Below are 56,571 nucleotides of genomic sequence, written 5' to 3' on the forward strand. Positions count from 1 at the left end.
ACGGTACTTATTATCATGTCCATAAAACTCTTAGGCTTCATCATGATCTGGGCTAACGCTTATAATCATATAATTCTATATTATTAGAATGGCTCAACTAGTTGAAATACTCAAATAATTAACAAAACTATTAATTTAACAAAGAGATACACTATATAATTAAGAGTAGATAGACTAAGCGGGTTTCACTCTTACGGGTTTAATAGATATGTATCTTCAGATCTATCATGAGTAGTAGTACTTGGAATTTACCGTATCATACAACTATCTTATAAATTCATTGAACTCTTCAAATCCTGTTATGATGCATATGTCCACAAGTCGTTCTATGTCTTCAACCAATCGGTTACTCTTATGGAGAATGCCGTAGTTAACAGTTTTTGCTTAGATCGTGAAATTTTTGCGTTACCATTTTTTTCCGGGAGTCTATATCATAAAAACAATGGTAATGTGAGTTCCAGAGGTGTGTAAGGTATATCTAAAAGAAGGAACGTAAAAGAATAAAAGGTTAATGAACTGCATATCCCAGTATCTCCCTTAATTGAGATTAACCTACAATTTTAACCAGATATGTATATATACCTATGCGTACTATGGGCCCGCTGGGATTTGAACCCAGGACCTCAGCCTTGTAAGGGCCGCATCCTAACCAGGCTAGACTACGGGCCCTCTATCTTAATAATATAAAATTGCATTTAAAGTTTCTCATTATCTCGCAATATGAAGTGAATTACCTCAACCTCTCGGTCGATCTTTCTACTTCATTGTTAACCTTTACCTTGGTTTTTGTCGAGGTAGAGAGGCTAACTCCACAGTACCTAGGTATAATTCCTACCTTGCGCGAAACACAACATTAAGCATGACTACAAAGTCACGGTCCGTTACTTAACCGCATTTTTCCACAGGCTAAAGTTCCTTAGAAAGAGGTATACTATCCTTATACATAAACACAAGGAGGACAAGTCCTTGAAGCATACGCGGGATTAACTAGTTTGAACTTCTTACCATTATATACCAAATACTGATGCCAACATATTTTTTCTAGTTTTCTTCAATTTAGGAAATTCATAGCCCTCAATAACCCAAATCACGAAGATCTTGTCAGCCGTTTTTAACTTCGCTATAATGCAAGAAACCTTGTTGGCTGGAAATTCTCGATACAGCCTTACTTCGAAGTCTCCTAGATGAGAGGTATGGGATTTTGAACTTCTTGTTTTTATTCTTTAGCTTCCAATAACTTTGTGAGTAAAGGAGAGAGTAGTACCTATCGTACTTTTTCCTTTGGGAAATTTGTTTCTCCCTCGAAAAACTTTTCTTTAATTCATAAAAACGGTCAGTAATAGCTTGAACTACTTAAGAATGAAGTTGTTGGTATTCTTTGTCTCGTTTCCGTAGATCTAGTGAGCTTGAGCTTTATGGACACTTATTGTCATGTCCATGAAACCCTTGGGCTTCACCACGTTCTGAGCCGAAGCTCATCATCACGATCCGCCCCATTAGCGGGATAACCCCACCCACAACCCAAGTCCCAGACCTCAGGATTGTGGGGAAACCCGCACATTCTTAGTTCCTCTTCACTCATTTGTAGTCCCTTCGACTCTACAATACTCATCTTTGGGACAAGTTATTTTTGCTTTTAAAATATAGGCATTTTGAAAGAGTGAAATGTGTAAAAATGTCACGATTTAACTGAAACTGCTTTTAAGGGCTTTCTATCTCTTTCATAAAAGTAAATTGATATCCACTGTAGCGTGTTATATACCTCTCACGCTAACTGGGCTTTTAACGCCTTCACTACTGAGTCGTCAGCATAAGATCTAAATCGGAAAACTATAGTGAAAACTGACTATTACATGAAAAGGGATTTCATATTTCTATAAGTAGGCTATTCATTCTCTCCTATGATGGTATTCTGCCCTATTAACCTCAGAGATAAAGAAGTATAGCTATTGCCATGAGTATAAAAGTAACTCTCAGAGATAACCTTATATTCTCTTAAAGCGCTAAAGATATCGTAAGACCCGCCGTAGCTCAGCCCGGTTTAGAGCGCCCGGCTGTAGATAGGTGGCGGTTACCGGGTGGTCCGGGGTTCAAGTCCCCGCGGCGGGACTCTTACATTTGATTCCTAATTAATTATACGATAGCTTTTAAATGGAAAGATAATTTATGAAAATGGTGTGTTATTTTGGCAGAGACAGCTCACAAGGTATTAACAGAATCTGTAGGTAGTTTAGTTCTAGTAAAACTAAAGGGTAACAAAGAAGTTAGAGGATATTTAAAGAGTTATGATCAACATATGAATTTAGTATTATCAGATTCAGAAGAAATACAGAGCGACGGAGCAGGGAAAAAAATAGGTACTATTGTAATAAGAGGAGATAATGTAATATTAATATCCCCTATACAATCATAGGTGAATATTAAATGAAAGGTACGCCGTCGTTCGGTAAAATGAATAAGGGAGCTACACATATAAGATGTAGAAGATGTGGCAGAAACGCGTTTAATGCAAGAGAAGGTTACTGTGCAGCTTGTGGATTTGGAAAATCGAGAAAAATAAGGCGATATAGTTGGCAGAACAAAAAGATAAACGGAATAAGGATAGTCTAACATTTAGCAATTTTGGATGGAGCTGGCATATAGAGTGGCAAGCTTCATCGGAATTTCATGGGCATCTTATAGACCATGTAATAGTTGATATAAAATCTCCATTTCAAAGAATTATGGTTGCAGAACTTTCAAGATTTGGAAAAACATTGATTATTGACGGCAAAATTCAGTCTACCGTTCAGGATGAATTTATATATCATGAAACTCTAGTTCATCCTTTATTACTAGGGTTAGATAAGATAGAGAAAGTTCTAATATTGGGTGGTGGAGAAGGTGCAACACTTAGAGAAGTTCTAAAATATAAAGATGTTAAGAGCGTGACCATGGTAGATATAGATAAATCTGTTATTGATTTTGCTAAGCAATATTTGCAAGAATGGCATCAAGGCGCTTTTGATGATAAGAGAACTAGACTAGTTATCTCAGATGCCTATAATTTCGTGAGAGATGAAAAAGAGATATATGACGCAATAATTTTAGATCTGACAGATCCAATTAAAGGTAACACTTCATATATGCTGTATACAGAAGAATTTTATCAACTTATTAAGTCTCGTCTATCTCCTGGAGGTGGAATGGTAACACAAGCTACTTCTCCCTCATTCTCTCTAGAGACTTTTACAGCGATATTTAACACGATTAGACAGGTATTCAAATTTGTTTCTGCATCTATAGTGCATATTCCATCTTTTGATGGATTATGGGGATTCGTATATGCCTCAGATAAAGGAAGTCCTACAATATTCGATAAGGATCAATTAGAGAAACGAATTAAGGAGAGAATAAATGGAGAATTACGTTTCTTCGATGGCGAAACTAATAATACTTTATTCAATATTCCCAAACATATAAGAAAAATAATGCAAAACGAGAAGAGAAAATCAACAATGGAAAACCCTATCTATGTACCTGCATAATTAAATTTTATTTTGTATATCATTTTTGTTTATTTTAAGAAATCTAATGCGGGGAGTGGGACTTGAACCCACGCAGGTCTTCACCAGCAGGGCCTGAACCTGCCCCCTTTGGCCAAGCTCGGGCATCCCCGCAAAGCTTTATACGATTTATGCAAAAAAACGTTTACGCCGGGGACGGGATTTGAACCCGTGTGTCCTTGGAGGACAGTGGGTCGCTCGTCTCGCTGGAATGGTCTCGAGCCCACCCCCTTGGTCCGCTCGGGCACCCCGGCATTTATTAGCTGTAAATATTATCTTGAACTTTATATATTTTAGTCTACTCTATAATATATCTCTATCTTAAGATAGTAATTTTTTATGATATAAAATTATATAATAGTATAGATAATAGAGCCACTGGAGGTATTTCTCTATTGAGCCTTGGAATTTTGGTTAAAGTTCCCATAGATTGTTCTATTCTTGAAAACCCACCTTCACTTCCAGAAAATACTATATAAATTAATGATTTATTTTCTATATTTTTTAAATTAAATTCCATTTCTGCAGACTGACTTATTAGGAATATCGAATCAGGTCGTATTACCTCTATTGCATCCTTTAGATCTGGAAGAATTATTAATGATTTTCCTTCTTTAAATGCTATTTTTCCAATTTCTGGAATACCAGATTGTGCAGCAGTGCCACTAACTCTAGTTATTACAATAGATTTTATATTGAAAGAAAATGCAGTTTTTACAAATTCAACTAATCTTTGTGAACTTGTTACATTATGGAGACCTATTAAAACATTACTCATAGTACACCTTTTATAAATGAGGCTATAGCGGTTGATAAGGCTACTGGAACCGCTTCTCCTACCTGATTATATTGTTCGTCCTTACTACCAATAAACACATGATCGTCGGGATAACTCATTAGTCTAGCTTGCTCTCTAACAGTGAGAAATCTATCACTGAAAGGATGAATAAACCTGGAATTACCAAGAACTGTAGGAGATAGATCAAATGGATCTAGTCTTATATATAATGGAATATTTCTTCTAGCTGCCTTATATGCAGTTAAATAGTCTCCTATACTTAACTTACTAATTTCGCTTAACCTTTTTTCAGTAGGTTCAATAATTTCATTATTAGGAATATCTGTTTTTTCATCTAAATCTCCTATAGCCTCAATAACAGTTGTCTTTTTACTTGTTTTTATAGGATAAATTTTTAAATTAGATATAAAAACTCTTAAACGTTTAGATGGATTACCAAAATCTTCTGCTTTGAGAAAATTAAAATAGATATTCTCGAATCCAGCTTTTCTAAATTCTTCCCTTAATATATATTCTAATTCTTTGTTTTCCACTATTGCAGGTACGTTTTCCATAACAAAAATTCTTGGTTTAATCTCACTTAATATGCGTACAAACTCGAGTGTAAGATTTCCTCTATTATCAAGATATAATCTTTCTAAAGGATCCTTTAATCTCTTAGAATTAGCGGCAGTAAAAGCTTCACAAGGTGGACTACCTATAACTATATCTATATCCCCTACATACTCAGAAATCTCATCTCCCGTAATGTACCTTATATCTTCTTCAAGAGCAATCGTATTAGGAAAATTTGTCGAATAAGTCCGAATCGCTGAATGATCAATATCTATTCCCATAACTAAATTAAAGCCTGAATTCCTAAAGCCTAAAGAGAAACCGCCAGCTCCACAGAATATATCAAGAACTTTTAACCCCATTTTTAGTTTCTTCTTTTATTTCTTGCTGCATCTCATTAATTTTTTTCTCTAGCACTTCCCTAATCTTTTTTGAATCATAATATACCAAAGAAGAGCCACACTTCGTACATTTAAATTCGTTTTCAAATGACTCCTCAAACGTATACTTGCTTTTATCTTTAGGACATATGTAGAATTCATTGTTTTCCTCGTATTCTAATCTTAGCTTTAATTTTCCTAAAACTTCCCTTTTTCTGGTTAACAGGACTTCATTTATCTGATCCGTATTAACCTTCCAGTAATATACATACCATCCTGTATCCTTATCTCTGGTTCTTCTATAACTTACTAACCCTTGATCAGCAAGCAGGTATAACTTTTTCCTAACCTCATTAACTTTAACTCCCATTTCATTTGCCATTTCATCATCTGTCATCTCTGCTCCCTTGTCTAAAAGAAATTGAAGAACTTCTACTACTTCATCACCAAGCAAATTCTTCGCTAGATCTAGAACAATCTTATCCGGATCGCTCAAATTAGTATCCCATATATATGTTAGATTCAAGTTTATTATATGTTATGTTTTCCTAGCCATTTAGATGAAAATTTAATTTTTGTTCGTTAATTAATGACTTTAATTCCATCTTTAATTTATCTATATTATACTTAGTTAAAGTAGATGTTGGGATAACATCAATTATAGGATAATAAAGCTCATCTGATATCTTTTTAATTAAATTAAGTTTCGAATCAATGAGTTCTTTATTGTTTAATTTATCTGATTTGTTAGCAACAACTATAATTGGTTTTCCTGAAATTCCTAATTCTCTTAAAATATCAAATGAGGACTTTAGCATATCCATAATTATCGTATCCTCAATTGAAATATCTATTATCATCAAAATTCCGGTAGCATATTTTATTTCAGATAAAGTAACAAAAAATGCATCAATAATTTGTGGTGGAATGCCTCGAATAAATCCAACTGTATCAATGAGCATTATACCAAGGTGATCTACTTTAATTTTATATTTCTTTGGAGTAATTGTAGTAAACATTGATGAGTCAACTTTTTGATTAAGACTTGTCAACGCATTAAAAATGGATGTCTTTCCAGCATTAGTATATCCAGCTATAGCTATAGAAGGTATATCTGTGCTACGGTTAAGCATTTGCTCACGATTCTTCTTAATATTTTCTAACTGTCTCGATATTTTAGCTATCTTTCTATGATATAACCTCAATATTGATTCTACGCCATAAACTCCTGCACCTAATAATCCCTGTTGTTCATTTATTTTAAATTTAGTATAAATATCCTTTATTATAGGAAGTTCATATTTTAACTTTGCTAATTCAATTTGTAATTGAGCCTCTTTTGAGCCTGCATGAAGGGCAAATATTTCAAGGAGTAAGAGTAACTTATCAAGAATCTTTTTATCCCTCAAATCTTTTTGTAAATTAATAAAATGTCTAGGTTTTAGAAGGTCAAATATTATAATAGTATCAATTTCATTTTGTTCTTTAATTTTCGCTATTCTGTCTTCTTGAATATAATATCTAGGATTTGGACGTTTTGGAAGTCTTAGGATCGATACTATTTCATAACCAGCGGTTTCCGCTAAAGTAGATGCTTCGTCTAAAAAATCATCAGATACAAATAATACAGCTTTCACTTTTTACCATCTCTAATATTTACAATATCTCCAAGTGTTAGTTCGAAATCTGAGCTTTCTGAACTTACGTTCTTCTCGTCTGTGTTTTCAAGGTTTATAATAAGTTTTATGGATAAAATTCGCTCAAGAAGTTTAGCCTGTTCAAGAGTAGGCTTTAGCTTACCTTGTTCTATTCTTTTTATAATGCTCTCAGACGTTTTCAGTTTTTCTGCTAGCTGTTTTGTAGTCATACCCTTATTTTCTCTGGCTGATCTAATAACTGAACTATAGTCTGATATAATTTCAAAATCAATTATATCTTTTCTTTTTTCTGAATTAGTAGATTTTTGTTTAGAGACATTTACTCTTTTTTGAGAAGGGGTTGAATTCAGACTGGCTGGTTTAGAGGCCTTTCTTATCCTAGAATAACATAAACTACATACAGTTATTGTACTTCCCTCATATACTACTGTTACTCCTTTTCCAACAATCGGATTACCACACATATCACAGTATAGTTGTATACTATTTTTTTGATTGGCCACATGTATTAGGTGGTGACAAACATTTTTAGCTTATCTAAACAAGAAAAGAGTTGGGTTTTAAGTTGTCTGGAGAGCTTGACTTACCTAGAGATAGGTATAGTTCTGATAATTATGAACAGATCATTAGAATTTTAGAAGAAAAATTAACTAGTTTGCAGGCAGAAACTGAAAGCCTTAGAAAAGAACTTAATTATTACAAGTCAGAATTAGAGAAATTACTTAGCCCTCCATTAGTGGAAGCTACAATTTTAGATATAATAGATAATGAACATGTAATTGTTAAGAGTACGTCTGGTCCAAATCTTGTAGTAACAGTAAGCAATGAGATTAATACTAAAACACTAGAAGTAGGTCAATTAGTTGCACTAAATCAACGAGGTTCTACAATAGTTAAAGTGCTTCCAAATAGAGAGGAGCCTTTCGTAAAATCTATGGAGATTATAGAGAGACCGGATGTGAAATATACTGAGATTGGAGGATTATCACAGCAAATACATGAAATAAGAGAAGTAATAGAACTGCCTTTAAAGGAACCAGAATTATTCAGAGAAATGGGAATACAGCCTCCAAAAGGAGTTTTACTTTATGGACCTCCTGGGACTGGGAAAACTCTACTTGCAAAAGCAGTAGCGTCAGAAAGTAATGCTACGTTTATTCATATAGTGGCATCAGAATTTGCTCAAAAGTTTGTAGGCGAAGGAGCTAGAGTTGTTAGAGAAGTCTTTGAACTAGCTAGAGAGAAAAGCCCATCAATAGTTTTTATCGATGAAATTGATGCAATAGGTGCTAAAAGGGTAGATTTAGGTACTAGTGGGGAAAGAGAAATTCAAAGAACAATGATGCAACTATTAGCGGAATTAGATGGATTCCAGCCCCTTGATAATGTAAAAATAATTGCTGCGACGAACAGGATAGATATACTTGATCCTGCACTATTAAGGCCAGGTAGATTTGATAGAATAATAGAAATATCGCTACCTAATTTTGAAGGACGTAAGGACATATTTAATATATATCTATCCAAGATGAAAGTCGCTATTGACGAGATAGACTTAGATTACCTCTCAAGGCAAACTGATGGATTAAGTGGAGCTGATATAAAGAATATATGCACTGAAGCAGGATATTTTGCAATTAGAAATAATGAGAGAGAAATACACATGAGGCATTTTATCGCAGCAATAAACAAGATAAAAGGCAATAAAAAACAGGGAGAGTATAAGGATAGAGAAGAGAAATACACATGAGAGAATATTTAACTATACCACATAAAATTTCAGATATAGAGAGGAAATATATAGCAGAAATTTTAGCCTATCAGTTCGATAGAGAACTGGTAGATCCATTTCTTGAGAATATTTTTTATATACAAAATTCAATCAATACGAATAGAATAAGAAATGTATTAAATAGCGAAATGAACCTCTTTTTAGTTTTAAGAGCACAAGACAACTTGTTCTCATTAACGTTACTATCAGGTGAGATATTAAGACGATATACAAAACCAGTTAAATACAGGATAATTGTTCCAAAAGATATTGGCGAAGCTATAATGACTGGAGGTAATGTTTTCGCTAAACATGTAATCAATATAGATAAAAGTTTGAGATATGGCGATCAGGCGATCGTTGTTGATAATGACGATAAACTTATTGCTATAGGAAAACTAAGACTCTCAGGAGAGGAAATAATGGAATATAAAAGGGGGATAGCCTTAAGTGTTAAGGAGAGGGTTAAATATGAGAATAATACTTAAGGGCATAAGTAGTGCTGAACTAAGTAGTTCCACATTTATAACTGGATTTAGAACATTAGGTGAAGTTGGATATCTAGCACCTAGATATATAGTTTTGAAAAGAAATATGAAAAGAATAGGATTTATTACTACTAAATACCTTAGAGATGTTACCTTTCTAGATGAATATGGAATAGCTACTCCTTTTGACTTATTTTACGATAAAGAAAAGAAAGTAATAGTTCTTCTAAATCATATCCTTCCATATCAAAAAGAGTGGAATTCTTTCGCTAGAGATATTACAAGATGGATTAATGCTATGCATATACAAAACGTTTTGCTAATAGGTGGTTTAGACAAAAGGTATAGACAAGGAACAGAACCACTAAAATGGTTCAAAACATCATCTTCCAAAATTGAATTACAATATCCAACTCTAGAGAAACAACTAATTGTAGTTGGCCCATTAGCGCTATTTGTTATTCATTCTGAAGTTAATGACGTACCTGCTACTACAATTTTACCGTATGCTGATAAAGATAGAATAGATCCAGCTGCAGCAGCCGAAGCTGTAAACGCGTTAAATCAATTATTAGATCTTCAAATAGATGCATCGGAACTATATGAAGATGCGAGAAAGCTAGAGGAAGAGTTAAAGAAACAATTAGAAAGTATTCAAAAAGAAATGGAAAGACTAGGAACTGATAGACATTATATGTAACTTCGAATTTTCACACATTTCTAGGATTACTTTTCTATATTTTTTTGTCTTTGATATTATATCGTTTATTAAATTGGATGTCTCTATATATACATAATTCGGCACGTTTGTAGGTTTTTCGAACTGTGAAAGAGGAAATGATTCAGAAAGTGTTACCGGAATTAGACCGTAATATGGAAATGCTATAAACACATCTGCTGAGTTGGAATACTTAACTAGAATATCTTTTATAAACTCATTTGATATAAAAGGAGGCTCTAAAAAATCTCCACAAATAATTACCGCCATATCACTTGATTGCTTATATTTTCTCATATACTGATGGTATCTTACAATTTCTGGACGTATCATGGAGTATTGATCAAAAAGAAAAATTCCTTTTACTTCTCCCTTTACTCTTGGATCGTATTTCTCTAAATATAAAGAATATTTCAATAAATTCTGGAAAGCAGAATAAACTGCTGGATGAGAAAACGCCTTTTCTTGAAGATATTCGAAAAGTCTACCTTCTTTTATTGCTAATTTTGTTTCTTTTATTTCCTCTAATATTTTATATAAGTTATGTAATGATAAAAGCCTAGTTTGTTCATCTTCATCCATCTCCATTAATTCTTTAGGGGTATATTTAGTACATACTGGACAACTGCACGGGAAGTACTCTAAATCTTCTATTTTATACGTTCTATTTCTAGTAAGATATCGTCCATCTCTAGCATAAAGTATATATGAAGCCGAATCAAAGCTGTCTATACCCATAGCGACAGCAAAAGGTATTATATGAGGAACACCTCCTCCAAAGAGATGAAGAGGTTTACCTCTACTAATATTAGCTCTTGCAGCAAAGATCATGTCTATTAATAAATCATAGTTATATTTTTCCATAATTACAGTAGGACTACCTAAGGCTAACATAGAAAATTCCTCAAGTGAATTGGCCTTTTTTGCAGAATACTCGATTAGATCTAAAAACTTCCCTCCTTGTATAGGATGAACCCAAAGAGTATCCTTATTGTCTAGTTCTCGTATTAAATTCGCTGCTTCTTCGCCTCTTTTCATAGTAATTTCAACTGTTCGGAGAGCTTCATGTTTATTTTCTACATCGCCCGTAGGAACGTCCAAAAATACACCAATATCAGCTTTTATCTTAGATTGATATTTTATTATTTCAGAATTAGTAATGTTTACATTTCCATATTGTAAAATTTGATAACCTCCTGAGTCCATCATGACGATTATATCATTATCTAACCTGAGATCTTTATGAATTGTGTCTTTTATATAATCTCTTTTTTTAAGTATAAATGCATTAGTAATTATATTTTTTATTCCAGTATTCAGAATATCATTTATGCTAAGATCATTACGAAGTGGATTTATGACAGGGAAAAATGCAGGTGTCTCAAGTTTTCCATGTGCAGTAGTAAGATATCCTATTCTTCCAGCTAAATCCTCATCCTTTACTTCGAAATCTCCTATCATATCAACTTCGCTTCTTCTTCTTAGCTATATAGTCATCAAAAATATCGTTTATCCTTTGAGCTAGAGGCCCTCTTCCCTCTACACCATTTTCAGAGACTTTGATATTATCTAAGATTGTAATGAAACCCGCTTCTTCATAAAGCTTTATATCTCCAGTTCTCAGGTTAAGAGACTTTTCTAGAAGAGAAGCAAATTCTCTTACATCAAATAATGGAGGAGATTTAACAAGTATTTCAGATATTATATCTCCGTTAATAATTACCTTATAAAAGAGATTATTTTCACTATCTTTTGCATTATTTAATGCTATAATAAGAGGAGATATTTCAAAACTAGATAACTCCCCAGTATACGTTCTATTATTAACAAGTTTAACTATTATGGTCTTATCTACTAAAGAGTTTAGATCAACGGAAACTCTGTGCTGAAGACTCATATTCAATCCCCATAAGATTAATATATAAGGCCTTAAATATTAAACCGAAAAATCGTGCAAGACCTTAACTCTACTGAAATTTGTAAAGTAGAAGATATAGATAGAGGAGCGTTAAGAGAACTTTATGTAGTGAAATTTGTGTGTGATAACGGGAGAAAAATAACTATGGATATAGTTAATCAAATAAATATATTTTCAAAGAATAATAAATATGATATCATAATTTCAAAGAATAAGCCAGAGTTTACACAGAAAGACTTCTGTGGACATGGGTATATAGTTACACAAAAATCAACAGAAGGAAAATATGTTACAATCATCTCGCTATATGGATTGCTAATAAGAATAGAATCAGACAAAAATTTCCTTGAAGAAAAGAACCTAACTATAACAGATCATATATATTTCTGCGCAAAAAATGCTAATACTTAATAAATTCTGTAGTGGACTTTCCAGTTTTATCTATAACTAGTACATCTATTCCATCGCCTGAAGTTATATCTCTTTCTATAGATGCTCTAACTGATTTAATTCCTATCTCCTTAGCTTTATCAAGTGAAAGTTTATCATTATATTCAGCTTCAAGAACACCGATGGCAACTCTAGCTCCTGAGCCTACTGCAGCATATGTATCATCTAGAAGAGAACCTAAAGGATCTAATACATAGAGCTGTGGATTCCCATCATCAATACCACCAAATAGAATCTCAGATATAAATGGCATATACTTGTACTGGTAAAGAATAACTGATAACAATTTTGCTGCAGCTTTAGTAGATATAGGTCTTTGATTGTAGAGCTCATAGTACTTTATTTCTGCATTCATGATCCTTATAAGAGCCTGTAAATCCCCAAAGAGTCCGGCTCCAGCTATACCAAATCTCGATATAGGATAAACCTTCTTAGCTGACTTGCTGAGTACATAACCGCCATAACTTAACCTTCTTTCAGAAACTAAAACTACTCCATCACTTACTTTAACTCCTACTGCAGTTGCGGGTAATTCTTCCATATAGTATCGTTTACATTAGAGCTTTAAGACTTATATTATTTCCTCAAAAATACCTTGATGTAGTTAACTTAGTGTAAGTTTAAGAAAATTTATTAGCTCTCTTCTCTCAATAACTTGCTGGGCTTTTCCTCCTAAATCCTTTATTGTTACACTACCGTTTTCTTGTTCCTTCTTACCTATAATCAAAAGGTATTTATAACCTTGCTCAGCATAAAATGGTATAAGTTTAGTTAAAGAGATATCTTTTGTATTAATAGTTACATAGAAATTATTTTCCCTCAATTCTTCTACTATATTTAGACCATAAGGTATTACATCTCTATCTAGAAAAATAATTACAATCTTATTTATATCAGATTTAATATTTTTATCAGTTAAAGCAGCTAATGTTCTTTCTATACCTATTGCGAATCCTATAGCTGGTGTGTACGGACCCCCGTATAACTCCACAAGACTATCATATCTTCCCCCACCTGCTATACTAAAGGGTAAATTAGGTTTTTCAACTTCGAATATTATCCCTGTATAATATGCTAACCCTCTAACAAAACCAAGATTTATTGTATAATTCACATTCATTTTATTCATGATGGAAGCCAAATCTTTAAGTCTGTCAAACTCTTCTTGTAAACCTGGAATTTTTATTCCTTCTACCTCATTATATACATTAGCTACATTATTTATATCTACGTCATTATAATTTAAAATAAGTCTAATATATTCTAAGATCTTACTATCAGCCCTTATGCTATAAAGAGCATCATCAACTTTTCCTTTATCTATTAAATGTAATATATGTTCTTGTTCTTCATCATTCACACCTATATACTTAAATATTTTTCTATAAATGCCAATATTATTAATCTTAATTCTTATATTAGTTAAATTAATTTTCTTATAAAATTCTAATAAAAGTTGAATTATATCTATGTCGCCTAAGATCGAATCGTCACCAAGCATTTCTACGCCGGCTTGTCTAAATTCTCTAAATCTTCCATATTGTGGCTCATCGTATCTATAAACTGGTCCATAATAATATAGTCTCATAGGTTTTGGAAAATGCTGAAGCGAATTAAGGTATAACCTAACTATACTTGGAGTTATTTCTGGCCTTAAGGCTACTTCTCTTCCTCCTTTATCCATGAATACGTACATTGTTTTTCTAAGCTCCTCTCCACCTTTTAGAGAAAAGAGCTCAAACTGTTCAATTAATGGTGTAATAGCTTCAGTATATCCAGCCTTTTCCGCTACTTCAATGAAACTATTAATAATATATTCTATTTCGTATGCCTCCTTTCCAAAATAGTCCTTAGTACCCCTTAAAGGTTCATATGATATCATATTAGACCTTAGCTAGTGATAAAGAACTTATAGAATAATAAGTTATATCTCCATATTTATCAACTATTGCCAAAAACACATCTAGAGAGAGAGATTTAGCCATATTAAGAAATTTAAATATTTCATCCAAAATAATAGGTTGATTTTCCATGTATATAAATACTATAGATTTTACTTTACCAGAGGAATCCAATATTTCTAATACTTTACTCATTTTTGATTTTCTAACTCTTTTACCCTTATTTTTAAGGTCAAAATAGACAACTATTTCGTCCCAAATATTCTTATCCGTTTTATAGTATTTTATCAATTTATCTATTAGCTGAGATGTTATATTTCCATCTTTTAATTTTTCAATAATATAACTAAACTCATTTTCATTTTCGGTCATACCTCTCCAACTTCCTTTGATATAATCACGTTAAAAATAGATCTTAAGTTTAGCTAATACTATGAAATGCCCTTATTGTAGTTCACAGAATTTAATATGGGATGAGAAAAATGGAGAGATAGTATGTACGAATTGTGGAACTGTTATAGATAAAATTTATAAAAATTATGATTTTAATGATACTGAAACACAAATTATAGATTATTCATATTTTAGGTTAAATGATGAAGCCAAAATAATCGATTTTATTGCTATAATGAAAAAGAAAAATAAAAAAGATATAAAGATATCTTCTGAGACGACACAGAAATACATTAGTATTGATAGTCTACTTGCATTAGAACTTCTAAAAATGGATTCGAATGTAAATAAAATATACACAATATTAAATAATTCAGGATTATTCAGCGGGAGAAAGATAAAAATGAGAGTAGCAATTTCCTTTTATTTGGCAGGATATAGAAGGAATAAATTAGATTCGATTTTAGAAAAACTAAATATAAATCATAAATATTTAAAGAAAGTAATATATAAATTACCCAAGGAAATCAGAATAGATATACAGAGAGTTATTAGTAAGGCTAACTAGTATGACCACACAGATATTTAGAATTTTTAAATTATAATTATTAAAAACGTTACTAAAAAGATTTTGTTTAGCTATATCAAGGACATCTATAAAGGCTGAGAAATCATAACAGTGTAATGTTAAATGATATTAAACCCGAGAATGTATTAAATATCTTTCTCCATGATCGCGGCCAAAGGAATGGATTTAATTACTAGCTAATACCATGTTACATATTACACTAATTGATATAATTTACTTTATCTTGAATTTATACTAAATATGAATTTAATAACCTACCAGGAAGTCATAATACATCTCCTAGTCCCTCATACTAGTGCTATTTTATTCCATCTCCTTAATGGATATATTTGATAACACTAGATTATTCGATGAAATATTTCCATGCTTAAGCTTCAATTATATCACTTACAAAGTCAAAATACAAGGCACTACATAAATTAGGTATTAGCAAATTATCTTATTTTTATGAAGGTCGGGCAAGAGGTATGTTAACAAGAGGGACTAGAGAAAGTATAACGAGTTCCTATTGGGAGAGAAAAGTTCTCCTTAAGCTTAATAAAGCAAGAAAGTAAAAGAAGTAGAGATGAAGGTTAGTATGGAGTATAAGTATCTAAATCCTTCATTTTATTTCTAACAAATGTAAACGCCCTCTTTCATTTACATACATATGCGAGAAGTAAGGAAACATGCAGATATCGCGGAAGCATTAATACACCTTATTTGAAGCAGTATAAGATCAGAAAACGAAATAACTTGAGGAAGTAAACCTAATGAGACCGTAATATTAGTATTGAAGCCTATTGATAAAAGTAAAAGAGAGCATAAATGAAGGTAAATTTGTTCTACAGAACAAGTTAAGAGAAAGATTTTTATATAAGCACTTTCTAAGACATTGTGAAAAGGTGGTTTATGTATGTCTTCAACCGCAACTGTTGCAACAACTCCTGAGGGAATACCTGTAATAATTCTAAAAGAAGGATCAAGTAGAACCTATGGAAAGGAAGCCGTAAGAGTTAATATAGCAGCTGTAAAGGCAGTGGAAGAGGCTCTGAAGAGCACTTATGGACCTAGAGGAATGGATAAGATGTTAGTTGATAGTCTAGGAGATATTACAATCACTAATGACGGAGCTACTATACTTGATAAAATGGATCTACAGCACCCATCAGCTAAACTACTTGTTCAAATAGCTAAAGGTCAAGATGAAGAAACCGCAGATGGAACAAAGACTGCTGTAATATTAGCTGGAGAACTAGTTAGAAAAGCTGAAGATCTCCTCTATAAGGAAATTCATCCAACAATAATAGTTAGCGGATATAAGAAAGCTGAAGAGGTTGCCATTCAGACTATTCAGGAACTTGCAGAGAAGATAACAATTAATGACATTGATCTTTTAAAGAAAGTTGCAATAACTTCATTGAGTAGTAAAGCTGTAGCTGGATCAAGAGATTTTATCGCGGATATAGTTGTTAAATCTGTAACTCAAGTAGCGGAGCTTAGAGGAGATAAATGGTACGTTGATCTAGATAATATACAAATAGTTAAAAAAGCCGGAGGAGGAATTAATGATACACAAATAGTGTATGGAATAATTGTTGATAAGGAAGTTGTACATCCTGGAATGCCTAAGAGAATAGAAAACGCAAAGATAGCGTTAATTGATGCATCACTTGAAGTCGAGAAACCAGAGTTAGATGCCGAGATAAGGATTAACGATCCTAAACAAATGCAGAAGTTCTTAGAGGAAGAAGAGAACATTATTAAGGAAAAAGTTGATAAAATAGTAAATACTGGAGCAAATGTCATAATTTGCCAGAAAGGAATTGATGAGGTAGCTCAATCCTATCTAGCTAAGAAAGGAATACTAGCAGTTAGGAGAGCAAAGAAGAGCGACTTAGAAAAACTTGCAAGAGCTACAGGAGGAAGAGTAATTTCTGATATAGACGAGCTAACGCCACAAGATTTGGGCTATGCCGCTCTTGTAGAGGAAAGAAAGGTTGGCGAAGATAAGATGGTATTCGTTGAAGGGGCTAAGAATCCTAAAGCAGTAAGCATATTAATTAGAGGAGGTCTAGAAAGAGTAGTCGATGAGACAGAAAGAGCAATAAAGGATGCTCTTGGAACAGTAGCAGATGTTGTTAAGGATGGTAAAGCAGTAGCTGGAGGAGGAGCAATAGAAATTGAGATTGCAAAGAGGTTAAAGAGATACGCTCCTCAAGTAGGAGGAAAAGAACAACTGGCAATAGAAGCCTATGCTAATGCCGTAGAAGCTTTGGTCACTATTCTTATAGAGAACGCTGGTCTAGATCCAATTGATTTACTGGTTAAATTAAGGAGTGCACATGAAAATGAAAGTAATAAGTGGATTGGAATAGATCTATATGCAGGGCAGCCAGTTAATATGTGGGAAAAGGGTGTTGTTGATCCAGCCGTAGTTAAGACAAATGCAGTAAAGGCAGCAACAGAAGCAGCTACGCTAGTATTAAGAATTGATGATCTAGTAGCAGCAAGCAAGAAGACTGGTGGTCCCTCCAGTAAAGGAGGAGAAAAGAAGCCCTCTGAAGAAGATTAAATCTAGAAAGTTTTTTTAATTTTAACTACTATTGGATTTTTGATATTTGGTGCTGACAATATAGCTTCACCTATATCGAGTTTATCTATGAAGTTTACCATAGAGGGAGGTAAGGATAGTGAGTCTGATATTACTCGCTTATCAATGTCGGCCTTGAGGCTGTGAATTATCTTTATGTTTGTGTTCTTAAGAATTTCAGCAGATATTGATGATGGAGACTGTGACACTATACATAATCCAACGCCAAACTTCCTAACCTCAGAGATAATTCTATTTATAAAGTCATTGTATTCAGTAAAATAATTATGGGCCTCTTCAATAACTATTAATATTTTTTTATCAGACTTACCCCTAAAATATATATCTGTTAATATTTTCAGGATAAATAGTCCATATAATCTTCTTAATCGTATATTATGTAAAAAGCTTAAATCAATAATATATTTTCCTGATTCTAAAATTTTTTCTATATCATCTTCTTCATTAGAAAAAACAAGTTTTCCCTGTCTAGATGTCAATAAAAGTAGTTTTCTTGCTAGAGCATACTTTACTTCTCTAGACCAGTTACTCCCCTCATCCAATTGATTTAACGTGTCAATTACTGTACTTAAAGTGAATGGTCTTCCCTTTAATTTTAGTAAAAGTAGATGCAACATAAATCTCTGAGGATCTGTGAGTTGCAAGACATCTCCAATAATATCAACGATATCTTCTATGCCATACGATTGACTAAGTATATTTATCTTAATTATATTTTGTCTATCAAAAACAATAAAATCATTTAACAAATTCTTAAACTCTCCATGCCAATCTAATATTACGACGTTAAATCCGATCTCCGCTAATTTCTTTGACAATAATGCAGCTGTATTAGATTTTCCGCTTCCAGTACTACCAAATATCCCTATATGTCTTACAACATCACTACTTCTGATACCTATTGGAGAGCTTATCATCTTTCCGTTAGTTATATCCCCTATTTCAACGTCATAATCTACAGTAGAGTCCTCGGATTTAGGAACGTCATATACTTTATCAAACACCCTGGCATAGCTGATATTCCCAAAAATCTGTGGTATAGGAATAGCTAAATTTGAAGACGGAGTTGGAACAAGACTTATGTGAGGAGAAACTGCCTTTGCTATAATACTCACGCTCTCAAATTCTCGCATAATATCATCCTCACAATTTTCACATTTTTTAAAAAGGATTAGTGATGAAGACTTCCTTTTGTTAGAAATGGATGTAATAACAACATATTCTAGATCTATTTCCTTTCTAGAAATGGCGTCAAGTAATGCATCTAATTCTTTCTGTAAATTAGCTGTTCCATCTAATTCTTGTTTTCCAATTATTTTGCAAGTTATTCCATATATACTTTGATTTCCAATATTAACTCTAAATATTTGATTTTTTAGAAAAATATTAATACTAAGTTTCTTTTTTGATATGAAAAAATATAGAACGATTATCGATAAAATCATAGGTAATGCGAAAAGAACTAAAACAAATAGTTCGACTTTGAAGAATTGATCTAAAATTATAAGACTTCCCAAAATAAATAGAATAGCTGGTCCTATCTTATCTCTATTCATGTGATGAAATATACTTTAATTATAAAGTCTCTAGACTGAAGCTAATGCATTAGCCGTAAGGACAAGTCTCTCATTATCATTTTGAATCCTTACTTTTCCCATTTCCCTATCGCACAAACAACATTTCACAATATATGATGTTTTATTTGAAACTAATTCTGTTTTTCTTAATGCTTCACTTACTTGGTCCGTTCCTAATATTAAGGTCAGAAATAAAATTGTTGGAGATCTTATTTTTCTATTTGATCTACTAAAATTTTTAAAAAATAAAAAGCAGGCTTGACGTAATATAACTTCTGTTGGTTTGAATCCTACAGCTTGTGTAACACACTTACCATCAAACAATAAGCTAGATTTTAACGAGTCTTTCCATATAGTTTCACTGATCTCTACATAAACCAATCTAACCACCGTGATTTATTGGCACTACGTATATAACATCTCCATCAGAAACTTTGCTTTTAATTCTAAGATCTACACCATTTATCAAGATTATATACCCTGGCTTTATCTTCCCATTCTGTAGAATTATCCCTTTTCTATCTACCTTAGAAATAATATCTATTATATCACTACCATCTACATCCTTTTCTTTAAAACCTAACTGATTAGATAGTGGACCTAAAAGTATAATTTTTTTCACTCCTCTTCAACAACCTCAGGAGTTTCCTTTGCAGTTCTAGCCATTTTCGTATATCTAGTAAGGTAGCCTGCAATTCTATTCTTTACCTTCTTAGAGTTCGCATCGATATAAGTGTCTACTATTTTCTTATTTACAGCAAAATCCGTACTTACTTCATCCTTATGTTGTTCATAAATCTGTACAACAATTCTCTTAATATCCTTAGTATATATATTGCCCATATTCTCCTCACCTTATCTTAGAATAAAAAACTAATCCATTTCTGAACTTTCTTTTTGATATATGCTTTGCTTTGCCTTTACCATACCTTCTTCCTTCTTAAATCTAGGTTTTAGTTTTTCTAGAACTAATGGAAGCGTAGTATATTCCATCTCTGTCGGTTCTAATCTATGAGGCATAAATGGCCCATGTCTTCTCATGTAGTCTGCTATCTGCGATGCTAATCTTCTTGTCTCATCGAATGCTGGATCGTCAAATAAATCTGAAGGACCTGCTAGTTTACCGTTCTTTACATTAAATCCTAGCCCAATCAATCTAGGAGGACCATCAAATCGTGTTGCCCTAGCGTCTCTCTGAGATACTGGCATGAGCGGACCATAATGGCTTCCTCTCATCCAACCAGGAACTAGATAAGGAAATGAGAAAGCTTCCAATGTTTCTCCTAGAGCAGGAAAACCGTGTTGTACTCTAACTATTAATACAGGGTCATCTTTACCTACGTACTTACCGGCTATCAGATTAAGCCTCTCAATCGAAGTTACAGTACCAATATTTCCATCCGCTTTTCTATATATTCTTCTTATAACATATCTTGACGGAGTACCTATTAGCGCTAATATATCATAGATTTCTTCTGGAGCATTAAGAGTAACAGACTCTCCTTCATATACATCTAAAATTTCCAGTTTAAATCCTTCATGCATTGTAGGGTCTATTACTAGCCCTGGAGTGTTAAACGGATCTACAAACATCTTATATTGAGGGAAATTGAAAGCTCCAGGTTCTGTCTTATCAGCCATATACACTACAAAGGGTTCGGATGGCCTTTCCTCAATTTCCATTTCAGCTATCCCTGGTCCCATGCCCTTTAAATTCCCAGAAAAGGTATCTGAAAGAAGATCCTGACCTGCCGCATAAAGACCCAATTCCTTCGATACCTTAGTAGCTTCTTTAAATGCTTCCCATGCTGTTCCATGAACTTTTTCATCTAATTCTCCTCGTGTGTGTGTCATGATTAGCTCCATATCATCGCCAACATTCGTAATATAATAGTCGATTATTATTCCATCTTTTTTTGCTTGAGCCAAAACCTTATTAGCTGCTGCCATCGTATCTGGATGAACTACGTGATGACCTGCAATACTTCCTATATCAGCTTTTATCACACTAATTGTTGTTTTCATGTAGAATTCTCTGTAATGGTGTCTTATTAAACCTTTACTTTCTATGTTTACGAAAGCTCGTTTATACAAAAGGTTTTCTCTATATCAATAAGGGATTTTAGCGTAATTTATTAGCGTATAACCCATGAACTATATATTAGAAAAAAATAAGAACCTTTCAAATAAGAAGTCTGCGGTGTATACGATGTTTGAGGAAGATTGGGAAGAAGATCTAGAGGAGGAAGATTGGGAAGAAGATGTTGAAGAAGATTGGGAAGAAGATGAGTGGTAAGATATTTTAAATTTTTATATATTTTATTTTATTAAGGTATTAAGGTGAGTAATATGCGAGTAGCTGTAATGAATTATGACTTTTGTAAACCAGATAAATGCGGATTAGAGTGTATAAGATTTTGCCCAATAAATAGATCTGGAAGCAAAGCCATAGAGATTTCAGATAAGGTTAGCGGAAAACCAATAATCTATGAAGAAACATGTATAGGGTGCGGAATATGTATAAAGAAATGTCCATTTGATGCAATTTCTATAGTTAATCTCCCTGATAAGTTTGGAATAGAGCTAGTACATAGATATAGAATAAATGGGTTTGAACTTTTTGGATTACCATTACTTAAGCAAAATACTATTGTAGGTATATTAGGGAAAAACGGGACTGGAAAAACAACTATTCTAAAGATTCTAAGTGGAGAGCTCATACCTAATTTTGGTAATCTTGACACAAAACCTCAAGTAGACGATGTTTTAGCTAAGTTTAAAGGGAAAGAGATTTATGATTATTTCTTCAATTTATATAATAAAAAAATAAAAATTATACATAAAATCCAATATGTGGAATATGCAACTAGATTTCTAAAAGGATATGTTGGCGATTTATTAAGTAAAGTAGATGAAATAGGAAAATTAGATGAAATAAAAGATTTACTTTATTTGGGAAATATATGGGGAAAATCCGTTCAGACGCTCAGTGGAGGAGAGCTACAAAAATTTTTGGTTGCTGCTGCCCTATTAAGAGATGGTGATGTATACTTTTTTGATGAACCGTCATCTTATTTGGATATTAGAGAAAGAATAAATGTTGCCAAGGCAATTAGAGAATTGACAAAGGGAAAATATGTAGCGATAGTAGATCATGATCTAGTCGTAGTTGATTTTCTAACTGATCTTGTTTCCATTATGTATGGAGAAGGAGGTGTATATGGTAAAGTATCTAAAACATATTCTTCTAGAGTTGGCATTAATAATTTCCTTAACGGATTTTTACCAGCAGAAAATATTAAATTTAGAGAAAGTAACATAAAATTTAATATAAGGGAACTTAGTGATCTTGATCTCGCAAAAAATGTAAATACTAGAGTGAGATGGTCAAAAATAGTAAAAGATCTTGAAGGATTTAAGCTTATCGTAGAAGAAGGAGAGGCTAGGGAAGGGGAAGTTATAGGAATTTTGGGGCAAAATGGAATAGGTAAAACCACATTTGCAAGGATTTTAGTTAATGAGATAAAACCTGAATATGGAGAAATTTCTCCTCCAGGATTAACACTCTCATATAAGCCTCAAAAACTAGTTGCGGATTATGACATAAACGTACAAGAATTCTTGGAGAACTTCAGAAAGGATATCCTTTCTACATCCTCATGGTTTTTTGAAGAAGTAATAAGGAAACTAGGAATTCACAGGTTCTTAGAAAGTAAAGTAAAGGAATTAAGCGGAGGAGAATTACAGAAGGTTTACGTGGCTGCCTCTCTATCGAGAGAAGCGGATATTTACGTTTTAGATGAACCTTCTTCTTATTTAGATATAGAAGAAAGATATGTAGTAAGTAAAGCAATCAAAAGAATAACGAGAGAGAGGAAAAGCGTTACATTTCTGATTGATCATGATTTAGCAATTCATGACTATATCTCTGATAGAATAATGGTATTTACTGGGAAACCTGGAATTGAAGGAATAGGAAATGCTCCAACAACCTTGAAAAGAGGTATGAATGAATTTCTTAAGGTTGTTGGAATTACTTTTAGGAGAGATTCCGATTCAGGTAGACCACGAGTCAATAAATTAGATAGCTTCCTTGATAGAATACAAAAACAAAAAAATGAATACTATTCTATGGAATATCTAGATTAACGCTATAAAAATTATATAGAATGTTTGATTATTATTTATAAAATTTTATTATATTAATTTTTAATATTAAACTAAAGATCTAAATCAAACTTGCCACAGTACTTTTAAGTGTATTTAATAACCTATATTATACCATGTAATTTAACTAAAAATAAAATTATATTATAATTATAATGAATATATTGTAAAACAAGAAAATATCAATATTATATCTATAAATTTAAAATAGTATTGAAAGGATGGGGTAAATTTTTACTAATCTTTTAGATGATATCATTAGCACTTAAATTAAATTGAAATAAAATACAAGCGTGATTTATTTGATGCGGACCCGCCGGGATTCGAACCCGGGACCTCTAGCTCCGGAGGCTAGCGCTCTATCCTGGCTGAGCTACGGGTCCAATGATTAATAAGCTGGAACTTATATTCAAGTCTATGGCAGATCCTAAAGAAATTTTAGCAAATTTTGCTTTAAATTATATATATAAATACAATATTATAGGTTTAGGAACTGGTAAAACAATAAGAAAACTCATTGAAACTATATCCTTTGATAGTTTTTCAAATAAACTTTTTCTAACATCGTCTATTGATAGCGAGATCCTAATTTCACAGAAAGGATTAAATGTAATATCCTTATTCTCTGGACTATTACCTGATATTTATATTGATAGTTTTGATTCTTTATTGCACGACAATAAAAATAAAAATTTTATTATGATAAAGGGAGGAGGTGGAGCATTAACTAGGGAGAAAATACTCGCATATAATGCTAAGTTTAGAGTCTTTATAGGAGAGGAAACAAAAATGGTCAAAAATCCAAGATACGTATCAGTACCTATAGAGGTAGTTAGTCCAGCAGTCAGTTATGTTATTAAGAAAATGGAGCTCTTTGGAATAAGAGTAAGGATAAGAGATGGGAATGGAAAAATAGGTCCAACAATCTCTGATAATGGAAATATAATATTGGATGCAGAAATAAGACCAGACGAGCTATACTCTTTCTCCGAGAAAATCAGGGAAATACCGGGTGTAATAGAGACAGGTATTTTTACATCAAATCTATATGATTTAATTATCTTAGGGTCAGATGATGGAAGAATCCAAATCATTGAAGAAGGTAAAGCTAGCAGTAGCTGAAAACAGAATAGTTAGGCTTACAGCTACAGATTCATTCTTTTCAATATATATCTATTTAGCTAAAGAGGGAGGAAGGCATAAAGATCATATCTTAGGCGAAAATTTTTGTGATTGTAAATATTTTGTTTTCCATAGTATATACTCAGCTACACCGTTAGAATGTTATCATCTTAGAGCATTAAAAACCACATTATCAGGAGAAAAAATAATTACAATTAATACATCATTTAAAAATATTACTGAAATTATAACTGATATATATGCATACGGAAAATCATTAAAACTACGAAAACTCATCACTACATGATGGTATCTATTCTAGAGCTTGTACTAATAGTAACTACAATTTCCTTAGTTATGGGAATTGTCTATGTATCTTTTACAGAGATATTTGTAACGGAACAAAATAAGAAACAGGTATTAGTCTCAAACAAGAAGAGAAAGAAGAGGTAAAAATTATGGGAGGTAAAAGGAAAAAAAGAACAAAAATAATTAGACCTAAACCTAAACTTCCTAAAACTTTTGAATGTCCTAAATGCGGGAAAATAGCGATAGATATAACTTTTAAAGATATTGATGAAAATGATGATAGTGGCAGAAAAATTAAACTAGCTAAAATAAAATGTGGGAATTGCGGTCTTTATGCTGAAATTGAAGTACCTAAAGTTTTTGATGAGGCTAATGCTTATGGAAAATTTATTGATGGATACTATAATGGAACGCTGGAAATAAAAGATACTCATGAAGAAGAAATCAATGATAGCAATGAAGATGAAAGGGAAGATAAACAGTTACATTCAGCAACTTAGCGAGAAAAAAACATTACATTTTTCTCTTATAGATCCTGATAAAGTTCCCGATTATAACTTTCTTGTATCTACCTCAAAAAAACTTTATGATGCAGGTACTTCTGCCTTTATGGTAGGAGGTACTTTAGGAGTATCCAAAGACAAACTCGACTCTATTTTAGACATATTACAAGACTATAGTATTCCAGTTATACTTTTTCCAAGTAATATAAATATAATTTCAGAAAAAGCAGACGCAATAATGTTTATGTCTCTCCTTAACTCTGACGATTTGTATTATGTAATTGGAGCTCAAGTAGTTGCTGCTCCCATTATAAAAAGACTTGGACTAGAAATATTGCCAACAGCATATATAATCGTTGGATTTGGAGGAACAGCAGGGCATGTAGGAAGAGCTAGGGTGATCCCATTTGATAATTCGGATTTAGCTGTGGCATATTCACTTGCTGCCGAATATCTAGGAATGAAATATGTTTATTTAGAAGCAGGTTCTGGATCACCTGAAACTGTAAGACCAGAAATGATTGCCGCTGTTAAAAAATCAACATCAACATTACTTATGGTAGGAGGAGGCATAAAATCCGCAGATAAGGCTAAGTTGCTTGCAAGTGCTGGAGCTAATATAATAGTTACAGGAAATTTAATAGAGAACGATATAGAAAGAGCGGTAAAATTAATAAAAGCTATAACTAATAATTAGTTAGGTGTAGCTATGCCGTCAAGCAAGAAAAAGAAAGAGGATGTACCTTTAGTTTCTATGGCTGGATTAATAAGATATTATGAGGAAGAAAATGAAAAGATTAAGATCTCGCCCAAGGCATTTATAATAGCTAGTATAGTCCTTATTGCTGTAGTTATAGCATTGTCAGCTCTAGTACCTCCACCTTGAAGGTTTAATAGATGCTAATAGATCGAGAAGAGATTAAAAGACTAAGAAGATTAGCAGGTATAACACAAGCTCAGCTAGCTAAACGTATAGGTGTTTCTCAATCTTTTATTGCAAAAATAGAGAGTGGAAGAATAGATCCGAAGTTATCTCTAGTAAGGAGAATCCTTGATGAACTTACTAGAGAAGTCCAAATAAGGAGTGAAGCTAAGGATATAATGCACTCACCTGTTATTACATCTACTATAAATGAAAGAATTGACTCAATCATATATAAAATGGAAAAAAATAATATATCACAAATTCCTGTAATTTCCTCTTCACAAAAAGCTATAGGTATAATCTATGATTATATTATATTAAGGAAATTATCACTAAATTCTAAATCCTCATTACTAGCAAAGGATGTAATTGCTCCTTTACCTCCTTTAGTAACAAAACAAAGTCCTATAAACGATATTATGAAACTTCTTTCTAGACATTCAGTTATATTAGTCATAAATAATAACCTAAGAATAGATGGAATTATAACCAGAAGCGATTTATTAGGTTATTTAGTAAACAAGAATAAGGGGAGCCCCGATAGGGGGCTACGGGATATCTGAGGAAACTCCAGCATCCTGGCTCTAGGGAATTCCACGAGGAATAGGGATAATATCCCTGGCAACCGCACAGAAAATCCCCTCTATGAACTCTATGAAGATGAATCTTAGGGTATGCTAGGTAACTGGCATAGCTGGAAGAAGAGATCATAGGGGGTTGAAATGCGGACCTCCCTGGATTAAGTAGGGAAATTAGTGAGCTAGAGCCCGAAATTTCCCTAGACGCTAAGCTAAATCCCCCACATACAGAAGCTGGGTTATTGTCGGGGCTCTCCCATAATTCTCTCTATTACTTCTCTTTCTACTTCTCTAATATCATTTTCATCCTTTCCAGAATATGTATCTAATAATTCTGAGTTTAATGATACAAAGGTTTCCATCCATTTATATAGAGCTAATAATTCTGCTGCGTCGTCTTTAAATCCTAAGATATAAAGCGCAGCAAAAACTGCTTCAATCGATGATAACATCATAGGTTTCGCATAGTTTACTGGATTTCCAGCAAGTAAGAATGGAAGTCTTCTACTATTTCTAAACATATGTTTCTCATAGAAATTGTTATCAGACTTATTCCAGGAAGAATCTATAATTGTTATTCCACCTTTTATTGCATTATTGATATCGTTTTTAGATATTATTTCTTTAGCATATGGGTTTAAAACTATACCTTTAGGTCTATTTGTAGAAATAGCTTTTTTAAATCGTAACATTTTTCTAGAAGTGCACTTCTTAGGATCATCATCATGAAATTCAATAACAAAGACCTTCACTCTCATCTAAGTTAATCCTCGTTAAAAGATCTAGCATACTAGATAAAAAAAGTACTATTTATTCTCCAACTGGAGGAAAATTGGTTTTGTTAAATGTCTATAATATCTTGCTTGATATGTCCCAATAGATAATTCCCTGCTTTCTTCAATTATACTCTTCTTCTCATTAAATATAAAACCACATTTCTTGCATTTAAATCCTTTATTCTTTCCTCTCGATGTGGAAGAAGAGTTACATCTTGGGCATCTTGGATTCCTCTCAATATTTTTATTAGATAGTTTTAAAACTATGATTCTCTCTGCTTCTATTATTTTATTGAATTTAGCAGATGGTTTTATTCCACCTAACACTTCAATCTCGTCTCCGAATCTAAGTAATTTAGCTGCAGAATTTAACTCCCCAGTTTCCTTATATACCAGTATTCGTTGATTGTCAACAGTATTAATAATTACATCTCCACCTTTAATTATATTTATTTCTTTTACTATAACTTTATCATAGAACATCTGATAAATTCTATTCCCCTTTTTCGCATGTGAATCCGTTCCTTGATTTGTTTTAAAAATCAAAAAATCATAGAATTCCTCATTAATCCTGATTTTTTTCATACCTTCAAGTAAACTATCAACTCGTGTACCTCTAATTCCATAGAGTACTGGATCATTACCATGTGAAAGTATCAAAGGTTTTCCCTTTATATAATCCACATTACCGAATACGTAAGGAAAGTATTCCTCATCGAATTTAATTAAACTATCTAAATCTACTTCCCCCCTTGGCTTTTTCCAGTTTTCCATTTTTCTATATGTGAGAAGCTCATAAGTATACGGTTGTTCAAAGCCTAATGAGGCTAAAGAGCCAATAATTCCTCTGCTTCCCATATAGATAGCTTCTATGGATTTAGCGACTTTTATTGCTAAATCAATTGGTATTATATCATAAACTGCCTTAATATAGAAATTCTGAAGAACATCCATTTTTTGTAGAGCATTACAATCCTTAACTATCACTACTCCTGGTTTTCTTTTATATTCGAATCCATGAGAAATATTCTTTACATATTCAATAGATTTATCCCATATTAACTGTCCTAGTTCTTCTAAGTTCATATCTGCTTCTATGGTTAATGCAACTGCAGCATTTCCCTTTGTTTTCCAAGGTACATTAGGATTTAATCTTACAAGCCTCGGATACCCTATAATTTTAATTCCTTTTTTCTGCATAAAACGAATCAATTCTAAACCAAAGTGTGTCGTACAGCCTCCAAATGGAGAATCATGATCATCAATGCCTAAATGATAGATCATGCTTTCTCTTGGAGCTTACTCTCCATTATTATCATTGTTAAAGTAGACCTAACTTTAGGTATTTTCCTGATACTACTACTGATAAAATTTCTTAATGTTTCCATATCTGATGCCTCAACAACGGCTACAACATCGTAAACGCCATATACAATGAAGACCTGAGACACCTCTTTCATTTCTCTTAATCTATTATATACTTCCTCTTCTCCTCCTGCATCAGTGTTAACTAACACTATAGCAGAGACCGGTTTTCCAGAGGACTCATTTAAATTCAAGGTTATCAGATAGCTTAAATAAATGGAATATATAAGAGTTTTACTTCCCTGTAAATATCGTATAATTTCTTTATGTATAATACTTCTTGTAGAGATAAGTTATATGGTTTAGGCGATGTTTGAAAAATTCAGAAGTAAACCAATAATTAAAGTATATTTTAATAAAATATTTGAACTATGATATTATGAACTGTGTTAAGACTTTACCCTAATCTCCTTTGTATTCATAAATAATTCTAATGGACCGGCCGGGATTTGAACCCGGGACCTCCCGCATGCCAAGCGGGCACTCTTCCAGGCTGAGCTACCGGCCCAATAAAATAGTAGATAAACTAGTGGTTTTTAAAATCATCTAACAAGAATATATTAAATGTCACTCAACTAAATGATTGGTTTAATCTTAATATTTTAAATCAATTATTTCAATCTATCTCTATATTATAAAATTATATATTCGAGTTATGGTTCTTATTTATATATAAAATTAAGAGGATTTTTGGACTAAATATTTATTATTTTTAAAATCATATAAATTTATATTGTAAAATACTAATATTAATCTAATAATTTAAAGGAGATCTTTCTATTAGGTTATACCTTTTTTATTCACATCTCCACCCCTCTATTTCTTCTGGACAATCTATAGTATGTATGGTATAATGTCCGAGTATGTAAATTATACAAACTGATATTTGTGTTTATTATCCTTCTATATTCTCCACTGGAAACAGAGGGGTGTCTCTCAGTTCTTTGTATTCTCCACTGGAAACAGAGGGGTGTATAACTCCCCGGTTAAAAGGAGAATCTGATAAAAAGGTTTCAATGTAATTATGAAGTTGAAATGAGTGATATAATCGACGATGTTTTATCGAATATTAAGAATTCTAGTATATTTAAGAGTAGGGAATATTTACTTCCAGAATATGTTCCAGATGAATTACCTCACAGAGAAGAACAAATAAAGAAGATGGCGAGTGTTTTAGCTCAGGTCTATAGATCAGAAATACCTAACAACATCTTTGTATACGGTCTTACTGGAACAGGAAAAACAGCTGCAACAAGATTTGTTCTAAAAAACCTTAGGATTAAATTAGATACCTTTGAATATTTATATATAAATACAAGACAAAGTGACACTTCTTACCGCATATTAGCAGATGTTATTGAAAAACTTGGAGAAAGGGTTCCATTTACAGGTCTTTCAACTGCAGAACTTTACAGAAGAATGTTAAGAAAACTTAACGATTTTAGTAAGATTATAATAATAGTTTTAGACGAGATCGATGCCATGGTTAAGAAACATGGGGACGATGTTTTATATAAACTAACTAGGATAAATACAGAGCTTGAGAGAAGTAAGGTTTCCTTGATTGGTATAACAAATGATGTAAAATTTGTTGATAATCTAGATCCAAGAGTAAAGAGCAGTCTAGGAGAAGAAGAAATAGTTTTTCCACCTTATAATGCTGAACAACTTGAGGATATATTAAAGAGAAGGGCTAAGTTGGCATTTAAGCCAGACGTTATTTCTGACAATATTATATCTTTATGTGCAGCCCTAGCAGCTAGAGATCATGGAGATGCTAGAAGAGCCTTTGATTTACTAAGAGTTGCTGGAGAAATTGCAGAAAGAGAGGGTCATTCTAATATTACGTCTGAGTATGTAGATAGGGCAAGAATTGAAATAGAAAAAGATAGAGTATACGAAATAATAAATACATTACCTTTTCATTCTAAATTGGTTTTATTAGCTGTAATTAAAGGACTTTCTAATAAATCTAGTTTAACTACTGGAGAAATCTATGAAATTTATAGACAAACTGCTAAGAGTATCAGTACAGAATCAATAACTCAAAGAAGAGTCAGCGATATACTTAATGAACTGGATATGGTTGGAATAGTGACTGCAAAAGTTGTTAATAGAGGACGATATGGAAAGACGAAAGAGGTGAATTTAGCTGTTAGTAAAGAAATTATTATTAAAGGTCTATTAGATAATGATGAGAAACTTGCTGGTCTCTGGAATCGATGATGGTTATTTTCCCATAAAGTACAAAAAGAAAAAAGGAAAAGCTCCATTAGTTATTTCGACCTATAGTGAAAATGAATTAGTTGATGTTGATATAGACTGGATAACTGTAGACGGTGATGATGCGACTGCAGTTTATACCACATTAAGAAAAGGAGATATAAAAATTTTCGATAATATTATTGTTGGTGGTTTTAATTATATTATTCCTGACAAAAACTATATAATTTTCTTAGGAAGAACACCTAATATTTCGGATATAAAAAATGCTCTTGTAAAATATTTTGATGATAGTAGAAAAAAGATTATTTTAGAATATCTTTCCAATCTTATAAGAATATCTACTCGTAAGGGCGTAGTTTATATAAATACCGATATAAACTTAAGTTTAGCAAAGAGAATAATAGAACAATATCAAGTATTCTCTAAGTATCCTGAACCAATAAAAACCTCTCATATTATTGGTAAGGCTTTAGGTCAATTACATGTAATTTGAGATTGTAGCTCTTTAGATAGTTTTATTCTTATATCTCTTTCTTTTTCAATTTTATTAAAAAGTCTTTTTTCCATGTCATTAGAAGGTATTAATTTCTCAATTTTTCTTGGCTTTCCATTATCATCTATTGCAACAAAAGAAAAATCTGTTCTTGTTACTAATCTCTTATCTCCTGTATAATGGTTTATTGCAAATACTTTAGCTATTACATCTAATGAAGTGTTTCCGGTATATGCAATAGAACCTTGAATTTCTAATATGTCTCCAATCTTAACTGGAGTTATAAAGTCTGCATAACCTGCACTTGCAGTGAATGTATTTCCCTTTGTGTAAAGTTTGGCAACTATAGCTAAAGCCTCGTCTAACATTAAGTACATTTTACCTGCATAAAGTATACCATTTCCAAAACCATGTTCAGGATATATTGTCCTAATATAAGTTCTATTAAAAGTTGAAAACTGTATAAGTTCTTCAGCATCATGTTTAAGTTCCTCCTTTCTTTCTAATCTTTCTTTTCTTCTTTTCTCAGCTTGCTCATCAGGTTCAATTCTAAAGTCCAATTTTCTCGGTCTATTTGTATCATCAACAGCTACGTATGTCATAGTTCCTATAGCTCCTAATTCTTCCCTTCCTTCCCTTCTTACACAGACTTTTGCTGTAATTTCAACAGAACTATTCCAAGTAGCTCTTGGTTCGGCTATAATTCTCAGTAAATCTCCTACTCTAGCTGGCTTAAAGAGATAGATATAATCAACTGAAGCAAGAAGATAATTACCTTTGCTTATACTGGACATTAAAGCACCTGCTGTATCAATTAACCAACTCATGTATATACCGCCGTGTAGAGAGCCAAAATGATTCGCATGCCAAGGAAATACATTATAAAACGTTTCTATTTTCATTGATTTCATCTCTTATCAGATCCAACAAGTTCTTTTAACCTTTCTATTCCTCTAATATTACTAAGGAAAATAGATACACTAGTTGGCACTAAGTCTTCCCATTTCTCATTTAAAATGATCATTTTTCTAATCAAAGTAGAATTATATTTCTCTCTGTTATATGGAGGCGGTATCTCGACTTCAGTTCCTGCCTCTTTAAATAACCTTATAACTAATGGATTTCTAGCAAACACTTTGCTAAATGAAGGGACATACATTCTTACGTGGTATGTCCAAACACTATTCATAAGTATATCAGGTATAGGTATTATATAATACCTGTCTGTAGGGATACCATGCTCTCTAAGAGATAGTCTTATCATTTCAATTCTCTCTCCTGCAGTAAATGGATTATTCAAAGTATGACTCTCTTGAGCGCTCCCAACTAGTATTATAAGCTCGTCTACTCTTTCTAAGGCCCATTTTATTACGCTTAAATGACCTAAGTGGAATGGCTGAAATCTCCCTGGATAGACTCCTCTAAGCATAATTCATCACCTTCTTTTATCTCTAACTTAATGGATGCATTTCCCTTATTAATCCCTATCTCAAGAAAACCGTATCCATTCTTATATAATAAAAGTTCATTCTCGTTTCCATCGCTAAATGTTCTACTTGGTTTGAGCTCGAATTTTTTCTCATCTATTATCACGTCTTTATATTTCCACTGATTATCAACTATTGACGTAGCTACATTTCCGAAGTGATCTATATAAATAACTTTTCCGCATACTATTGATTTTTCCCTTTTAAAATCAAATGATATCTTATTCAATGTATTTAAGTTAATTTCAGGTCCAAATATATCTATATTTACGTCTAAGGAAAGATAAGCTGCTGCTGACGCAAAGATATCTCTTCCATGGAATGTATTGGAATAATTTAGAGGAGAAAGAAACAATTTATTATTTTCCAATTGTACAATTTTACTTGGTTGGTCTTTTACTATAGAAGGAAATATTACTCCGTTATCAGGTCCAATAAAGTAATAATTTGTTGTTTTTACTAGCAACGCTCGTCTTGAGCTTCCTACACCTGGATCAATTACTACCAAGAATATTGTTCCTTTTCTAAAGTATGAAAAGGACGTATATAAAAGATATGCACCAGAATATAAATTAAAATTTTTTGCATTAGGCGTAATATATGTAATATTAACATTCTTATTAATTTTTCTTATAACTCCTTCCATGACTCCATTATAGTTATCTGAAATTCCAAAGTCTGTCAGTATCGCTATATTTTTAGTTTCCATTTTTACCCACCAGTAATTCTAGATACGATTTAGTAAGCTTCTCTCCTTCTATATTATATTTTTTCATAAAATATTGAGTAAAACCGAGAAGTTCTTCTTCATCGGAATTTATACCTTCAATTTCAATAAAATCCCCTAAATCTTGAACTTTATCTAAGCATATTGTGAAATTATTGATTTTTATATAATATCGTATTTTCTGTACTTCATGAACAGGATTAAATCCAAGTTTAGTTAAAATTTTCAGCATAGTCTCGTAGTCTGTAATGCCCACTGTTATTTCTTCTCTAGATTTACTTCTTACACTCATTTTAGGTCCTTTATATGTGAGTTCTGCACCCTTGTTTGTTATCCTTAATCTTAATGCCTCATCCGTTTTTCTAAAATCTCTATATTCACCATTAAGATATATATCTCTCTCTACTTCCTTATCGATGGTATAACCCTCTGACTTTAATTTTTCCAAGATTTGCTCTATGTTTTTATTCGTAAGCTTTAACTTAACTTCTCTCTCAATTACATCAGTCATTATGCAAAGTATTAATGATTATGTTAAAAAATATGATAGAGTATTCGTTTATAGTCCAACCGCACAAGCTAAGCTCTTAGCAAAAAAATATGGATTTTTAGACTATATGGTTCAGAGATATTTAGAAATAATGGATAATCCAGAAAATTTTTTAATGTCATGCTCTTATCCTTTAAAAAAGAGTATTAGGTGCAATAACCTGAAGATTAATTGTAACGAACTTGTAAATAGAATGAACGAGAAAGGATTTTCGCTGTCCAAAATAGACTGGTTATCTCATGGTTATCTAGTCACTAAACTGCCTGCAAGACCGAGTCTAGGATCTACACTAGAATACATGATGGGATATTATTATATTCAAGGAATAGCCTCCATGATTCCTGCGTATGTATTGAACCCAACAGCAAGAGACACAGTGTTAGACATGGCAGCATCTCCTGGAGGTAAAACAAGTCAAATGGCAGGACTAATGGAAAACCGGGGAGTTATTTTAGCCGTGGAGAAGAAAAAGGAGAGAATAAGGAAATTACAATCAAATCTAAATAGACTTGGAGTATTAAATACTATATTAGTCAGAACAGATGTTAGAAATATTAAAGGAACCGGATTAAGCTTCTCCAAGATACTTCTTGATGCGCCCTGTTCAGGAGAAGGCCTAATACCAGAGGATCAAACGAGAAAAACAAAGACTTCAATTGATAAGCTTAAGTCATTTTATATAAATCAGTTAGAGCTTATAAAAATTGCATGGAATTTGTTAGACGATAATGGAACACTAGTATATTCTACCTGCAGTATAGCTCCAGAAGAGAATGAGCTAGTTGTAAATTACGCTCTAGATGAGCTTAACATGAGCGTAGAAAAAGTTATAGGATTTCCAGCAGATCCAGGGGTAACAGAATTCATGGGAGTAGAATTAAATCAAGATTTAAAATTCTGTATGCGTTTTTATCCACATAAGCAAGGTACAGAAGGTTTTTTTATATGTCGACTAAGAAAGAATTAAAAATTCTTAAGAATAATGATATTAAATATATATTAAATAAAATTTGCTCAATTTATAGATGTAGTTGTAAGGCTCTTCTATCGAAAGAGTATATAGAAGTTAAAGGTCCATTATTTAGTCAGATCTGCCTATTAAATGAGGGGGAAAGAATAGATCGTATAATTGCAGGCCTGCAAAAGAAGAATTTTTATCCGTATTCTGTAGGACTACCCATTGTTAAAATTAAGGGTCATAATAATTTTTCTCCGTTATTACCATTAGGTCAACTATTGGTTCCATATTGCAAAAATATTGTAAAGGTAGGAGAAAAATGTGCATCTAAATTAACTTATGGGAAAGCCGTTAGTGTTTCTCATATTTATTCGTTTAGATATGGAATTGCCATAAGCTTAATGGATGACTTTATTGCATTTGTAAAGATTAAGGCATTAAGGAACCAAAGTGAGATAATACCTGTCTTAGATATAGGATTGTATTTAAGGGAGTATGGGTAAATTATTTAACTGACAAAAAAGAATTAAGTAGTTATTTAAGGTGACTCAAGTGGCTGATCAAGTAGAAGAAAAGAAGAAGATTAAAGGAATAGAAGATCTTAGTGGCGTAGGCCAAGCTATACTTAATAAGTTGGTAGATTCTGGTTATTCTACATTAGAAGCAGTAGCTGTAGCATCACCACAGGATCTTAGTGTAGCTGCTGGAATACCTTTAACAACTGCACAAAGGATAATAAAAGAAGCCAGAGACGCTTTAGATATAAGATTTAAAACAGCCCTGGAAGTTAAAAAGGAGAGAATAAACGTTAGAAAGGTAACTACTAGTAGCCAAGCTCTTGATGGATTACTTGGAGGAGGGATAGAAACTAGGACAATGACTGAATTCTTTGGAGAATTTGGCTCTGGAAAGACACAGATATGTCATCAGATATCCGTTAATGTTCAATTACCCCTAGAAAAAGGAGGACTATTAGGTAAAGCGGTATATATTGATACAGAAGGCACATTTAGATGGGAAAGAATAGAGGCAATGGCAAAAGCTCAAGGCTTAGATCCTGATGCTGCAATGAATAATATATATTATATGAGAGCAATAAACACTGATCACCAAATAGCGATAGGTGAGGATCTCCAAGAACTTATTCAAAAGGATCAGGCAATAAAGATAGTAATAGTAGACTCTATAACTTCACATTTTAGAGCAGAATACACGGGAAGAGAGAATTTAGCGACTAGACAACAGAAGCTTAATAAACATCTTCATCAGCTAGTGAGATTAGCTGAAATTTATGATACAGCCGTTATTGTGACAAATCAGGTCATGGCAAGGCCAGATATGTTCTATGGAGATCCTACAGTTGCAGTTGGAGGACATACATTATATCACGTTCCAGGTATAAGAGTCCAGGTAAAGAAGAGCAGAGGTAATAAAAGAATAGCTAGAATGGTAGATGCGCCTCATTTGCCTGAAGGAGAAGTAGTGTTTGCTATAACTGAGAATGGAATAAGAGATGCAGAAGAGTGAAACTCTTTTTTAACTAGAGTATGTAAATGCTTTACATGAATTTTCTCTGGGCTCCTTGGAGGAATAAGTACGTTTCTGATAACTCTAAGAAGAAAGATAAAAAATGTATATTCTGTACATTCTTAAATGAAAGTAATGATACGGAGAATCTCATAGTCTATCGTGAAAAGACTGCATATGTAATACTTAATCGTTTTCCTTATAATCCGGGTCATATAATGATAGTACCAAACAGGCATATTCCGAGTTTGGAGCTTCTTTCGGATGAAGAATCATTAGAAATGTTAAAGCTTGTCAAGAAATCTATGTCAATTCTGAGAAAGATCTACTCGCCTGATGGTTTTAATATTGGAATAAATATAGGGCGAGTAGCTGGAGCTGGAATAGAGGAACATGTACATGTACATATAGTTCCTAGATGGAACGGTGATGCTAACTTTATGCCTGTATTAGCTAATACGAAAGTTTTACCAGAATCATTAGATGATACGTATAATAAGCTAAGAAAGTATTTTCAAAATAATGAGGAAACCTTCGATCGCTGAAATATGATGTGAGCAGGGTTTTCCTGATGAATTATTTAGATTTATTTCAAAAAATCCAAGGTATAAAAGATGTAATATCACCATATATTCATGAAACTCCTTTAGATTATTCCACTACGTTCTCTAGGATAGTTGGAGGAAATGTTTTTCTCAAAATGGAAAACTTGCAAAAAACTGGTTCTTTCAAAGTAAGAGGAGCATTCAGTAAACTAGTGAATCTTTCCGAAAAAGAGAGAAAGAACGGTGTAATTGCGGTCTCAGCAGGTAATCATGCTCAAGGCGTCGCCTTTGCATCTTCTGTACTAGGAATTAAGTCAATTATTGTTATGCCAGAGACTGCTCCTGTATCTAAATACCTTGCGACAAAAGGATATGGAGCAGAAGTTATACTTTATGGTTCTTATCTCCATGAGAGTATGAAAAAAGCAGAAGAGTTAATAGAAGAAAGGAAACTAATGCTAATTCATCCGTATGACGATATTGACGTTATTTTAGGTCAAGGGACTTTAGGAATAGAGTTGCTTAAGATCTCTCCAGACATTGTAGTTGTTCCAATAGGTGGAGGGGGATTAATATCTGGAATAAGTATTGCATTAAAGTCTAAGAAGAGTAATATAAAAATTATAGGCGTACAATCTTCTTCCTCTCCTTCTCTAAAAACATCCAAGGATTTAGGGCGATTAGTCGAAATAGAACCCTCATACTCTATTGCGGATGGAATACTAGTTAAAACACCCTCAAAACTAACATTTGAAATAATCCAAGATCTAGTTGATGACATTGTTTTAGTTGATGATGAAGAAGTTGCAAATGCTATGACATTACTTCTTGAAAGAAATAAGACAGTAGTCGAAGGAGCAGGTGCTGCCTCACTAGCCGCTCTTCTTTCATCAAAGGTAAAAGTAGAACATGGGAAAAAGGTTGTTTCAATATTAAGTGGTGGAAATGTTGATATATCATTATTAGCTAGAATTACAGAAAAAACACTTTTCAAAATTAAAAGATTAGTTAAGGTACGTGTAGTAGTTCCAGATAAGCCTGGGTATCTAAATAGGGTATTAAACTATGTAGCCCAAATAAGGGGAAATATTATAGATGTGGTACATGATAGAATAAGCAGTGATGTAAAACCTGGATATACAAAGATTTACGTAATGTTTGAGGTAGCTAACGCAGAAAATCTTGGAAAACTAATGATGAACCTAAGCCGTGAAGGAATTGAAGCTAGACTTATAGAGTAAAACTAGTTTTTGTTTAATGGGTTTTGGTTTTTCCGCCTTGTAGGATAAATAATCAGTGTTAAATAGCATTGATGGGCTATGACTTTAAGATTAAATTTATGCTCATATATGTTAAGTGTTTCGCAATAAATATACAATGTTATTTGAAAACTTTAATTTCTATAGAAAAATTTTTGATTCTAGTCTAAGAATTAAGTAAATTAAAACTTTCTTCATTTGTTCCAAGGAGTATTGTTTACGTAATGTTTATTTATCAAAAAATAAAAAGCTTAGTAGTTGATCCAGATGGAATTTATTATTTAGGTCCTAAGGGAAGTTTTTCTCATGAAGTTGCGCTTAAGATACAAGGCGAGAATTATGTAGAACAAGATAGTATATCTTCTGTATTTGCAGCAGTAAATAAGAACAATGGAATCGGAGTTGTTCCAATAGAAAATAACAGAGAAGGTCCAGTAAATGATACTCTAGATAATCTATTTCATGAAGATGAAATTTATATAAATAAAGAAATAGAAATGCCTATAAGACTTGTATTAGCCGGTAGCAGTTATACAAAGATAACTAGTGAAACTAAAGTTTATTCACATAATCACGCTATTCAAGAAGCTAAAAGAACACTTCAGAAACTAGGTATTACAAGAGTAATTCCAGTAGATAGTACATCGAGAGCAGCTATTCTAGCTAAGGAGGAAAATGCGTTAGCAATATGTTCAGAATTTGCCGCAAAAATATATGGACTTAAAGTAATAAAGTCCGATATACAAGATGGGATAAATATAACTAAATTTGCGGTAATATCGAATAATATCACATTAGAAGGAGATAGAAGTGTAGTTCTATTTACTGTCCCTCATAAACCAGGTGGACTTTTTAGGGTATTACAAAGTTTTTATGAAAGAAATATAAACCTTACTATGATATACTCTAGGCCACTAAAAGAAATTCCTTGGAGATATTATTTCTACCTAGAATATGAAGGGAGATATATGGATGAATTAATGCAATCTATGAAATCTAATGTTGAAGAGATAAAGTTCAAGGGTAGTTTTTCTTTCCTATATGACAATGCCAGGTTTTAGATTGTCAAGACTATACAATATCATGTAACTTCTCGCTCTTATCATCCTAATTGCTTTTTTTGCCGCGTCAAATATGACGTCTTTATTTTTTCCATGTAACATACAATAGCAAAGATAATCCCATTTTTTGTCTGATTCTCTCAAGACTACGTGAGTAGCTTCCTCTAAGTTTAATGCTATTTCATTACAAGCGGATTCAAGGTTTTCTGTATCAAATAACAACATCCCATTTTCTTTAATTCCTACTTTCTCTCCATTTAAGGTGGCACCATAGTCCTTTATTACGTGCTTTCTCCTTAATTCTACTATTAAATCTACCAATTCTTCCTCTGTATATCCAAATTTTTCAGAGATGTCTCTAAAAGGTCTATTAGTAATAGGAAAAGGTAACGATAGAGCTTTAAGGAACTCCTTACTTACTCCTAACTCATCTGCAGTAGGTATCTTACCTGGAACATCATCGTTTTTGCTCCAAGATATACCTCGTATAATATCGTATTTTACACTCAGTTTGAGAGATTTCTTAGAATATAGAGTTATGTAATCTCTAGCCTCTACTTGTTTCATTAATTCTACTATATTTCTATCTAATTCTTCCCTACTATTTGCCTTAAGCACAAGCCAAACATTAAACCTTGGGTGATTTCTAATAAAATTATGTGTTAACTCTCTAATTCCAAGAGCAATTCTTCTATATTTCTCAAGATTATCTACAGGTATATCTGCAGCTATTAATGCACTTTCCATACCTTTAGCTCTAAAATTTATATACATTCCTATTCTCTTTATTATCTCATTGTCTATTAGTACCTTTATTTTTGAAATTATTTCTTCTTCTGATAAGTTCAATCTTTCAGCTATAGTTTGAAATGGAGATACAGTGACAGGAAAGTTATACTCTAGTTCCATTAGAAGTTTCTTATCTAAATCACTAATTTCCATAACTATTTAAACGTTAATATAAAATAAAAACGTTAGTTAAGATCAAGCTTAGTCATTATTCCTCTGGCAGCTAAAACCCCGGTAGCTGCTGCTACATTTATTCCTCTAGAGAGTCCAGCTCCATCACCAGCTACAAACAGATTATCGACAACTGTTTCCATGTTACTATCGACAACTGTCTTAACGCTATAGTATTTTATTTCTGGAGCATAAAGTAATGTGTTAGAAGAGTATATTCCTGAAGATATATTATCTAATTTTTCCAACCCTTCCATCAAGTCAGTAACGATTCTGTAAGGTATTCCCATACTTATGTCACCTGGCGTTACGTCTTTAAGTGTAGGCTTAACCGTCGATCTAGCTATTCTGTCCCATGTGCTTCTTCTTCCTTTCTCAAAATCTATCAATCTTTGTACAATTGGTTTCTCTCCACCAAGTCTAGTCATTAATCTTGCTATGCTTTTCCCATATTCAATTGTGTCTTCTAGTGGATCGGAGAGTTTTACTGTGGCTAGAAATGCAAAGTTAGTATTGTTACTTTTCTTATCTGCATAAGTTTCTCCATTAACGCCTATTGTCCCATCATCATAAACTTCCTTCATTATATATCCTCTTGGATTAACACAGAACGTTCTAACCTTATCATCATATTTCTTGCTATACATTATTATCTTTGGATCCCAAACAGCTGACGTTAATTCATCCATTACAAATGACTCAACTTCGACTCTCACACCTATATCAAGAGGCCCAGGTACAGTATCTATTGCGAGTTTTTTAGTTTGCTCATAGAACCATTGAGCCCCAGCTCTACCAGGTGCTAATAATACTATTTTACTTTCTACATCTCCTTTATTTGTCTTTAATACGAAGTTATTACCAGTTTTTTGAACATTATATACTTCAGTCATTTCTGCTACTTGAATCCCCGAAGTTTCAATATAATTTGTCATATTTTCAATAACTAGAGGACTTTTATCTGTTCCAATATGACGTTGTAAAATTGGAACGAATTCAGCGCCTGCCTTAGCAGCTTTTTTCTGGATTTCCCTTACTTTTTCCTCATTAGGTCTAAACAACCTGTCCTTTGGAGCCCCAAACTTCAGTAGTATACTATCAACATAGTTTATCATTTCTTGCGCAGCGTCCCAGCTTCTCATGAGTTCATGAAGTTCTCCTCCTATATCTGGTCTTAAGTTTATAATGCCACTACTAAACGTTCCAGCTCCACCTAACCCATAATTAATATGACAAGGATTGCAGAAAGTGCATTTTTCCTTCGGTGACATTAGTGGGCAATTTCTTCTTAAAGCCCTGGTTCCTTTATCAATTAATAGGATCTTATATTTCTGATTTCCGTTTAGATAGTTTGCTAGTTCATATGATGCAAAAAGGCCAGCTGGACCAGCTCCAACTATAGTAACGTCATAATTCATTTTCCCACCTTTTCATTTCTTAGGTCTATTATATCCAATGTATCCTCACCTGTACCAATTAATGTTATAGGTACACCAAGTTCATTTTCTACATCATCAAGCCATCTTTTTGCCTCTGAAGGTAGTTTTTGGTATTCTCTGACTCTATAAGAATCCTTAAATATTGAATCTATTTTTGTTATTGCAACTTGTGTTGCAGAATTTATTTTAACTGATTCCTTAGCTAATTTGATATTAAATGGTGCAACTCTCCTTCTCCTTCCAGTGACAGTTCCGCTTTCAACTAGCCCAAGCTTATCTGCTTCATCGGGAGAAAGCTCTCCTTCTAGATATCCATTTCCGACTCTAGTAACAAATGCCTTAAATACTACAATCACTTCATTAACATATTTAGGGCCTATGCCCACTTCACTTAAGATGCCTGAAGAAGTTGTGTTTCTGCTTGTGACAAAAGGATATTCTCCATGATAAAGACTTAGGAAAGTACCTTGCGTACCTTCTACTTGAACATCTTTACCTTTGCCTAGGGCAGATATCACCGATTCAGGTACATCTGTAAGGAATTTTTCAAGTTCCACATAGTCTTTTGCTAACTTGAGAACTCTCAGCACTCTTCTTGACTCTGCATATCCTACTCCCTGTCCTGTACTTCCAACGTTTTTTATTAAGTTTTCATCTGTTCTTTCATCTTGTATCTCCTTTTGTGTAATTATACCTACATGTCTATCAATAAATATTCTATTTTCAGTATCTGTAATTTTAATTTCTTTAAAAAATTCTTCTAAGCTTGTAAGACTACCTGGAGCTAACATTAAAGTCGTTGTTTTACTTAAAAATCCAGAAGGGATAATTCTAATTTTCCATTTTTCTCCATTATACACTACTGTATGACCTGCGTTTATAGAGCCTGTTCTTACAATTATTTCAGGTGAATCCCTAATTGCGAGGTACGATGCTATTTTACCTTTACCTTCATCACCGTAAAAACCTCCTACTAAAAGACTTAGCATTAAGCACCGTTTTGATTAATCTAATATCATGATATAAAAAACCCACTATCATGATATTATAATTATAGATGCGTTATGTCATGTATAGGCTAATAAAAATTACGGTCTAATTAGTCATGATAATATATTGATCAGCTCATGTGAATTTATTGCATCTTTGATTTCTATAGATATCCTTCTACCTAGACTTAATGGTTTCCCGAAGTATAATTTGGCATATTGACTCCCTATTCCCATATAAGCGTTAGTTCCACCTCCTATTCTCGGTGCTACGTCGAATACTACGATATCTAGTTCTGGAGTTACGGCCAATTGTAAAGTGAAAGGTCCTATAATACCAGGGGGCTCAAGTTTCTTAGTAGCCTCTACGAATGCGTAACCAGCATCGAATAATTTCTCTAAAAGACTCTCCCTTATAGTCGCAGGTTCATGTCCTACTTCTATAAGTCGAGGTAGTCTATTTAGTTTCATTTGTATTTCTGCTGGTAATCTATACAAGGTATCCCAATCGCTTTGTATTCTTCTATCTATACTAATAATCTCAGTTCTATTAAATAAAGGGCTATGAAAATAATTAACATTAAAATACGCCCCGAAAATAAATTCTTCTATAACCATCTCTTCTATACCTTCCTTGTTTATGATTCCTAATTTAGTTAAATTATCTATCTTTTTTTCAAAATCCTCTTGGTTAATTGCGAAGAAGAAGCCTCTTTCTACTTTCCTTAAGGCTTCTGGGAGCTTTATAACCACAGGTTCATCTATATCACCTACAGTTAGAATTTTAGGCCTTCTAATCTTTGCCTCATCCAGTAGTCTGTAGTAGTTCTTTTCACCTTTTCTCTCTTCCCATCTAAGCATCTTCCTATTTCCAAAGACCTTAGCTGGCATTGATTCTAGAGAATCATACCCTATATACACTGCCATACTTCTATTTGGGATTACTATTGCTTCTTCATTTACGAGTTTCTCCTGAATTTTATCTGAAACTATATCCTTAAAATCTTCAAGTGTAATGCACTCGTCAACAACTCTTTTAAATTCTAAATATGGTCTTTCTCTTCCCTTCTTACATAAAGCTATTGTGTAAAATCCTTCATCTTTAGCTCCATCAAACACATCCAACGCTGAATGACTGGCTAATGTGGCGATTTTATAGCTCATGTTGTCACATCACCAAGTTTATTTTTCTGAACAGCAATTTTAATTTCTCTGGAAATTCTTCTTCCGACGCTCATAGGTTCATCCCAATATAGCCAGCTGTATGGGCTTCCGTCTACATATAAGTTAGTCCCTGCTACTATCCTTCCAGAGAATTCGAATACCACTATATCTAATTCGTCAGTTACTATAGTTTCTAAGGAATAAGGACCTACAATTCCAGGCTTAACTAGTTGTCGTGTAGTTTCTACAAATCTATCTGCATAATCAAATATTTTTGGAAGCAAGCTTTCCCTAGCTACTACAGGAATATTTCCTGCTACTACGAAACTTGGTTCGGTATTTATTATTCCAGGGACTCTTTTTAATCCGTCAACATTAGTTTCATATCTAATATCCATGCCTGTAAGTTCATTTCTAGAAAAAATTGGGCTATAGAAAAATTGAAAGTACATTGGAATTCCTGTAACATATTCCTGAATTATCACATCGTCGGAACTTTTAATATATTTTTCTTCTATAAGATGATTAATACCTTCTTTAGCCTTTGATTTATCTTTCGCTAGAAAATAGCCCTTTCCTCCCTTTGCTCCAGGTAATTTTATTATAACTAGCCTATCTATATCCTCAGGGCTCTCAAAACTTTCTGGTATTCTAATTCCTGATTGCTTAAGAAGATACATTTTCTTCTGTTGGTTGGATTCCCATGAAAATAAATTTCTATTTCCAAAAATAGGAATAGAAATATTCATAGTTCTTTGTATACCAAGATACTCAACAAGACTTCCATGAGGTATAAGTACACCATCAACTGAATTTATTAAATTAACTGCATCATCCAAATTTTTATAAACACGAAAATTATCAATAAATGAAAATCTTCTATAGAAGTTCTCTCTTGAATTCTCGGTTATAATTGTTGTGGGAAATCCTTCCTTTTTAGCGCCATGGAGAATCTGTAATGCTGAATGACTTCCTAAGGTTGAGACTATCATATGCTCCTTTATCGATTAAGCATTTTAAGTTTGAGTTTAAAGAAGCGTATGGAAATTATATGTCCTCTTGATTGGAGATATGGAGGCGAAGAAATTCGATACATTTTCTCTAGACAAGGGATCACTAGTTATAGGATAAAAGTAGAAATAGCTCTACTTAAGTCGTTAATGAAGCAGGGTTATCTTAGTGAGAACGATGTAAAAACCGTAGAGAATGCCTCTAAAGAAGTTACATTAGAGGAAATAGACTCCCTAGAGAAGAAGTTAGGTCATGACGTAATGGCCATGGTTGTTGCTATAGCAGAAAAATCCGGTGAAAGCGGCCGTTTTGTGCATTTTGGTGCTACAAGTTATGATATAGTTGACACAGCTTACGCTCTCATGTTTAGAGATGCATTGAATATTATAAAGAGAAAACTTATAAAAAATCTGGATCGATTGTCGACTTTAGCTAACGAGTATAGAGATATTATAATGGTAGGAAGAACTCATGGACAACATGCGCTCCCCATAACTTTTGGGTTTAAGTTAGCTAATTATATTTACGAGCTAAGTAGATCTCTAGAAAGAATTATCGATACAGAAAAGAGAGTCGTTAAAGGAAAGATGAGCGGTGCTGTAGGGACCATGGCAGCTTGGGGTGAAAAAGGTCTAGAAATTGAGAAAGAGGTAATGCGTATCCTGGAAATTCAACCTCATGAAATTTCAACCCAAATAGCACCTAGAGACGGATTTGCAGAACTTATATCTGATCTAGCTATATTGGCCTCTCAGATGGATAGACTCTCTACAGAAATTAGGGAACTAATGAGACCAGAAATTTTAGAGGTTGCTGAGGGTGTAGGTAATAGAGTAGGCAGTAGTACTATGCCACAGAAGGAGAATCCAGTCACTGCAGAAAAAATTAGTGGTTTAGCAAAAGTAATGAGGGGATTTGTTATAAGTGAGATGGAAAATATACCTTTATGGCATGAAAGAGATCTAACAAACAGTGCTTCGGAAAGAATAATATTATCTCATGCATTTGTTATTATGGATGAAATGCTTGATAGTCTATTTTCATTACTAAATGGGATAATAGTTTATCCTGAAAATATGGAAAAAAATCTTAACCTAACAAAGGGGGCAATTATGGCGGAAAGTTTGATGATAAATCTTACGTTACGGGGTCTACCCAGACATAAAGCACATGAATTAGTAATGGAACTATCTCGTAAAGCTGAAAGGGAAGGAAAGAGCTTACAAGAAGTTGCTTTAGAGTCTGAACAGATGTTAAGGTATATTAGTAAAGACGATATAAAAATAATAACAGATCCTAAAAGATATCTGGGCAGTTATAGCCAATTAATTGATAGGAGTTTACAATATTTTAGGGATATCATCAAGGAAAACTCTTTAAAGCAGTAATTATTAACTAAATCTGCCGCTGTAGCTCAGCTGGCAGAGCGCCGGCCTCGTAAGGGTATCTAGGGAAAGCCGGCGGTCGCGGGTTCAAATCCCGCCGGCGGCTCTTATAGTGATAAGCAATGAAACTGAAAGATCTAGGAGAACATGAGTTTATACGTTCAGTACTCTTCAAATATGTGGATGCGAAAGAATTAACTGATGCTTATTCATATCAAGGAAAATCATATAAAATAGATGGATTCCAATTATCATATACTTATCCTTTTATGAGTTTATTTGATTTAGGCTGGAAAGCAGTAACTTCTACCGCGAGCGATCTTATAACTACAGGCTCTATACCGAGATTATTACTAGTTTCTATTGGGATAAGCCCAGAATATAGTGTTAACGACCTAGAACTAATAATAAAAGGTATAAGAAGTGCTTCCACCTATTACGGTTTTAAATATGTTGGAGGAGACCTTAACTCTAGCTCTGCAAATGGTTGGATAGACGTAGTTGGAATAGGTGATAATATATGCGAACAACATTCAGGTGTTTCTAATAAAGATAAGGTTATAATAACTGGCGAAGTAGGTTTTACCTCAAAAATATTTATGAAATATTATTTCAAGTTAGATATAAAACCAGATTATATTTCCCTTCTAAAAGTGAAGCACCCGATCGTAAACAGAAATCTGATTGACTTCCAGAAAACTTTCTGCAAAGATATAGTTGGGGCTAGCGATCTTAGTGATGGCATTCTAATTACATTAGACCAAATTACTCAAAGATTAAAGATTGGAATAAAACTTAACCTGATTCCAATTAGGCAGACTATTATAAAGGAGCTAAGTCAGTACGGATTTAACGAATTAGATATTTTAAAATTTTCAGGGGAAGAATATGAATCAATTTTTATTGTAAAAGAGCAAAAGTTATCTTTAATGCTAGCTTGGCTACATAAAAGAGGAATTAAAGCTAAGGTTATAGGGGAAGTGGATACAAATAAAGCTACCCAAGGCTCAGTAGTATATAACGGAGAAAAAATTAAAATTGAAGGATGGGATAATTTTAAAGGATGGTTTTAACCAAATCAGCTGGTTATTAGGAGAATATATTTAAATATTATCGCAAGCAATGTAGATTTTAGATTTAATATGGCACAGACACAGACCGAGAAAACCGAAGGTTTCAGATTATTGCCAGCTCCTTCTAAGTTTGAGGACGGAGTAGTTAAATTTGGTGATAGGGAAATTAAGATAGGGGGACCTCTTCCTAAACTAGCAGATAATGAAAAGTTAATACGAGTAACTCATTCCTTATGTCCAGCTTGTTATAGACTTCTGCCTGCTACAATATTTGAGAAAGATGAAAAAATGTATATAAGGAAAATATGTCCTGAACATGGAGAGTTTGAGGATTTATATTATGGAGATGTCGGGATGTACTATAAATTCGACTATTGGGAATATGAAGGCAAAGGACCTAAAGTACCTTACGTAGATCTCAAATCTCCGTGCCCTTTTAACTGTGGTCTTTGCCCAATGCATCACCAACATTCTGCATTAGTAAACCTTGTCATTACTAATAGATGCGATCAATCATGTTGGTATTGCTTCTTCTATGCTGAAAAAGCCGGATATGTATTTGAGCCAACTTTGGAACAGATAAAGTTCATGGTAGATCAATTAAAGAGACAGGATATTACCTTAGTGATACAAGTAACTGGTGGAGAACCGACTCTTAGGGAAGACATTATAGAAGTAATGAAACTTCTTAGGGAGTCAGGTGTGAAACATGTTCAGCTTAACACGTGGGGTGGGACATTTGCCAAATTATTGATGGAAGATCCAGATAAGGCAATTAAATATACTATACAACTAAGAGAGGCAGGCGTAAATACGATATATATGAGTTTTGATGGTACAAATAGAAAGACTAATCCAAAGAATCATTGGGAGATGCCATATACTCTTGAAGTCTTCAGGAGAGCTGGAATGACGAGTGTAGTTCTTGTTCCTACAGTTATTAGAACGGTTAATGATAATGATTTAGGTAATATAGTAAAATTCGCTGCAGAAAACTCAGATATTGTAAGGGCAATCAATTTTCAACCCGTTAGCCTCACTGGCATGATGAAAAGAAATATGAGGGCTAAGTTCAGGATAACTATTCCTGAAATAATAAAGAATATAGAGGATCAAACAGATGGAGAAATAACAAGAGACAGCTGGTATCCTATAGGCACGTCAGTTGTGTTTAGTAGGCTTGTAGAGGCGTTAACAGGGAAAGAACAATTTGAAATGGCAAATCATCCAAGCTGCGGAGCAGGGACATATATATTTGTAGATTGGGAGAGTGGAAAACCTCACTTTATACCACTATCTAGATTCATAGATTTAGAAGGCTTACTAGAATTCTTCAAAGAGAAGACAGACGAACTAAGAGAAGGTGCAAATAAGTATTGGGTAGGCATGAAAATACTTTATAATATAAGGAAATTCATTGATAAGGAGAAAGGGCCAAAGGATTTTGATGTGTTCAAAATGTTATACAGTATAATAGTTAATCATAACTATGAGGCGTTGGGTGAGTGGCATTATAGAACATTATTCTTAGGTACGATGCATTTCATGGACTTATACAACTATGATATTCAGAGGGTTATGAGATGTGATATACATTACGTTACACCTGATGGTCGTGTTATCCCATTCTGTACATATAATGTACTTAATGATCTATACAGGGATAAGGTCTTAAAAGAATACCAAATACCTCTCGACGAGTGGGTTAAGAAGTTTGGAGAAAACTCATTAGGAGACTCAGTCAAGTATAAGAGATCTGTAAGTAACCTAGAGAAAGGAGAAATATACAAGTCCACATATGCTAACTTTTAATTAGGTCTCTAGGTACTAAGGCTGTAAACCATACTCTATATTCGCATTTTTTCCTGAAGCTACATAAGGTACAGCAGTTTTCGCATATATTTATTTTTTTAACTGGGCAGATTTTTAACTGTTTATATATCCCACAAGAGTCACATTGTTGCTCATATACCAACTATATCACCTAATACAACCTTCTCTACTGCAGACCATTTTTATACTTTTATCTATTCGCGTAACCTTAGAACTCCCAATAAAGAGAATACTATTCCACCTTACGATAACAGCACCAGGAGTTATATCTCTAGAATTTATAATTTTAAAATTTTTTATAAAATAGATTCTATTTCTAATTTCTAAATAAACTGGAATTGGGGAAAATTTTTCTCCATTACACTCTCCATGTCTTAGCATGACTGAATCTGGATAATGAGCTATAATCTTAGTCCCTAATATCTTAACAAAAATTTCTGCAGCTGCCGAATCCTGTTTTAAGCAACTATTAAGTATCAAATATTCGGGTAAAGCCCCATGTGTAATTTCTAGAACGGCCCTAACATATTCAATGTTTGGAGACTCAGGTGCGCCAATTATGACATACTCATTGTTATCATCAACAAGATAAAACTTTGAATTAAGACCAATTGAAAATACTCCGTTACTAACTCTAGCTATCATTTCAGGTCGAATATAACATATAGGTTATCGAGATTTACCCTTATATTTTCAGCTTGAATGAGAACTACTGCCGCTATTACTGTTGCACCACTTTTTTCTGCAAGTCTTATCGCTGCATTAATGGTCTTTCCAGATCTAATTACATCATCAACTACTAAGACTTTATCATCTTTTTTTAGGAGATCTTTTCTAATGTATAATTTGCTTACAACACTATCACTTTCTTTAAGGCTTTCGCTATAGTATTCGAGGTATATAGAGTCCATATGTTTTTTTGCTATTATCAATGGTTTATTCAGAATTATCGAAATCATTGTGGCGAATGGAACCCCATTAGTTGCAACGCTAAGTATTTTAGTTGTGTCTTTTATTCTAGGAATTTTGTTAATATGAACTTCTATAAGAAGTTTTAGAAGGCTAGGAAATAGTAGTAGTTCAGAGGAATCAACATACTTATCCTCATAGATCTTTATCTTGTTTGTGAGAAAATTAATAAGAAATCTAGTATTTTTAATTTTATTTATTATTTCTAAGCTTTGAATATCGCTAGGAATAGTTACCCCGTTCACGTATCTGCAAAGTAAGCTTTCTTGTACATTAATAATTTTTGATAGCTCTTTATATGTATAGACAGACTTAAGTTCCTTAAGTAAATTTACAGCTAATAATCTAGTCCTTAGTTCATTTTCTTTTGTCTGTTGCATCATTTAATATCCCCTAATTCTCATGTCTTATAGATGAACGGGATTTTAAGTGCTGACTTGTGATGAGAAACCCACGCTGTGAAAAATATCAAGAGTTATAATTCATTTATTATTTGTAATACAATTTCTCTCGTATAAATTGGATCCGCTTTTCCTGAAGTTTTTTTCATTATCTTTCCAATTAAATAGTTAATTACTCTAGGGTCATTCTTCGCAGCTTTCGCGGCTTCTTTCTCTTGTTCTATTACTTCTCTTGCAATTCTTTCGATATAACTCCTATCAGTGATTGCTATTAGATTTCTTTCCTTAACAATCTCTTCTGGATCTTTTCCGTCGATAATTTCAGGTAATATTTGCTTAACTATTTTAATGGTAATTTTTTCATTATCTAGCATCTTCATTAACTTTGCTATACTTTCTGGAGTTGCTTTAGAGTCTGCGATCTTTAGATTTCTATCATTTAGCCATCTGAGATAATCATTAATGAGCAAATTGGCAAGTTTTTTATAGTTATTATAATATTTAGCACTTTTTTCAAAAAAATCTGCTAGTGCTTTCTCCATTACTAGAACGTTTGCATCATATTCAGTAATTTCATATTGTTTAACGAATCTTTTGGCTCTATTATCAGGAAGTTCTGGCATTTCAGATATGATTGCTTTTACATAATTATCTGATATTTCATAAGGTGGTAAATCTGGATCCGGAAAGTACCTATAATCTTCTTCTGATTCCTTTAACCTAATTGGAATTGTTACTTTTCTGTCGTTGTCCCAATGCCTTGTTTCTCTAAGTATTTTAATACCTTGAGTTATGGCCGCTCTTTGTCTAGCTATTTCATATTTGATTACATCTTCTACGTCCTTACTTGAACCAACATTTTTTACTTCTACTCTTTCTCCTCCTTCTACAGAGATATTTACATCCGCTCTCATTGATCCTTCCATTTCACAATCGCATACATTGAGATGTTCAAGAATAGAACGTAATTTTTCCATGAATATTCTTGCCTCTTTAGCTCCTGTTATATCCGGTTCAGTAACTATCTCTAACAATCCAACGCCAGATCTATTGTAATCGAGGAGTGTGTAGTTACTGTTAAGCATTGAACCAGTTGGATATACGGACTTAGCAGGGTCTTCCTCTATGTTTATTCTTCTTATTCTCACATTTTCACCGCTTATATTAACGATACCGTCCTTGGCTATAGCCATACTTCCTGGGCCGTCGTACTGTGAAATCTGATAATTCTTAGCCATATCTGGATAAAAATAATGTTTTCTAGTAAAAAGTAATTTTGGAGCAATTTTACAATTTAGTGCTACAGCGACCATTATAGCTTTCTTTAGAGCTTCCTCATTAAGAACTGGAATAGCTCCCGGCAAACCTAAGCATACAGGACATGTAACGGTATTTGGATCTTTTCCTACATAACAAGCCGAACAAGAGCAAAAGAGTTTTGTCCTTAATGTATTGAGATGAACGTGAACTTCTAGACCTATCTTAGTCATAAACCCTCACTTGTATAACCTAAATGAATTAGGTAATAAATTACTTAATTTATACTTAACTATTCCTCCTTTCTGATCTAATGTAATAATTTCTATATCACCATACTCTGCAAGTACTTGCCTGCACGCACCACAAGGCATTATACCAGAATTATCACTTAATATCACCGCTATTTTCTTAAACTTCTTATAGCCTTCGCTTATAGCCTTAAATATAGCAACTCTTTCAGCACATATAGATAAGCCATAAGAGGAATTTTCTATATTACATCCAGAGAAAACTTTACCATCCTCTGTTAGAATGGCCGCCCCTACATTTAATTTAGAATAAGGAGCGTAGGCGTTTTTAGACGCTCCTAGAGCTATTTCAATTAGTTCTTCATCCGAAGGATCTGTCACCGGCATCCCCTAGACCCGGAATAATATATCCCTTATTGTCTAGTTCAGGGTCTACTGCAACGGTAAAGAAAAACATATCAGGATAACTCTCTAGAATTCTCTTTAGTCCATATTGTGACGCGATCACCGAGGCTACATATATTCGTTTAGGTTGCATATTTATAATATCATTGATAACTTTTAACATAGTACTACCCGTAGCTACCATTGGATCCGTAATAATGATATTATCAACTCCACTTCGTATTTCTGGAATTTTCTTATAATATATATCAACCTCCATCTCCGATGGGGGTTCTTTTCCTTCTATTTCTTTTCTTCTCGCAGTCACTACTCCTTGTCTAGCTGCCGGAAATGCCTTAAGAAGGCCTTCTACCAACGGTGTGGCGGCACGTAATATATTTATAATCACAACGTTATCCATATCATATATTTTTACTCCTTTAGTTTTTACTCCTAATGGAGTCTCTATTTCAATAACTTTATAGTCCATTGTATCAACTATTTTATATCCAATTAATCTTCCTAATCTTACCATTCCTTTTCTAAAATTAATTTGATCGGTATCTTTGTTTCTTATTTGAGTTAAAATATGCAAAGCTAATGGAGAAGATAATAAAAATAGAGGCATGTATTTACCTCTTTGTAGTTAGCTTTCTAGCTTCCCTTTCAGTCTCTCTCAAGATCACTATATCGCCTAGTCTTACAGGGCCTTTAATATTTCTTGTTAATATTCTTCCTTTATCTCTGCCTTCTAAAACTCTTACTCTAACTTGAGTTACCTCTCCAGTAACTCCTGTCCTATCTAGAACTTGAATAACTTCTGCAGGGAATCCAAACTCCTCTATTATTGAAGATGTTTCACGGGTTTTTTCACTCAAGGTTTGATCAGTATATAACCTTAAGCAATTCACTTAAATACTTCACTCAAAAGTCTAATTAGGGAGAATATAATGCCACCTATACCTCACACTTGTAACTTTTGCGGAAAGACAATTCCAGTCGGTACTGGAATGATGCATGTTAAGGTAGATGGTACAATACTTTGGTTCTGTTCAGCTAAATGCAGAAAGTACATGTTAAGATATCATAAAGATCCAAAGAGACTAAAGTGGACAAAGTCATATATGAGGGTTAGGTAATGGTAGCGCAGAGAACTTTTGTTATGATTAAGCCTGATGGTGTTAAAAGACATCTAATTGGCGAGATAATTTCTAGGTTAGAAAAAAAGGGGCTTAATATAGTATCTATGAAAATGCTTAAAATGTCCAGGGAGATGGCGGAAAGACTTTATGAGGAACATAAGGGAAAGTCGTTTTATGAGGAACTGGTTTCCTATATTACTTCTGGCCAAGTTGTTTGTATGGTTATAGAAGGAGATGAAGCTGTAAGTGTTTTAAGAAAAATGATTGGAAGCACAGATCCGAAGGATGCAATGCCTGGCACAATTAGAGGAGATTTCGCATTAAGCAAATCAGAGAATGTTATTCACGCATCTGATTCACCCGAAAAAGCGTTAAAAGAAATATCTATATTCTTTTCAGAGGAGTTACAAATTAATGCCTAATCCATATAGAGGGTCATCCTTTCTTTTTATTTTTATTATTTCTTGAATTACTTCTTTCATATCATCTGTTATACTAGACTTGTAGTTATTTACAAGAATCTCTAAATCCTCTTTTGATACATCTGTATATAATATCTCGCCCTCAGATACTTGTCTTCCAATCATCGCATTACTTTTTATTGACATTGCGACTTCCATACCTACCGTGGCTTTGTCAAGACTCTTCTTATTATCTTGGATTTGAAGTATGTCCCCAAGTCTAACATTTTCAGAGGTAATTACAGGATATTTCGGTTTTACGATACCTCCTAAAATTTTAACCCCAACTATAATAGGATTACTTCTTCTAAAAACATAGCCTGGAAGAATCTCAAATTTGCCTGGTAAAATAAGGCTGTCAAGCGTTCTTCTCTTTTTTCTGTCTAATACATCAGTAATGTATTTCTCTACGTCATCAATTAGTTGATATATTATATCTCCATATATTACTTTTACTTTAGACGTATCGAGGTTCGGAAGAGTCTTTACTCTAAAGGCAGCTATAATGCCATATTCCTCATGCTCTTTGGCTGAGAGTTCAGCTTCTATTACATCTCTCTTAGAAATCGGACCTATATCAGCTACTCTTACAGGAATCTTCATTTTTTCCAATGCATTAACTATTGACTCTAAAGTGCCTAAACTATCAGCTTTAACAACTATTCCAAGAACATCTTTTGAGAACCTTATTTTAGAAATTTCATCTTCGATTATTTTCCTAATTTCTTGGATCTTATTACTCTCTGGAGTAGCATATACCGGTGAGCCAGCTAGTGCTTCCTCTAGATTAGGTGCGGCTATTTTAACTCCTGCGGCTGCTGATACTTCATCTATTGACTTATAGCCTGTTTTTGCCATTCTCATATCTTGAAGGGGGGATGGAAGAAGAATACTTCTAACTTTAGTTGAAATTATTCCGTTTATTCCACCTAAGATTATTGTATCATCTTTTCTTAAGATTCCATCATAGATTATTGTATCAATTGTGTGTCCTAATCCTGGTTCTTCCTTTACTTCAAGAATTACGCCTTTAGCAGGTCCCTCAACGAACTTTAGTTTTCCTTGCATATATCTTTGGGTTAAACCTGCTAGAATAGCTAGAAGTTCTGGTATACCTTCTCCTGTTTTACCTGATACAGGTATTATAGATATCATCTTTGTGAAGTCAGAAACTCTATCATATCTTTCAGCGTTAAAGTTCAAAGTAGCCAATTGTAGAACTAGATTATATAGAAGTTCATCAAGTTTCTTCTGTACTGCAGAACTTTGTTTTTTTAATGATGTAATAAATGGAGCATTTTCTAATGGCTTCCAACCAGGTATTTTATCTATTTTGTTAGCAGCAACTAAAAAAGGTACTTTTTTCTCTTTCAGAATATCTATAGATTCTTCGGTCTGTTTCTGGAACCCTTCCGTTATATCTACTACTAAAATAGCTATATCAGCAACACTACCTCCCCTTCTTCTAAGGTTAGAGAATAACTCATGACCTGGAGTGTCTATAAAGAGCAGACCAGGAATTTCAAGCTTTACTGGAATAATATTTTTTAGTGGTTCCGCAATTTTTTCTATAACAGATCTTGGCACAAAACTAGCTCCTACTTCCTGTGTCATCTCACCAGGTTCTTTCTTCACTAGTGCTGTACCTCTTATCTTGTCTAACAAAGTAGTTTTTCCATGATCAACGTGACCCAAAACTACAACTATAGGTTGCCTTAACCTCAGCTCTGACAAATCGATCACCAAATAAGAACTAATATACATTCGTTGCAGTGTTATTATTTTTAAGCACAAATTCTCTTCATTTAGTGTGAATAGATTGGACTACGATAAACTAGCAGTAGAAGTATCTGCAAAATATAAGGGAAAAATCCAGGTAATTCCTAAAGTTCCTATAAAATCTTTAGATGATTTTGCCATTCTTTATACTCCAGGTGTA

At 33.2% G+C, this 56,571-nt stretch carries 66 protein-coding genes, 7 tRNA genes, 1 other RNA gene and 1 pseudogene (1 of these 75 only partly in view); 35 read left to right on the forward strand and 40 right to left on the reverse strand.

The window, feature by feature from the left end:
• Positions 1-594: 594 nt before the first annotated feature.
• Positions 595-669, reverse strand: a tRNA-Val gene (locus CM19_RS08730).
• 784 nt (positions 670-1,453) lie between these two features.
• Positions 1,454-1,612, reverse strand: a complete 159-nt coding sequence (locus tag CM19_RS13100; protein WP_160164877.1) for a hypothetical protein — start codon at positions 1,610-1,612, stop codon at positions 1,454-1,456.
• 408 nt (positions 1,613-2,020) lie between these two features.
• On the opposite strand from CM19_RS13100, the gene CM19_RS08735 reads away from it, so the two are divergent.
• The 4 genes from CM19_RS08735 (at position 2,021) to speE (ending at position 3,527) form a co-directional block, all read left to right on the forward strand.
• Positions 2,021-2,109: transfer RNA gene (locus CM19_RS08735), tRNA-Tyr, on the forward strand.
• 76 nt (positions 2,110-2,185) lie between these two features.
• A complete protein-coding gene (locus CM19_RS08740; RefSeq protein ID WP_048100078.1) occupies positions 2,186-2,413 on the forward strand; it encodes an LSM domain-containing protein in 228 nt (75 codons plus the stop codon).
• An 11-nt stretch (positions 2,414-2,424) separates the two neighbouring features.
• Positions 2,425-2,610: a 50S ribosomal protein L37e gene (locus CM19_RS12790; protein WP_081801253.1), complete on the forward strand. Its 186-nt coding sequence runs from the start codon at positions 2,425-2,427 to the stop codon at positions 2,608-2,610.
• On the forward strand, positions 2,571-3,527 hold the full coding sequence (speE, locus tag CM19_RS08745; protein WP_048100079.1) for a polyamine aminopropyltransferase: 957 nt from the start codon (positions 2,571-2,573) through the stop codon (positions 3,525-3,527). Before CM19_RS12790 ends, speE begins: the two co-directional genes overlap by 40 nt.
• A 47-nt stretch (positions 3,528-3,574) precedes the next feature.
• Here speE and CM19_RS08750 read toward each other — a convergent pair.
• The 7 genes from CM19_RS08750 to CM19_RS08780 all read right to left on the reverse strand — a co-directional run bounded on the left by CM19_RS08750 (position 3,575) and on the right by CM19_RS08780 (position 7,440).
• Positions 3,575-3,659 (reverse strand) — tRNA-Leu (locus CM19_RS08750).
• A 34-nt stretch (positions 3,660-3,693) separates the two neighbouring features.
• Positions 3,694-3,799: transfer RNA gene (locus tag CM19_RS08755), tRNA-Ser, on the reverse strand.
• A gap of 83 nt (positions 3,800-3,882) precedes the next feature.
• Entirely contained in the window at positions 3,883-4,323 is a 441-nt protein-coding gene (locus CM19_RS08760) for a RecB-family nuclease (protein ID WP_048100080.1), read from the reverse strand.
• Positions 4,320-5,261, reverse strand: coding sequence for a DNA cytosine methyltransferase (locus CM19_RS08765; RefSeq protein WP_048100081.1), 942 nt, complete (start codon positions 5,259-5,261; stop codon positions 4,320-4,322). Before CM19_RS08765 ends, CM19_RS08760 begins: the two co-directional genes overlap by 4 nt.
• Complete coding sequence (locus CM19_RS08770; protein ID WP_048100082.1) at positions 5,242-5,775, reverse strand: transcription factor; 534 nt, start codon at positions 5,773-5,775, stop codon at positions 5,242-5,244. The genes CM19_RS08765 and CM19_RS08770 overlap by 20 nt, the downstream gene beginning before the upstream one ends.
• 52 nt (positions 5,776-5,827) lie before the next feature.
• Positions 5,828-6,916 carry a GTPase gene (locus CM19_RS08775; RefSeq protein ID WP_048100083.1) on the reverse strand — a complete coding sequence of 363 codons (1,089 nt, stop codon included), beginning with the start codon at positions 6,914-6,916 and terminating at the stop codon, positions 5,828-5,830.
• On the reverse strand, positions 6,913-7,440 hold the full coding sequence (locus CM19_RS08780; RefSeq protein WP_235185660.1) for a multiprotein bridging factor aMBF1: 528 nt from the start codon (positions 7,438-7,440) through the stop codon (positions 6,913-6,915). The genes CM19_RS08775 and CM19_RS08780 overlap by 4 nt, the downstream gene beginning before the upstream one ends.
• Before the next feature lie 62 nt (positions 7,441-7,502).
• On the opposite strand from CM19_RS08780, the gene CM19_RS08785 reads away from it, so the two are divergent.
• From CM19_RS08785 to CM19_RS08795, 3 genes are read left to right on the forward strand one after another with little or no spacing between them, the layout of a single operon-like run.
• On the forward strand, positions 7,503-8,687 hold the full coding sequence (locus CM19_RS08785; protein WP_048100085.1) for a proteasome-activating nucleotidase: 1,185 nt from the start codon (positions 7,503-7,505) through the stop codon (positions 8,685-8,687).
• Complete coding sequence (locus CM19_RS08790; RefSeq protein ID WP_081801254.1) at positions 8,684-9,196, forward strand: PUA domain-containing protein; 513 nt, start codon at positions 8,684-8,686, stop codon at positions 9,194-9,196. Before CM19_RS08785 ends, CM19_RS08790 begins: the two co-directional genes overlap by 4 nt.
• On the forward strand, positions 9,180-9,896 hold the full coding sequence (locus tag CM19_RS08795) for a proteasome assembly chaperone family protein (RefSeq protein ID WP_048100086.1): 717 nt from the start codon (positions 9,180-9,182) through the stop codon (positions 9,894-9,896). Before CM19_RS08790 ends, CM19_RS08795 begins: the two co-directional genes overlap by 17 nt.
• Here CM19_RS08795 and tgtA read toward each other — a convergent pair.
• Together tgtA and CM19_RS08805 are read right to left on the reverse strand one after the other, a co-directional pair.
• Positions 9,870-11,375 (reverse strand): tRNA guanosine(15) transglycosylase TgtA, encoded by a 1,506-nt coding sequence (gene tgtA, locus CM19_RS08800; protein WP_048100087.1) that lies wholly within the window; start codon positions 11,373-11,375, stop codon positions 9,870-9,872. The two genes, CM19_RS08795 and tgtA, sit on opposite strands and share 27 nt — an antisense overlap.
• Position 11,376: 1 nt before the next feature.
• A complete protein-coding gene (locus CM19_RS08805) occupies positions 11,377-11,811 on the reverse strand; it encodes an Lsm family RNA-binding protein (RefSeq protein ID WP_048100088.1) in 435 nt (144 codons plus the stop codon).
• A gap of 54 nt (positions 11,812-11,865) precedes the next feature.
• Here CM19_RS08805 and CM19_RS08810 point away from each other — a divergent pair, with 54 nt between their 5' ends.
• Positions 11,866-12,243 (forward strand): DNA-directed RNA polymerase subunit G, encoded by a 378-nt coding sequence (locus tag CM19_RS08810; RefSeq protein ID WP_048100089.1) that lies wholly within the window; start codon positions 11,866-11,868, stop codon positions 12,241-12,243.
• Here the strand turns inward: CM19_RS08810 and psmB are convergent.
• From psmB to CM19_RS08825, 3 genes are all read right to left on the reverse strand, one after another.
• Positions 12,233-12,823 carry an archaeal proteasome endopeptidase complex subunit beta gene (gene psmB, locus CM19_RS08815; protein ID WP_048100090.1) on the reverse strand — a complete coding sequence of 197 codons (591 nt, stop codon included), beginning with the start codon at positions 12,821-12,823 and terminating at the stop codon, positions 12,233-12,235. The two genes, CM19_RS08810 and psmB, sit on opposite strands and share 11 nt — an antisense overlap.
• A 63-nt stretch (positions 12,824-12,886) precedes the next feature.
• Positions 12,887-14,164 (reverse strand): histidine--tRNA ligase, encoded by a 1,278-nt coding sequence (hisS, locus tag CM19_RS08820; protein WP_048100091.1) that lies wholly within the window; start codon positions 14,162-14,164, stop codon positions 12,887-12,889.
• A 1-nt stretch (position 14,165) separates the two neighbouring features.
• Positions 14,166-14,555, reverse strand: coding sequence for a hypothetical protein (locus CM19_RS08825; protein ID WP_048100092.1), 390 nt, complete (start codon positions 14,553-14,555; stop codon positions 14,166-14,168).
• A 61-nt stretch (positions 14,556-14,616) separates the two neighbouring features.
• On the opposite strand from CM19_RS08825, the gene CM19_RS08830 reads away from it, so the two are divergent.
• Positions 14,617-15,144, forward strand: a complete 528-nt coding sequence (locus CM19_RS08830) for a TFIIB-type zinc ribbon-containing protein (RefSeq protein WP_048100093.1) — start codon at positions 14,617-14,619, stop codon at positions 15,142-15,144.
• Positions 15,145-16,060: 916 nt separating this feature from the next.
• A complete protein-coding gene (thsB, locus tag CM19_RS08835) occupies positions 16,061-17,719 on the forward strand; it encodes a thermosome subunit beta (RefSeq protein WP_048100094.1) in 1,659 nt (552 codons plus the stop codon).
• Between the two features lie 2 nt (positions 17,720-17,721).
• On the opposite strand, the gene CM19_RS08840 is transcribed toward thsB, so the two are convergent.
• From CM19_RS08840 to fbp, 5 genes are read right to left on the reverse strand one after another with little or no spacing between them, the layout of a single operon-like run.
• Positions 17,722-19,314, reverse strand: a complete 1,593-nt coding sequence (locus CM19_RS08840; protein WP_048100095.1) for a DNA-translocating ATPase CedD — start codon at positions 19,312-19,314, stop codon at positions 17,722-17,724.
• A 30-nt stretch (positions 19,315-19,344) separates the two neighbouring features.
• Positions 19,345-19,716, reverse strand: coding sequence for a hypothetical protein (locus tag CM19_RS08845; protein ID WP_048100096.1), 372 nt, complete (start codon positions 19,714-19,716; stop codon positions 19,345-19,347).
• 1 nt (position 19,717) lies between these two features.
• Positions 19,718-19,957 carry a Urm1-like protein gene (gene urm1 / locus CM19_RS08850; RefSeq protein ID WP_048100097.1) on the reverse strand — a complete coding sequence of 80 codons (240 nt, stop codon included), beginning with the start codon at positions 19,955-19,957 and terminating at the stop codon, positions 19,718-19,720.
• A complete protein-coding gene (locus CM19_RS08855) occupies positions 19,954-20,178 on the reverse strand; it encodes a 30S ribosomal protein S17e (RefSeq protein WP_048100098.1) in 225 nt (74 codons plus the stop codon). Before CM19_RS08855 ends, urm1 begins: the two co-directional genes overlap by 4 nt.
• Positions 20,179-20,208: 30 nt before the next feature.
• Positions 20,209-21,360, reverse strand: a complete 1,152-nt coding sequence (fbp, locus tag CM19_RS08860) for a fructose-1,6-bisphosphate aldolase/phosphatase (RefSeq protein WP_048100099.1) — start codon at positions 21,358-21,360, stop codon at positions 20,209-20,211.
• Positions 21,361-21,484: 124 nt separating this feature from the next.
• Between fbp and CM19_RS13325 the strand changes: the two genes are divergently transcribed.
• Together CM19_RS13325 and CM19_RS08865 are read left to right on the forward strand one after the other, a co-directional pair.
• Positions 21,485-21,631: a hypothetical protein gene (locus CM19_RS13325; RefSeq protein ID WP_160164878.1), complete on the forward strand. Its 147-nt coding sequence runs from the start codon at positions 21,485-21,487 to the stop codon at positions 21,629-21,631.
• Between the two features lie 53 nt (positions 21,632-21,684).
• Positions 21,685-23,484 (forward strand): ribosome biogenesis/translation initiation ATPase RLI, encoded by a 1,800-nt coding sequence (locus CM19_RS08865; protein ID WP_048100100.1) that lies wholly within the window; start codon positions 21,685-21,687, stop codon positions 23,482-23,484.
• 326 nt (positions 23,485-23,810) lie between these two features.
• Here the strand turns inward: CM19_RS08865 and CM19_RS08870 are convergent.
• Positions 23,811-23,885 (reverse strand) — tRNA-Arg (locus tag CM19_RS08870).
• A gap of 34 nt (positions 23,886-23,919) precedes the next feature.
• On the opposite strand from CM19_RS08870, the gene rpiA reads away from it, so the two are divergent.
• From rpiA to rnpB, 8 genes and pseudogenes are all read left to right on the forward strand, one after another.
• A complete protein-coding gene (gene rpiA / locus CM19_RS08875; RefSeq protein ID WP_048100101.1) occupies positions 23,920-24,624 on the forward strand; it encodes a ribose 5-phosphate isomerase A in 705 nt (234 codons plus the stop codon).
• Positions 24,578-24,931: a hypothetical protein gene (locus CM19_RS08880; RefSeq protein ID WP_052349512.1), complete on the forward strand. Its 354-nt coding sequence runs from the start codon at positions 24,578-24,580 to the stop codon at positions 24,929-24,931. The genes rpiA and CM19_RS08880 overlap by 47 nt, the downstream gene beginning before the upstream one ends.
• Positions 24,928-25,077, forward strand: a complete 150-nt coding sequence (locus tag CM19_RS13110) for a hypothetical protein (RefSeq protein ID WP_160164879.1) — start codon at positions 24,928-24,930, stop codon at positions 25,075-25,077. Before CM19_RS08880 ends, CM19_RS13110 begins: the two co-directional genes overlap by 4 nt.
• Before the next feature lie 5 nt (positions 25,078-25,082).
• The gene (locus CM19_RS08885; RefSeq protein ID WP_048100102.1) at positions 25,083-25,433 is read left to right on the forward strand and encodes a transcription elongation factor; all 351 of its coding nucleotides are present in this window, start codon (positions 25,083-25,085) and stop codon (positions 25,431-25,433) included.
• Complete coding sequence (locus CM19_RS08890; protein ID WP_048100103.1) at positions 25,390-26,133, forward strand: phosphoglycerol geranylgeranyltransferase; 744 nt, start codon at positions 25,390-25,392, stop codon at positions 26,131-26,133. The genes CM19_RS08885 and CM19_RS08890 overlap by 44 nt, the downstream gene beginning before the upstream one ends.
• A gap of 12 nt (positions 26,134-26,145) precedes the next feature.
• Entirely contained in the window at positions 26,146-26,322 is a 177-nt protein-coding gene (locus CM19_RS08895; RefSeq protein ID WP_048100104.1) for a preprotein translocase subunit Sec61beta, read from the forward strand.
• Between the two features lie 11 nt (positions 26,323-26,333).
• Positions 26,334-26,867, forward strand: a pseudogene (locus CM19_RS08900) (CBS domain-containing protein); the annotation flags it as partial.
• 26 nt (positions 26,868-26,893) lie between these two features.
• Positions 26,894-27,193, forward strand: an RNA gene (rnpB, locus tag CM19_RS12595) — RNase P RNA component.
• Here rnpB and CM19_RS08905 read toward each other — a convergent pair.
• The 4 genes from CM19_RS08905 to CM19_RS08920 form a co-directional block, all read right to left on the reverse strand.
• Entirely contained in the window at positions 27,179-27,697 is a 519-nt protein-coding gene (locus tag CM19_RS08905; protein WP_081801255.1) for a DUF367 family protein, read from the reverse strand. The genes rnpB and CM19_RS08905 overlap by 15 nt on opposite strands.
• Positions 27,698-27,745: 48 nt before the next feature.
• Complete coding sequence (locus CM19_RS08910) at positions 27,746-28,999, reverse strand: tRNA(Ile)(2)-agmatinylcytidine synthase (RefSeq protein ID WP_048100106.1); 1,254 nt, start codon at positions 28,997-28,999, stop codon at positions 27,746-27,748.
• Positions 28,996-29,274 (reverse strand): Lrp/AsnC family transcriptional regulator, encoded by a 279-nt coding sequence (locus CM19_RS08915; protein WP_048100107.1) that lies wholly within the window; start codon positions 29,272-29,274, stop codon positions 28,996-28,998. The genes CM19_RS08910 and CM19_RS08915 overlap by 4 nt, the downstream gene beginning before the upstream one ends.
• Positions 29,275-29,514: 240 nt before the next feature.
• Positions 29,515-29,588, reverse strand: a tRNA-Ala gene (locus CM19_RS08920).
• A 527-nt stretch (positions 29,589-30,115) separates the two neighbouring features.
• On the opposite strand from CM19_RS08920, the gene CM19_RS08925 reads away from it, so the two are divergent.
• Complete coding sequence (locus tag CM19_RS08925; RefSeq protein ID WP_048100108.1) at positions 30,116-31,306, forward strand: Cdc6/Cdc18 family protein; 1,191 nt, start codon at positions 30,116-30,118, stop codon at positions 31,304-31,306.
• On the forward strand, positions 31,275-31,799 hold the full coding sequence (locus tag CM19_RS08930; protein ID WP_052349513.1) for an endonuclease dU: 525 nt from the start codon (positions 31,275-31,277) through the stop codon (positions 31,797-31,799). Before CM19_RS08925 ends, CM19_RS08930 begins: the two co-directional genes overlap by 32 nt.
• Here the strand turns inward: CM19_RS08930 and CM19_RS08935 are convergent.
• The 4 genes from CM19_RS08935 to cyaB are packed head-to-tail and all read right to left on the reverse strand — an operon-like array spanning position 31,781 to position 34,524.
• Positions 31,781-32,701 (reverse strand): acyl-CoA thioesterase, encoded by a 921-nt coding sequence (locus CM19_RS08935; protein ID WP_048100268.1) that lies wholly within the window; start codon positions 32,699-32,701, stop codon positions 31,781-31,783. The two genes, CM19_RS08930 and CM19_RS08935, sit on opposite strands and share 19 nt — an antisense overlap.
• A gap of 5 nt (positions 32,702-32,706) precedes the next feature.
• The gene (locus CM19_RS08940; RefSeq protein ID WP_048100109.1) at positions 32,707-33,228 is read right to left on the reverse strand and encodes a nicotinamide-nucleotide adenylyltransferase; all 522 of its coding nucleotides are present in this window, start codon (positions 33,226-33,228) and stop codon (positions 32,707-32,709) included.
• Positions 33,183-33,995: an SAM hydrolase/SAM-dependent halogenase family protein gene (locus CM19_RS08945; RefSeq protein WP_048100110.1), complete on the reverse strand. Its 813-nt coding sequence runs from the start codon at positions 33,993-33,995 to the stop codon at positions 33,183-33,185. The genes CM19_RS08940 and CM19_RS08945 overlap by 46 nt, the downstream gene beginning before the upstream one ends.
• Positions 33,985-34,524: a class IV adenylate cyclase gene (gene cyaB / locus CM19_RS08950; protein WP_048100111.1), complete on the reverse strand. Its 540-nt coding sequence runs from the start codon at positions 34,522-34,524 to the stop codon at positions 33,985-33,987. Before cyaB ends, CM19_RS08945 begins: the two co-directional genes overlap by 11 nt.
• Between cyaB and CM19_RS08955 the strand changes: the two genes are divergently transcribed.
• The 6 genes from CM19_RS08955 to CM19_RS08980 all read left to right on the forward strand — a co-directional run bounded on the left by CM19_RS08955 (position 34,523) and on the right by CM19_RS08980 (position 39,913).
• Positions 34,523-35,530 (forward strand): NOL1/NOP2/sun family putative RNA methylase, encoded by a 1,008-nt coding sequence (locus tag CM19_RS08955; RefSeq protein ID WP_371810388.1) that lies wholly within the window; start codon positions 34,523-34,525, stop codon positions 35,528-35,530. The two genes, cyaB and CM19_RS08955, sit on opposite strands and share 2 nt — an antisense overlap.
• The gene (locus CM19_RS08960) at positions 35,509-36,024 is read left to right on the forward strand and encodes a hypothetical protein (RefSeq protein WP_048100113.1); all 516 of its coding nucleotides are present in this window, start codon (positions 35,509-35,511) and stop codon (positions 36,022-36,024) included. The genes CM19_RS08955 and CM19_RS08960 overlap by 22 nt, the downstream gene beginning before the upstream one ends.
• Before the next feature lie 49 nt (positions 36,025-36,073).
• Positions 36,074-37,048, forward strand: a complete 975-nt coding sequence (gene radA, locus CM19_RS08965) for a DNA repair and recombination protein RadA (protein ID WP_048100269.1) — start codon at positions 36,074-36,076, stop codon at positions 37,046-37,048.
• A 35-nt stretch (positions 37,049-37,083) separates the two neighbouring features.
• The gene (locus CM19_RS08970) at positions 37,084-37,593 is read left to right on the forward strand and encodes an HIT family protein (protein ID WP_048100114.1); all 510 of its coding nucleotides are present in this window, start codon (positions 37,084-37,086) and stop codon (positions 37,591-37,593) included.
• Between the two features lie 26 nt (positions 37,594-37,619).
• Positions 37,620-38,834 (forward strand): threonine ammonia-lyase, encoded by a 1,215-nt coding sequence (gene ilvA / locus CM19_RS08975; protein ID WP_048100115.1) that lies wholly within the window; start codon positions 37,620-37,622, stop codon positions 38,832-38,834.
• A 242-nt stretch (positions 38,835-39,076) separates the two neighbouring features.
• The gene (locus CM19_RS08980) at positions 39,077-39,913 is read left to right on the forward strand and encodes a prephenate dehydratase (RefSeq protein WP_048100116.1); all 837 of its coding nucleotides are present in this window, start codon (positions 39,077-39,079) and stop codon (positions 39,911-39,913) included.
• On the opposite strand, the gene CM19_RS08985 is transcribed toward CM19_RS08980, so the two are convergent.
• The 5 genes from CM19_RS08985 to CM19_RS09005 form a co-directional block, all read right to left on the reverse strand.
• Positions 39,890-40,855 carry an Lrp/AsnC family transcriptional regulator gene (locus CM19_RS08985; RefSeq protein WP_200869399.1) on the reverse strand — a complete coding sequence of 322 codons (966 nt, stop codon included), beginning with the start codon at positions 40,853-40,855 and terminating at the stop codon, positions 39,890-39,892. The two genes, CM19_RS08980 and CM19_RS08985, sit on opposite strands and share 24 nt — an antisense overlap.
• A 32-nt stretch (positions 40,856-40,887) precedes the next feature.
• A complete protein-coding gene (locus CM19_RS08990) occupies positions 40,888-42,291 on the reverse strand; it encodes an NAD(P)/FAD-dependent oxidoreductase (RefSeq protein WP_048100117.1) in 1,404 nt (467 codons plus the stop codon).
• Positions 42,288-43,301 (reverse strand): adenylosuccinate synthetase, encoded by a 1,014-nt coding sequence (locus CM19_RS08995; protein WP_048100118.1) that lies wholly within the window; start codon positions 43,299-43,301, stop codon positions 42,288-42,290. Before CM19_RS08995 ends, CM19_RS08990 begins: the two co-directional genes overlap by 4 nt.
• 114 nt (positions 43,302-43,415) lie before the next feature.
• Positions 43,416-44,465 (reverse strand): formate--phosphoribosylaminoimidazolecarboxamide ligase family protein, encoded by a 1,050-nt coding sequence (locus CM19_RS09000; protein ID WP_048100119.1) that lies wholly within the window; start codon positions 44,463-44,465, stop codon positions 43,416-43,418.
• Positions 44,462-45,457, reverse strand: a complete 996-nt coding sequence (locus CM19_RS09005; RefSeq protein ID WP_048100120.1) for a formate--phosphoribosylaminoimidazolecarboxamide ligase — start codon at positions 45,455-45,457, stop codon at positions 44,462-44,464. Before CM19_RS09005 ends, CM19_RS09000 begins: the two co-directional genes overlap by 4 nt.
• Positions 45,458-45,505: 48 nt before the next feature.
• Here CM19_RS09005 and purB point away from each other — a divergent pair, with 48 nt between their 5' ends.
• The 4 genes from purB to tes all read left to right on the forward strand — a co-directional run bounded on the left by purB (position 45,506) and on the right by tes (position 49,746).
• The gene (purB, locus tag CM19_RS09010; RefSeq protein ID WP_081801256.1) at positions 45,506-46,864 is read left to right on the forward strand and encodes an adenylosuccinate lyase; all 1,359 of its coding nucleotides are present in this window, start codon (positions 45,506-45,508) and stop codon (positions 46,862-46,864) included.
• 15 nt (positions 46,865-46,879) lie between these two features.
• Positions 46,880-46,967: transfer RNA gene (locus tag CM19_RS09015), tRNA-Thr, on the forward strand.
• 16 nt (positions 46,968-46,983) lie between these two features.
• A complete protein-coding gene (locus tag CM19_RS09020) occupies positions 46,984-47,934 on the forward strand; it encodes an AIR synthase related protein (RefSeq protein WP_048100122.1) in 951 nt (316 codons plus the stop codon).
• Between the two features lie 69 nt (positions 47,935-48,003).
• Positions 48,004-49,746, forward strand: coding sequence for a tetraether lipid synthase Tes (tes, locus tag CM19_RS09025; RefSeq protein ID WP_048100123.1), 1,743 nt, complete (start codon positions 48,004-48,006; stop codon positions 49,744-49,746).
• Positions 49,747-49,914: 168 nt separating this feature from the next.
• On the opposite strand, the gene CM19_RS09030 is transcribed toward tes, so the two are convergent.
• From CM19_RS09030 to CM19_RS09055, 6 genes are all read right to left on the reverse strand, one after another.
• A complete protein-coding gene (locus CM19_RS09030; protein WP_048100124.1) occupies positions 49,915-50,412 on the reverse strand; it encodes a hypothetical protein in 498 nt (165 codons plus the stop codon).
• Positions 50,409-51,119: a phosphoribosyltransferase family protein gene (locus CM19_RS09035; protein WP_048100125.1), complete on the reverse strand. Its 711-nt coding sequence runs from the start codon at positions 51,117-51,119 to the stop codon at positions 50,409-50,411. The genes CM19_RS09030 and CM19_RS09035 overlap by 4 nt, the downstream gene beginning before the upstream one ends.
• A 92-nt stretch (positions 51,120-51,211) precedes the next feature.
• The gene (gatB, locus tag CM19_RS09040; RefSeq protein ID WP_048100126.1) at positions 51,212-52,627 is read right to left on the reverse strand and encodes an Asp-tRNA(Asn)/Glu-tRNA(Gln) amidotransferase subunit GatB; all 1,416 of its coding nucleotides are present in this window, start codon (positions 52,625-52,627) and stop codon (positions 51,212-51,214) included.
• Positions 52,628-52,633: 6 nt separating this feature from the next.
• Positions 52,634-53,032, reverse strand: coding sequence for a cytidine deaminase (locus CM19_RS09045; RefSeq protein ID WP_048100127.1), 399 nt, complete (start codon positions 53,030-53,032; stop codon positions 52,634-52,636).
• Positions 53,007-53,657, reverse strand: coding sequence for a uracil phosphoribosyltransferase (upp, locus tag CM19_RS09050; protein WP_048100128.1), 651 nt, complete (start codon positions 53,655-53,657; stop codon positions 53,007-53,009). Before upp ends, CM19_RS09045 begins: the two co-directional genes overlap by 26 nt.
• 4 nt (positions 53,658-53,661) lie before the next feature.
• Entirely contained in the window at positions 53,662-53,907 is a 246-nt protein-coding gene (locus CM19_RS09055) for a 30S ribosomal protein S28e (protein WP_048100129.1), read from the reverse strand.
• Between the two features lie 72 nt (positions 53,908-53,979).
• On the opposite strand from CM19_RS09055, the gene CM19_RS09060 reads away from it, so the two are divergent.
• Together CM19_RS09060 and ndk are read left to right on the forward strand one after the other, a co-directional pair.
• Positions 53,980-54,168 carry a 50S ribosomal protein L24e gene (locus CM19_RS09060; protein WP_048100130.1) on the forward strand — a complete coding sequence of 63 codons (189 nt, stop codon included), beginning with the start codon at positions 53,980-53,982 and terminating at the stop codon, positions 54,166-54,168.
• Positions 54,168-54,593, forward strand: a complete 426-nt coding sequence (ndk, locus tag CM19_RS09065; RefSeq protein WP_048100131.1) for a nucleoside-diphosphate kinase — start codon at positions 54,168-54,170, stop codon at positions 54,591-54,593. Before CM19_RS09060 ends, ndk begins: the two co-directional genes overlap by 1 nt.
• Here ndk and infB read toward each other — a convergent pair.
• Positions 54,576-56,396 (reverse strand): translation initiation factor IF-2, encoded by a 1,821-nt coding sequence (infB, locus tag CM19_RS09070; protein ID WP_200869401.1) that lies wholly within the window; start codon positions 56,394-56,396, stop codon positions 54,576-54,578. The two genes, ndk and infB, sit on opposite strands and share 18 nt — an antisense overlap.
• Positions 56,397-56,451: 55 nt before the next feature.
• Between infB and CM19_RS09075 the strand changes: the two genes are divergently transcribed.
• Positions 56,452-56,571, forward strand: partial view of an NAD(P)-dependent malic enzyme gene (locus tag CM19_RS09075; RefSeq protein ID WP_048100132.1) — the beginning only. The gene runs 1,158 nt beyond the window's last position; the window shows 120 of its 1,278 coding nt (coding positions 1-120); the start codon lies at positions 56,452-56,454; its stop codon lies off the right edge, out of view.

It is taken from the genome of Candidatus Acidianus copahuensis, from assembly GCF_000632495.1.
Taxonomy (GTDB): domain Archaea; phylum Thermoproteota; class Thermoprotei_A; order Sulfolobales; family Sulfolobaceae; genus Acidianus; species Acidianus copahuensis.

Excerpts from the sequence above, each read along its gene's own strand:
- CM19_RS13100 (WP_160164877.1), bottom strand. The coding sequence starts at position 1,612 with ATGAGTATTGTAGAGTCGAAGGGACTACAAATGAGTGAAGAGGAACTA.
- CM19_RS12790 (WP_081801253.1), top strand. The coding sequence starts at position 2,425 with ATGAAAGGTACGCCGTCGTTCGGTAAAATGAATAAGGGAGCTACACAT.
- CM19_RS08760 (WP_048100080.1), bottom strand. The coding sequence starts at position 4,323 with ATGAGTAATGTTTTAATAGGTCTCCATAATGTAACAAGTTCACAAAGA.
- CM19_RS08765 (WP_048100081.1), bottom strand. The coding sequence starts at position 5,261 with ATGGGGTTAAAAGTTCTTGATATATTCTGTGGAGCTGGCGGTTTCTCT.
- CM19_RS08790 (WP_081801254.1), top strand. The coding sequence starts at position 8,684 with ATGAGAGAATATTTAACTATACCACATAAAATTTCAGATATAGAGAGG.
- CM19_RS08795 (WP_048100086.1), top strand. The coding sequence starts at position 9,180 with ATGAGAATAATACTTAAGGGCATAAGTAGTGCTGAACTAAGTAGTTCC.
- tgtA (WP_048100087.1), bottom strand. The coding sequence starts at position 11,375 with ATGATAGGAGATTTCGAAGTAAAGGATGAGGATTTAGCTGGAAGAATA.
- CM19_RS08805 (WP_048100088.1), bottom strand. The coding sequence starts at position 11,811 with ATGAGTCTTCAGCACAGAGTTTCCGTTGATCTAAACTCTTTAGTAGAT.
- psmB (WP_048100090.1), bottom strand. The coding sequence starts at position 12,823 with ATGGAAGAATTACCCGCAACTGCAGTAGGAGTTAAAGTAAGTGATGGA.
- hisS (WP_048100091.1), bottom strand. The coding sequence starts at position 14,164 with ATGATATCATATGAACCTTTAAGGGGTACTAAGGACTATTTTGGAAAG.
- CM19_RS08825 (WP_048100092.1), bottom strand. The coding sequence starts at position 14,555 with ATGACCGAAAATGAAAATGAGTTTAGTTATATTATTGAAAAATTAAAA.
- CM19_RS08830 (WP_048100093.1), top strand. The coding sequence starts at position 14,617 with ATGAAATGCCCTTATTGTAGTTCACAGAATTTAATATGGGATGAGAAA.
- thsB (WP_048100094.1), top strand. The coding sequence starts at position 16,061 with ATGTCTTCAACCGCAACTGTTGCAACAACTCCTGAGGGAATACCTGTA.
- CM19_RS08840 (WP_048100095.1), bottom strand. The coding sequence starts at position 19,314 with ATGAATAGAGATAAGATAGGACCAGCTATTCTATTTATTTTGGGAAGT.
- CM19_RS08855 (WP_048100098.1), bottom strand. The coding sequence starts at position 20,178 with ATGGGCAATATATATACTAAGGATATTAAGAGAATTGTTGTACAGATT.
- fbp (WP_048100099.1), bottom strand. The coding sequence starts at position 21,360 with ATGAAAACAACAATTAGTGTGATAAAAGCTGATATAGGAAGTATTGCA.
- CM19_RS13325 (WP_160164878.1), top strand. The coding sequence starts at position 21,485 with ATGAACTATATATTAGAAAAAAATAAGAACCTTTCAAATAAGAAGTCT.
- CM19_RS08865 (WP_048100100.1), top strand. The coding sequence starts at position 21,685 with ATGCGAGTAGCTGTAATGAATTATGACTTTTGTAAACCAGATAAATGC.
- rpiA (WP_048100101.1), top strand. The coding sequence starts at position 23,920 with ATGGCAGATCCTAAAGAAATTTTAGCAAATTTTGCTTTAAATTATATA.
- CM19_RS08880 (WP_052349512.1), top strand. The coding sequence starts at position 24,578 with ATGGAAGAATCCAAATCATTGAAGAAGGTAAAGCTAGCAGTAGCTGAA.
- CM19_RS13110 (WP_160164879.1), top strand. The coding sequence starts at position 24,928 with ATGATGGTATCTATTCTAGAGCTTGTACTAATAGTAACTACAATTTCC.
- CM19_RS08885 (WP_048100102.1), top strand. The coding sequence starts at position 25,083 with ATGGGAGGTAAAAGGAAAAAAAGAACAAAAATAATTAGACCTAAACCT.
- CM19_RS08890 (WP_048100103.1), top strand. The coding sequence starts at position 25,390 with ATGAAGATGAAAGGGAAGATAAACAGTTACATTCAGCAACTTAGCGAG.
- CM19_RS08895 (WP_048100104.1), top strand. The coding sequence starts at position 26,146 with ATGCCGTCAAGCAAGAAAAAGAAAGAGGATGTACCTTTAGTTTCTATG.
- CM19_RS08905 (WP_081801255.1), bottom strand. The coding sequence starts at position 27,697 with ATGAGAGTGAAGGTCTTTGTTATTGAATTTCATGATGATGATCCTAAG.
- CM19_RS08910 (WP_048100106.1), bottom strand. The coding sequence starts at position 28,999 with ATGATCTATCATTTAGGCATTGATGATCATGATTCTCCATTTGGAGGC.
- CM19_RS08925 (WP_048100108.1), top strand. The coding sequence starts at position 30,116 with ATGAGTGATATAATCGACGATGTTTTATCGAATATTAAGAATTCTAGT.
- CM19_RS08930 (WP_052349513.1), top strand. The coding sequence starts at position 31,275 with ATGAGAAACTTGCTGGTCTCTGGAATCGATGATGGTTATTTTCCCATA.
- CM19_RS08935 (WP_048100268.1), bottom strand. The coding sequence starts at position 32,701 with ATGAAAATAGAAACGTTTTATAATGTATTTCCTTGGCATGCGAATCAT.
- CM19_RS08940 (WP_048100109.1), bottom strand. The coding sequence starts at position 33,228 with ATGCTTAGAGGAGTCTATCCAGGGAGATTTCAGCCATTCCACTTAGGT.
- CM19_RS08945 (WP_048100110.1), bottom strand. The coding sequence starts at position 33,995 with ATGGAAACTAAAAATATAGCGATACTGACAGACTTTGGAATTTCAGAT.
- cyaB (WP_048100111.1), bottom strand. The coding sequence starts at position 34,524 with ATGACTGATGTAATTGAGAGAGAAGTTAAGTTAAAGCTTACGAATAAA.
- CM19_RS08960 (WP_048100113.1), top strand. The coding sequence starts at position 35,509 with ATGTCGACTAAGAAAGAATTAAAAATTCTTAAGAATAATGATATTAAA.
- CM19_RS08970 (WP_048100114.1), top strand. The coding sequence starts at position 37,084 with ATGAATTTTCTCTGGGCTCCTTGGAGGAATAAGTACGTTTCTGATAAC.
- ilvA (WP_048100115.1), top strand. The coding sequence starts at position 37,620 with ATGAATTATTTAGATTTATTTCAAAAAATCCAAGGTATAAAAGATGTA.
- CM19_RS08980 (WP_048100116.1), top strand. The coding sequence starts at position 39,077 with ATGTTTATTTATCAAAAAATAAAAAGCTTAGTAGTTGATCCAGATGGA.
- CM19_RS08985 (WP_200869399.1), bottom strand. The coding sequence starts at position 40,855 with ATGGAAATTAGTGATTTAGATAAGAAACTTCTAATGGAACTAGAGTAT.
- CM19_RS08990 (WP_048100117.1), bottom strand. The coding sequence starts at position 42,291 with ATGAATTATGACGTTACTATAGTTGGAGCTGGTCCAGCTGGCCTTTTT.
- CM19_RS08995 (WP_048100118.1), bottom strand. The coding sequence starts at position 43,301 with ATGCTAAGTCTTTTAGTAGGAGGTTTTTACGGTGATGAAGGTAAAGGT.
- CM19_RS09000 (WP_048100119.1), bottom strand. The coding sequence starts at position 44,465 with ATGAGCTATAAAATCGCCACATTAGCCAGTCATTCAGCGTTGGATGTG.
- CM19_RS09005 (WP_048100120.1), bottom strand. The coding sequence starts at position 45,457 with ATGATAGTCTCAACCTTAGGAAGTCATTCAGCATTACAGATTCTCCAT.
- purB (WP_081801256.1), top strand. The coding sequence starts at position 45,506 with ATGGAAATTATATGTCCTCTTGATTGGAGATATGGAGGCGAAGAAATT.
- CM19_RS09020 (WP_048100122.1), top strand. The coding sequence starts at position 46,984 with ATGAAACTGAAAGATCTAGGAGAACATGAGTTTATACGTTCAGTACTC.
- tes (WP_048100123.1), top strand. The coding sequence starts at position 48,004 with ATGGCACAGACACAGACCGAGAAAACCGAAGGTTTCAGATTATTGCCA.
- CM19_RS09030 (WP_048100124.1), bottom strand. The coding sequence starts at position 50,412 with ATGATAGCTAGAGTTAGTAACGGAGTATTTTCAATTGGTCTTAATTCA.
- CM19_RS09035 (WP_048100125.1), bottom strand. The coding sequence starts at position 51,119 with ATGATGCAACAGACAAAAGAAAATGAACTAAGGACTAGATTATTAGCT.
- gatB (WP_048100126.1), bottom strand. The coding sequence starts at position 52,627 with ATGACTAAGATAGGTCTAGAAGTTCACGTTCATCTCAATACATTAAGG.
- CM19_RS09045 (WP_048100127.1), bottom strand. The coding sequence starts at position 53,032 with ATGCCGGTGACAGATCCTTCGGATGAAGAACTAATTGAAATAGCTCTA.
- upp (WP_048100128.1), bottom strand. The coding sequence starts at position 53,657 with ATGCCTCTATTTTTATTATCTTCTCCATTAGCTTTGCATATTTTAACT.
- CM19_RS09060 (WP_048100130.1), top strand. The coding sequence starts at position 53,980 with ATGCCACCTATACCTCACACTTGTAACTTTTGCGGAAAGACAATTCCA.
- ndk (WP_048100131.1), top strand. The coding sequence starts at position 54,168 with ATGGTAGCGCAGAGAACTTTTGTTATGATTAAGCCTGATGGTGTTAAA.
- infB (WP_200869401.1), bottom strand. The coding sequence starts at position 56,396 with ATGTATATTAGTTCTTATTTGGTGATCGATTTGTCAGAGCTGAGGTTA.